The sequence below is a fragment of the Devosia ginsengisoli genome (assembly GCF_024707105.1).
Taxonomy (GTDB): domain Bacteria; phylum Pseudomonadota; class Alphaproteobacteria; order Rhizobiales; family Devosiaceae; genus Devosia; species Devosia ginsengisoli_A.
This window is the reverse complement of the sequence record NZ_JANQAJ010000005.1, coordinates 396,325-451,541: the sequence shown is the minus strand read 5'-3', so window position 1 is coordinate 451,541 and position 55,217 is coordinate 396,325. Positions and strand designations below refer to the sequence as shown.

Annotated in this window: 54 protein-coding genes, 1 tRNA gene and 4 pseudogenes (1 of these 59 running past the window's edge); 27 read left to right on the top strand and 32 right to left on the bottom strand. The window is 64.0% G+C overall.

The window, feature by feature from the left end:
• On the bottom strand, nt 1–15 hold the 5' portion of the coding sequence (locus tag NVV79_RS03665; RefSeq protein WP_303986365.1) for an electron transfer flavoprotein subunit beta/FixA family protein. It extends 744 nt beyond the left edge of the window; only the first 15 of its 759 coding nucleotides appear in the window; its start codon is at nt 13–15; its stop codon lies off the left edge, out of view.
• Nucleotides 16–282: 267 nt separating this feature from the next.
• On the opposite strand from NVV79_RS03665, the gene NVV79_RS03660 reads away from it, so the two are divergent.
• The 5 genes from NVV79_RS03660 (at nt 283) to NVV79_RS03640 (ending at nt 3,911) form a co-directional block, all read left to right on the top strand.
• Nucleotides 283–1,452, top strand: a complete 1,170-nt coding sequence (locus NVV79_RS03660) for a M20 aminoacylase family protein (RefSeq protein ID WP_303986363.1) — start codon at nt 283–285, stop codon at nt 1,450–1,452.
• A gap of 215 nt (nt 1,453–1,667) precedes the next feature.
• Nucleotides 1,668–2,072, top strand: coding sequence for an endonuclease domain-containing protein (locus NVV79_RS03655; protein ID WP_303986361.1), 405 nt, complete (start codon nt 1,668–1,670; stop codon nt 2,070–2,072).
• A gap of 58 nt (nt 2,073–2,130) precedes the next feature.
• Entirely contained in the window at nt 2,131–3,189 is a 1,059-nt protein-coding gene (locus NVV79_RS03650) for an AbrB family transcriptional regulator (protein WP_303986359.1), read from the top strand.
• A gap of 20 nt (nt 3,190–3,209) precedes the next feature.
• Nucleotides 3,210–3,485 (top strand): hypothetical protein, encoded by a 276-nt coding sequence (locus tag NVV79_RS03645; RefSeq protein ID WP_303986357.1) that lies wholly within the window; start codon nt 3,210–3,212, stop codon nt 3,483–3,485.
• Nucleotides 3,486–3,623: 138 nt separating this feature from the next.
• Entirely contained in the window at nt 3,624–3,911 is a 288-nt protein-coding gene (locus NVV79_RS03640) for a hypothetical protein (RefSeq protein WP_303986355.1), read from the top strand.
• A gap of 129 nt (nt 3,912–4,040) precedes the next feature.
• Here the strand turns inward: NVV79_RS03640 and NVV79_RS03635 are convergent, their stop codons facing one another.
• Nucleotides 4,041–5,678: an alpha-glucosidase family protein gene (locus tag NVV79_RS03635; protein ID WP_303986354.1), complete on the bottom strand. Its 1,638-nt coding sequence runs from the start codon at nt 5,676–5,678 to the stop codon at nt 4,041–4,043.
• 132 nt (nt 5,679–5,810) lie between these two features.
• Here NVV79_RS03635 and NVV79_RS03630 point away from each other — a divergent pair, with 132 nt between their 5' ends.
• A complete protein-coding gene (locus tag NVV79_RS03630; protein ID WP_303986351.1) occupies nt 5,811–6,146 on the top strand; it encodes a cupin domain-containing protein in 336 nt (111 codons plus the stop codon).
• Between the two features lie 65 nt (nt 6,147–6,211).
• Here NVV79_RS03630 and NVV79_RS03625 read toward each other — a convergent pair whose 3' ends face one another.
• Entirely contained in the window at nt 6,212–7,150 is a 939-nt protein-coding gene (locus tag NVV79_RS03625; RefSeq protein WP_303986349.1) for a 2-hydroxyacid dehydrogenase, read from the bottom strand.
• Between the two features lie 141 nt (nt 7,151–7,291).
• Between NVV79_RS03625 and NVV79_RS03620 the strand changes: the two genes are divergently transcribed.
• The 3 genes from NVV79_RS03620 to NVV79_RS03610 all read left to right on the top strand — a co-directional run bounded on the left by NVV79_RS03620 (nt 7,292) and on the right by NVV79_RS03610 (nt 8,937).
• Nucleotides 7,292–7,630, top strand: a complete 339-nt coding sequence (locus NVV79_RS03620; RefSeq protein ID WP_303986348.1) for a helix-turn-helix transcriptional regulator — start codon at nt 7,292–7,294, stop codon at nt 7,628–7,630.
• Complete coding sequence (locus NVV79_RS03615) at nt 7,627–8,094, top strand: SRPBCC family protein (protein ID WP_303986346.1); 468 nt, start codon at nt 7,627–7,629, stop codon at nt 8,092–8,094. Before NVV79_RS03620 ends, NVV79_RS03615 begins: the two co-directional genes overlap by 4 nt.
• A gap of 219 nt (nt 8,095–8,313) precedes the next feature.
• On the top strand, nt 8,314–8,937 hold the full coding sequence (locus tag NVV79_RS03610) for a dihydrofolate reductase family protein (RefSeq protein ID WP_303986344.1): 624 nt from the start codon (nt 8,314–8,316) through the stop codon (nt 8,935–8,937).
• Nucleotides 8,938–8,944: 7 nt separating this feature from the next.
• On the opposite strand, the gene NVV79_RS22515 is transcribed toward NVV79_RS03610, so the two are convergent.
• The 3 genes and pseudogenes from NVV79_RS22515 to NVV79_RS03600 all read right to left on the bottom strand — a co-directional run bounded on the left by NVV79_RS22515 (nt 8,945) and on the right by NVV79_RS03600 (nt 11,329).
• Nucleotides 8,945–9,166 carry a transporter associated domain-containing protein gene (locus NVV79_RS22515; protein ID WP_369684697.1) on the bottom strand — a complete coding sequence of 74 codons (222 nt, stop codon included), beginning with the start codon at nt 9,164–9,166 and terminating at the stop codon, nt 8,945–8,947.
• A gap of 101 nt (nt 9,167–9,267) precedes the next feature.
• A pseudogene (locus tag NVV79_RS03605) lies at nt 9,268–10,257 on the bottom strand (hemolysin family protein); the annotation flags it as partial.
• 136 nt (nt 10,258–10,393) lie between these two features.
• On the bottom strand, nt 10,394–11,329 hold the full coding sequence (locus NVV79_RS03600; RefSeq protein WP_303986340.1) for an AEC family transporter: 936 nt from the start codon (nt 11,327–11,329) through the stop codon (nt 10,394–10,396).
• A gap of 172 nt (nt 11,330–11,501) precedes the next feature.
• Here NVV79_RS03600 and glpD point away from each other — a divergent pair, with 172 nt between their 5' ends.
• Together glpD and glpK are read left to right on the top strand one after the other, a co-directional pair.
• Nucleotides 11,502–12,998 (top strand): glycerol-3-phosphate dehydrogenase, encoded by a 1,497-nt coding sequence (gene glpD, locus NVV79_RS03595; protein WP_303986338.1) that lies wholly within the window; start codon nt 11,502–11,504, stop codon nt 12,996–12,998.
• Nucleotides 12,999–13,095: 97 nt separating this feature from the next.
• Nucleotides 13,096–14,584, top strand: a pseudogene (gene glpK, locus NVV79_RS03590) (glycerol kinase GlpK).
• A gap of 130 nt (nt 14,585–14,714) precedes the next feature.
• Here the strand turns inward: glpK and NVV79_RS03585 are convergent.
• A complete protein-coding gene (locus tag NVV79_RS03585; RefSeq protein WP_303986336.1) occupies nt 14,715–15,389 on the bottom strand; it encodes a helix-turn-helix transcriptional regulator in 675 nt (224 codons plus the stop codon).
• A 72-nt stretch (nt 15,390–15,461) separates the two neighbouring features.
• Here NVV79_RS03585 and NVV79_RS03580 point away from each other — a divergent pair, with 72 nt between their 5' ends.
• Nucleotides 15,462–15,791 carry an NIPSNAP family protein gene (locus NVV79_RS03580; RefSeq protein ID WP_303986334.1) on the top strand — a complete coding sequence of 110 codons (330 nt, stop codon included), beginning with the start codon at nt 15,462–15,464 and terminating at the stop codon, nt 15,789–15,791.
• On the top strand, nt 15,788–16,132 hold the full coding sequence (locus NVV79_RS03575) for an antibiotic biosynthesis monooxygenase (RefSeq protein ID WP_303986332.1): 345 nt from the start codon (nt 15,788–15,790) through the stop codon (nt 16,130–16,132). Before NVV79_RS03580 ends, NVV79_RS03575 begins: the two co-directional genes overlap by 4 nt.
• Here the strand turns inward: NVV79_RS03575 and NVV79_RS03570 are convergent.
• Entirely contained in the window at nt 16,129–16,635 is a 507-nt protein-coding gene (locus tag NVV79_RS03570; RefSeq protein ID WP_303986330.1) for a CAP domain-containing protein, read from the bottom strand. The two genes, NVV79_RS03575 and NVV79_RS03570, sit on opposite strands and share 4 nt — an antisense overlap.
• 21 nt (nt 16,636–16,656) lie before the next feature.
• A complete protein-coding gene (locus tag NVV79_RS03565; protein WP_303986328.1) occupies nt 16,657–17,508 on the bottom strand; it encodes an aminoglycoside phosphotransferase family protein in 852 nt (283 codons plus the stop codon).
• A 216-nt stretch (nt 17,509–17,724) separates the two neighbouring features.
• Here NVV79_RS03565 and NVV79_RS03560 point away from each other — a divergent pair, with 216 nt between their 5' ends.
• Nucleotides 17,725–17,901 (top strand): hypothetical protein, encoded by a 177-nt coding sequence (locus tag NVV79_RS03560; protein ID WP_303986326.1) that lies wholly within the window; start codon nt 17,725–17,727, stop codon nt 17,899–17,901.
• 169 nt (nt 17,902–18,070) lie between these two features.
• Here the strand turns inward: NVV79_RS03560 and uxaC are convergent, their stop codons facing one another.
• Nucleotides 18,071–19,477, bottom strand: coding sequence for a glucuronate isomerase (gene uxaC / locus NVV79_RS03555; RefSeq protein ID WP_303986324.1), 1,407 nt, complete (start codon nt 19,475–19,477; stop codon nt 18,071–18,073).
• Nucleotides 19,478–19,692: 215 nt separating this feature from the next.
• Here uxaC and NVV79_RS03550 point away from each other — a divergent pair, with 215 nt between their 5' ends.
• The 4 genes from NVV79_RS03550 (at nt 19,693) to NVV79_RS03535 (ending at nt 23,703) form a co-directional block, all read left to right on the top strand.
• Complete coding sequence (locus NVV79_RS03550) at nt 19,693–19,860, top strand: hypothetical protein (RefSeq protein ID WP_303986323.1); 168 nt, start codon at nt 19,693–19,695, stop codon at nt 19,858–19,860.
• A gap of 51 nt (nt 19,861–19,911) precedes the next feature.
• Entirely contained in the window at nt 19,912–20,583 is a 672-nt protein-coding gene (locus NVV79_RS03545; RefSeq protein ID WP_303986321.1) for a response regulator transcription factor, read from the top strand.
• Between the two features lie 135 nt (nt 20,584–20,718).
• Nucleotides 20,719–23,199, top strand: a complete 2,481-nt coding sequence (locus tag NVV79_RS03540) for an extracellular solute-binding protein (RefSeq protein ID WP_303986319.1) — start codon at nt 20,719–20,721, stop codon at nt 23,197–23,199.
• A 333-nt stretch (nt 23,200–23,532) separates the two neighbouring features.
• The gene (locus tag NVV79_RS03535) at nt 23,533–23,703 is read left to right on the top strand and encodes a hypothetical protein (RefSeq protein ID WP_303986317.1); all 171 of its coding nucleotides are present in this window, start codon (nt 23,533–23,535) and stop codon (nt 23,701–23,703) included.
• A gap of 127 nt (nt 23,704–23,830) precedes the next feature.
• Here NVV79_RS03535 and NVV79_RS03530 read toward each other — a convergent pair whose 3' ends face one another.
• From NVV79_RS03530 to NVV79_RS03480, 10 genes and pseudogenes are all read right to left on the bottom strand, one after another.
• Nucleotides 23,831–25,378, bottom strand: coding sequence for a tripartite tricarboxylate transporter permease (locus NVV79_RS03530; protein ID WP_303986316.1), 1,548 nt, complete (start codon nt 25,376–25,378; stop codon nt 23,831–23,833).
• Between the two features lie 35 nt (nt 25,379–25,413).
• Nucleotides 25,414–25,878, bottom strand: a pseudogene (locus NVV79_RS03525) (tripartite tricarboxylate transporter TctB family protein); the annotation flags it as partial.
• Nucleotides 25,875–26,819, bottom strand: a complete 945-nt coding sequence (locus NVV79_RS03520; protein ID WP_303986314.1) for a tripartite tricarboxylate transporter substrate binding protein — start codon at nt 26,817–26,819, stop codon at nt 25,875–25,877. The pseudogene NVV79_RS03525 and the gene NVV79_RS03520, both read right to left, overlap by 4 nt.
• Nucleotides 26,820–26,983: 164 nt before the next feature.
• A complete protein-coding gene (locus NVV79_RS03515; RefSeq protein ID WP_303986312.1) occupies nt 26,984–28,825 on the bottom strand; it encodes a bifunctional diguanylate cyclase/phosphodiesterase in 1,842 nt (613 codons plus the stop codon).
• A 38-nt stretch (nt 28,826–28,863) separates the two neighbouring features.
• Entirely contained in the window at nt 28,864–29,385 is a 522-nt protein-coding gene (locus NVV79_RS03510; RefSeq protein ID WP_303986310.1) for a Maf family protein, read from the bottom strand.
• A 10-nt stretch (nt 29,386–29,395) separates the two neighbouring features.
• Nucleotides 29,396–29,614, bottom strand: a complete 219-nt coding sequence (infA, locus tag NVV79_RS03505; protein ID WP_035082742.1) for a translation initiation factor IF-1 — start codon at nt 29,612–29,614, stop codon at nt 29,396–29,398.
• A 75-nt stretch (nt 29,615–29,689) separates the two neighbouring features.
• The gene (locus NVV79_RS22510; protein WP_369684696.1) at nt 29,690–30,649 is read right to left on the bottom strand and encodes a UPF0262 family protein; all 960 of its coding nucleotides are present in this window, start codon (nt 30,647–30,649) and stop codon (nt 29,690–29,692) included.
• Between the two features lie 8 nt (nt 30,650–30,657).
• Entirely contained in the window at nt 30,658–31,950 is a 1,293-nt protein-coding gene (gene hisD, locus NVV79_RS03490; RefSeq protein WP_303986287.1) for a histidinol dehydrogenase, read from the bottom strand.
• Nucleotides 31,951–31,959: 9 nt separating this feature from the next.
• A complete protein-coding gene (locus NVV79_RS03485) occupies nt 31,960–32,394 on the bottom strand; it encodes a DUF2948 family protein (RefSeq protein ID WP_303986286.1) in 435 nt (144 codons plus the stop codon).
• 168 nt (nt 32,395–32,562) lie between these two features.
• On the bottom strand, nt 32,563–34,446 hold the full coding sequence (locus NVV79_RS03480; RefSeq protein WP_303986284.1) for a hypothetical protein: 1,884 nt from the start codon (nt 34,444–34,446) through the stop codon (nt 32,563–32,565).
• A 291-nt stretch (nt 34,447–34,737) separates the two neighbouring features.
• Here NVV79_RS03480 and NVV79_RS03475 point away from each other — a divergent pair, with 291 nt between their 5' ends.
• Genes NVV79_RS03475 through NVV79_RS03460 form a run of 4 tightly spaced genes read left to right on the top strand, consistent with a single transcriptional unit; the run spans nt 34,738 to nt 38,373 of the window.
• Entirely contained in the window at nt 34,738–35,379 is a 642-nt protein-coding gene (locus tag NVV79_RS03475; RefSeq protein WP_303986261.1) for a TetR/AcrR family transcriptional regulator, read from the top strand.
• Entirely contained in the window at nt 35,376–36,311 is a 936-nt protein-coding gene (locus NVV79_RS03470; protein ID WP_303986260.1) for an HlyD family secretion protein, read from the top strand. The genes NVV79_RS03475 and NVV79_RS03470 overlap by 4 nt, the downstream gene beginning before the upstream one ends.
• Nucleotides 36,308–37,246, top strand: a complete 939-nt coding sequence (locus NVV79_RS03465) for an ABC transporter ATP-binding protein (protein ID WP_303986258.1) — start codon at nt 36,308–36,310, stop codon at nt 37,244–37,246. The genes NVV79_RS03470 and NVV79_RS03465 overlap by 4 nt, the downstream gene beginning before the upstream one ends.
• The gene (locus NVV79_RS03460) at nt 37,243–38,373 is read left to right on the top strand and encodes an ABC transporter permease (protein ID WP_303986256.1); all 1,131 of its coding nucleotides are present in this window, start codon (nt 37,243–37,245) and stop codon (nt 38,371–38,373) included. Before NVV79_RS03465 ends, NVV79_RS03460 begins: the two co-directional genes overlap by 4 nt.
• A gap of 204 nt (nt 38,374–38,577) precedes the next feature.
• Here NVV79_RS03460 and murA read toward each other — a convergent pair.
• Nucleotides 38,578–39,869 (bottom strand): annotated as a pseudogene (gene murA, locus NVV79_RS03455) (UDP-N-acetylglucosamine 1-carboxyvinyltransferase).
• A 148-nt stretch (nt 39,870–40,017) separates the two neighbouring features.
• Nucleotides 40,018–40,191: a hypothetical protein gene (locus NVV79_RS03450; protein ID WP_303986254.1), complete on the bottom strand. Its 174-nt coding sequence runs from the start codon at nt 40,189–40,191 to the stop codon at nt 40,018–40,020.
• 177 nt (nt 40,192–40,368) lie between these two features.
• Here NVV79_RS03450 and NVV79_RS03445 point away from each other — a divergent pair.
• Nucleotides 40,369–40,443: transfer RNA gene (locus NVV79_RS03445), tRNA-Thr, on the top strand.
• A gap of 117 nt (nt 40,444–40,560) precedes the next feature.
• On the opposite strand, the gene NVV79_RS03440 is transcribed toward NVV79_RS03445, so the two are convergent.
• Nucleotides 40,561–40,947 (bottom strand): PRC-barrel domain-containing protein, encoded by a 387-nt coding sequence (locus tag NVV79_RS03440; RefSeq protein ID WP_303986252.1) that lies wholly within the window; start codon nt 40,945–40,947, stop codon nt 40,561–40,563.
• A gap of 166 nt (nt 40,948–41,113) precedes the next feature.
• Between NVV79_RS03440 and NVV79_RS03435 the strand changes: the two genes are divergently transcribed.
• On the top strand, nt 41,114–41,446 hold the full coding sequence (locus tag NVV79_RS03435) for a hypothetical protein (protein ID WP_303986250.1): 333 nt from the start codon (nt 41,114–41,116) through the stop codon (nt 41,444–41,446).
• Nucleotides 41,447–41,634: 188 nt separating this feature from the next.
• On the opposite strand, the gene NVV79_RS03430 is transcribed toward NVV79_RS03435, so the two are convergent.
• From NVV79_RS03430 to NVV79_RS03420, 3 genes are all read right to left on the bottom strand, one after another.
• Nucleotides 41,635–42,300: an OmpA family protein gene (locus NVV79_RS03430; protein ID WP_303986248.1), complete on the bottom strand. Its 666-nt coding sequence runs from the start codon at nt 42,298–42,300 to the stop codon at nt 41,635–41,637.
• A gap of 110 nt (nt 42,301–42,410) precedes the next feature.
• Nucleotides 42,411–43,181 carry an SDR family NAD(P)-dependent oxidoreductase gene (locus tag NVV79_RS03425; protein WP_303986246.1) on the bottom strand — a complete coding sequence of 257 codons (771 nt, stop codon included), beginning with the start codon at nt 43,179–43,181 and terminating at the stop codon, nt 42,411–42,413.
• 274 nt (nt 43,182–43,455) lie between these two features.
• The gene (locus NVV79_RS03420; RefSeq protein WP_303986244.1) at nt 43,456–44,769 is read right to left on the bottom strand and encodes a hypothetical protein; all 1,314 of its coding nucleotides are present in this window, start codon (nt 44,767–44,769) and stop codon (nt 43,456–43,458) included.
• A gap of 338 nt (nt 44,770–45,107) precedes the next feature.
• Between NVV79_RS03420 and hemA the strand changes: the two genes are divergently transcribed.
• The 3 genes from hemA (at nt 45,108) to NVV79_RS03405 (ending at nt 47,216) form a co-directional block, all read left to right on the top strand.
• Entirely contained in the window at nt 45,108–46,388 is a 1,281-nt protein-coding gene (gene hemA, locus NVV79_RS03415; protein WP_303986242.1) for a 5-aminolevulinate synthase, read from the top strand.
• An 87-nt stretch (nt 46,389–46,475) separates the two neighbouring features.
• Nucleotides 46,476–46,850 (top strand): VOC family protein, encoded by a 375-nt coding sequence (locus NVV79_RS03410; protein ID WP_303986239.1) that lies wholly within the window; start codon nt 46,476–46,478, stop codon nt 46,848–46,850.
• Nucleotides 46,851–46,862: 12 nt separating this feature from the next.
• A complete protein-coding gene (locus NVV79_RS03405; protein ID WP_303986238.1) occupies nt 46,863–47,216 on the top strand; it encodes a hypothetical protein in 354 nt (117 codons plus the stop codon).
• Between the two features lie 137 nt (nt 47,217–47,353).
• On the opposite strand, the gene NVV79_RS03400 is transcribed toward NVV79_RS03405, so the two are convergent.
• The 6 genes from NVV79_RS03400 to mscL all read right to left on the bottom strand — a co-directional run bounded on the left by NVV79_RS03400 (nt 47,354) and on the right by mscL (nt 55,204).
• Nucleotides 47,354–50,545, bottom strand: a complete 3,192-nt coding sequence (locus tag NVV79_RS03400) for an autotransporter domain-containing protein (protein ID WP_303986236.1) — start codon at nt 50,543–50,545, stop codon at nt 47,354–47,356.
• A gap of 180 nt (nt 50,546–50,725) precedes the next feature.
• Entirely contained in the window at nt 50,726–51,844 is a 1,119-nt protein-coding gene (locus NVV79_RS03395) for a hypothetical protein (protein ID WP_303986234.1), read from the bottom strand.
• 184 nt (nt 51,845–52,028) lie between these two features.
• Nucleotides 52,029–52,718 (bottom strand): outer membrane protein, encoded by a 690-nt coding sequence (locus NVV79_RS03390; protein WP_303986232.1) that lies wholly within the window; start codon nt 52,716–52,718, stop codon nt 52,029–52,031.
• Between the two features lie 102 nt (nt 52,719–52,820).
• Nucleotides 52,821–53,555, bottom strand: a complete 735-nt coding sequence (locus NVV79_RS03385) for a phosphotransferase enzyme family protein (protein WP_303986230.1) — start codon at nt 53,553–53,555, stop codon at nt 52,821–52,823.
• 304 nt (nt 53,556–53,859) lie between these two features.
• On the bottom strand, nt 53,860–54,495 hold the full coding sequence (locus tag NVV79_RS03380; RefSeq protein ID WP_303986228.1) for a response regulator transcription factor: 636 nt from the start codon (nt 54,493–54,495) through the stop codon (nt 53,860–53,862).
• A gap of 274 nt (nt 54,496–54,769) precedes the next feature.
• Nucleotides 54,770–55,204 carry a large conductance mechanosensitive channel protein MscL gene (mscL, locus tag NVV79_RS03375; RefSeq protein WP_303986226.1) on the bottom strand — a complete coding sequence of 145 codons (435 nt, stop codon included), beginning with the start codon at nt 55,202–55,204 and terminating at the stop codon, nt 54,770–54,772.
• Nucleotides 55,205–55,217: the final 13 nt, after the last annotated feature.

Genomic DNA, 55,217 nt, shown 5'->3' with positions numbered 1-55,217 from the left:
GACCAGGATTTTCATGAATGGCTCCGGCAAGTTGCCGGTGTCATGGCAAATACGGGGGACAGGGGCAAGCCGCACGGGGGGAAATTTGGGCTAGAGGGCGCGGGTTTGTTGGAAAAGGGGTGCTGGGGTGCGTAGTGCCACGCCCCTCACCCACCGCTCGTCACCCTCGGGTGGGAGGGCACCGGCGACAGACCCTGAGTTCATGACAGAAAACCATGCTAAGGTTGACCTAACCGATTGGGACAGCGACACTGACCCAGAATAGACTGCTTCGGACTTCCCATGCCCATCATCAACCGTATTGCCGAATTTCACGAGGAGATCGCCGGCTGGCGGCGGGATTTTCATGCACACCCGGAAGTGCTGTATGATGTCGTGCGGACGGCCGGCGTGGTGGAGAGCAAGCTCAGGGAATTCGGCTGCGACGAGGTGGTGGCCGGCATCGGGCGCACCGGGGTGGTCGGCATCATCAATGGACGCAATGGCGGAAGCGGGCGGACGATCGGGCTGCGGGCCGACATGGATGCGCTGCCGGTGACCGAGAAGACGGGCAAGGACTATGCCTCGACCACGCCCGGCAAGATGCATGCCTGCGGGCATGATGGGCATACGGCGATGCTGCTGGGCGCGGCGAAATACCTGGCCGAGACGCGCAATTTCGACGGGCGGATCGCGGTCATTTTCCAGCCGGCGGAAGAGGGCGGCGCGGGCGGCAAGGCCATGCTGGATGACGGGCTGGTGGAACGGTTTGCCATCGACGAATTCTACGGCATGCATAACTGGCCGGGCATGCCGGCGGGGCATTTCGGCATTCGCGCCGGCGGCATCATGGCGGCGACGGACCGGTTCTATATCGACATTACCGGCCAGGGCGGCCATGCGGCGCGGCCGCAGACGACGATCGACCCCATCGTGGTGGCCGCCAATATGATCGTGGCCTTGCAATCGATCGTGTCGCGCAATGTCGACCCGCTGCATAGCGCGGTGCTGTCGGTGACGATGGTGGAGGCCGGGGAAGCCGACAATGTGATTTCGCGCACGGCCAAGATTACCGGCACGGTGCGCACGCTGGATGGCGCGGTGCAGGACCAGATCGAGGAACGGCTGGCGGATTTCGTACCGCAATTTGCCGCGAGCTTCGGCGCCACCGCGACGGTGCGCTATGCGCGGGGCTATCCGGTGACGGTCAATGCGCGCGAGCAGACCGACTTTGCCGCGCAGGTGGCGCGCGAGGTGGCGGGCGCCGAGCGGGTGGACGAGGACGCGCCGCCATCGATGGGCGGGGAGGATTTCTCCTTCATGCTGGAGGCACGACCGGGGGCCTATATTTTTCTCGGCAATGGCGACAGCGCCGAGCTGCATACCGATATGTATGATTTCAATGACGATGTGATTCCGGTGGGGGCGTCGTACTGGGTGCGGCTGGCGGAGAAGGCGCTGCCGGTGGGGTAATCCGGAACTTCGGATTCTTGGAGAGATACCCCCTCCCTGCTCGATCACGGACTTAGCAAGGGCTAAGTCCTATCTCGCTTCCCTCCCCTCAAGGGGGAGGGTGAGGCCGGTGGTTGTGGCAGGATTTTGCCAGCGAGTGGAGACCACCCTCCCCCTTGAGGGGAGGGAAGCGTCGCTAGGCCCAAAGGGCCGTAGCAGAGCTGGGAGGGGGTGCGATGGCAACGCGCGCGCAGAGTTTGCGGAAGAACCCGACAACGGTCGAAGTCCGCTTCTGGAAGCTGATCGAACCGCTGCGATCGAGCGGCTATCACTTTCGCAAGCAGGTGCCGCTCGGATCGTTCGTTGTCGATTTTGCCTGCCACCAAGCCAGGGTTGTTGTCGAGATCGATGGGGATACGCACTATACCGACGCGGCGATGCGTAAGGATCGAGAGCGCGATGAGACACTGGCCAGACACGGATATACTGTACTTCGCTTCACCAATGGCGACGTAATGAACAATCCCGAGGGGGTTTACGACGCACTGGTTTTGGCGTTGGGGGAGAATACCCCCTCCCTAGCTTCACTACGGCCCCGGATGGGCCGAGTTACGCTACCCTCCTCTCAAGTGGGAGGGTGAACGCCCCTTCTGTGGCAGGATCGTGCCGTGCTATTCCCTTTTATCTCCTGAAGATTTCATGCCCTACCTTTCCAAACTCTACCCGGCTCTGTTCACCCTCGTCATCTCCGCGGCCGGCGGATTGATTGCCACTTTGCTCAACCTTCCGGCGGGGTGGCTGATGGGTGGGGCGCTGGCGGTGACGGCGGCAGCGATGGCCGGGATGAAGGTCAGCATGCCGGACCGGTTGCGGGATGTGGCTTTCGTGCTGATCGGCATGTCGATGGGGGCCAATGTAGCACCGGACAGCCTGCAACTGATTGCCAGCTGGCCGGTGAGCCTGGCGGGGTTGGTGGTGGAACTGGTGCTGATCATCGCGCTGACCGGGTGGATGCTGGTCAAGGTGTTCAAACTCGATGCGGGGACGGCCTATCTCAGCTCGTTTCCGGGGCATCTGTCTTTCATATTGGGGATCGCGGCAGCGGGCGTGGGCGATTCCCGGCAGATCGTCATCATCCAGGTGATCCGCATATTGATGCTGACCATTGCCGTGCCCGTTGGCGCGATGTTCCTGCCCATCGACCATTTCACCCCGCCGGCGCCGACGGAGTTCCTCGATATCGGGCAATTGCTGGCACTGGGGGCCGGATGCACTGTGATGGGGCTGATCTTCCTGTGGCTCAAGATGCCGGCCGGCTTCGTGCTCGGATCGATGGCGGCGGCGACGGCGGCCAAGCTGGGCGGGCTCTATGTCGAGGCCATTCCGACGCCGCTGGTGACGGTGACCTTCATCCTGACCGGCGCGCTGATCGGCTCGCGCTTTGCCGGCATCACGCGGGCGGAATTCATGAACGCGGCCAAGGGCGGGGTGATCGCCACCGTCATGACGCTGGCCATCGTGACTGTCGTGACCTATGCGGTGAGCCTGGTGGTCGACATGCCATTCGGGCAGCTCTGGCTGGGGCTATCGCCCGGCGCGCTGGAGGGCATGGGGGCGCTGGGCATCGCGCTGGGCTATGATACCGCCTTCATCGCGGCGCATCACGTGATCCGGCTATTGCTGCTGAGTTTCGCCATCCCTGCCGTGGTGGTACTGATCAGGCGCCGCGAGGCCGCCGCAATCGCGCGGCAGCAATAGCGACAAAGGAGATTCTGACCATGCGCCCTGCCCTGCCCCTGGCTTTCACCCTCATCGCCGCAATGGCATCGCCCGCTTTGGCCGCCCCGATCTGCTCGGGCACGTTCGGGCTGGACCCGGAAATATTCAGCGAGGCCGAGATCAACGATTTCAACTTCGACCTGCTGCGCGGCCGGGGCGTGAACGTGACCCGCACCGAAATGTGGGGCGGCTGCATCCGTGCCTTCGTAAGGCAGGCCGATGGTCGCGAAGCCATGGAATTCTACGATCCGATGACCTTGCGCCGCGTGGAATAGGCAGCGCTCTTCCTGCCGGAAGATGGACAGGGAATTACCGAGCGCTTTCCAATATTTCATATTGATTGCAGTAGTTTAACTGGTGACCGAGACGTGCCGGGCCGATGATCGGGGTGTTCAAGACCTCCCGAGAAAAGGATGACCGACATGTTCAAGACCATTCTAGCCACCAGTATCGCCGCCGCCAGCCTGGCCGTCGTGGCTCTGCCGGCGCAGGCCGCAACCGGCAATATCAGTTGCGACGTGGGCTCCCCCATCGTCGGGTCGGAAGACCTGATCAGCCAGGAGCTGACCGCGATGGGCTATACTGTCGACGGCGTCGAGGAATGGAACAATTGCGTGCGCGCCTTCGTGGTGAAGGCGGATGGCTCGCTGGGCATGATGTTCTTCGAGCCCGGCTCGCTGAAGCTGCTCGGCGCGGCGTAGGTTTCTGGGGATACCCCCTCCTAGCCTCCCCTGATAGGGGGAGGAACAGATCGAGTTTGAGGCACTATTATACCCACAAGCCGAGCGGATTCCTCCCCCTATCAGGGGGAGGTTAGGTGGGGGTATCCGCTATTTGATGCTCACCCGCCGGCCCGTATTCAGCGCCACGAAAGCATAGCCGTTGGGGCCGAGTTGCAGGCTTTTTCCGGCGAGGGCGGCGTGTTGGGAGACGGGCTCGAGCTCGGTGCCACTGGAGATGCCTGATACGGCGAGGGTCTGGGCTTCGGCCGAGAGATTGAAGAGGCAGAGCAGGCTCTGCTCGCCCAGGGTGCGGCGGAAGGCGAGGACGGGCTCCGATGTCTTGAGGAAGGCGATATCGCCGGTCAGCAGGACGGGGTGGTTCTTTCGCCAGGCGAGAATGGTGCGATAAAAGGCCAGCGTCGAATTCGGATCGGCGTTCTGGCCGGCGACATTGAGGGCCGACTGGGCATATTTGACCGGCAGCCAGGGTGTGCCTGATGTAAAGCCGTTGGGGGCATTGCCCTCGTCCCACGGCATGGGGGTACGGCAGCCGTCGCGGCCCTTGTCCTCGGGCCAGAAGCGGATGCCGCGCGGGTCGGTCAATTCCTCGAACAGCAGATCGGTTTCGGGCAGGCCCAGTTCCTCGCCCTGATAGAGGCAGACCGAGCCGCGCAGCGACAGGACCAAAGCCGCCGACTGGCGGGCGAGAGCGGCCGGGGACTGGCTGAAGGGCGCCCAACGCGTGACGTGGCGCGGCACATCGTGATTGGAAAAGCTCCAGCAGGGCCAGCCATCGGGTCCGGCCTTGAAGAATTGTTCGATACGCGTGCGGAAATGGGCGGCGGTGAATTGCGGCCCGAGGAAATCGAAGCCGTAGCACATGTGGAGCGTATCGCCGCCGGAGGTGTATTCGGCCATGAGCTTGACCGACTTGTGGCTGTCTCCCACTTCGCCCACCGAGGTGGCGCCGGGAAATTCGTCGAGCAGGGCGCGGACGCGCTTGAGGAAAGCCAGGTTTTCCGGCTGGCTCTTAGAGTAGCGGTGCTCCTGCATGTCATAGGGGTTCACGGCATAGGCCAGATGCTCGTTCTTGACCTTGTTGGGCGGATTGGAGCGCAGCTTGCTGTCGTGGAAATAGTAATTGACCGTGTCGAGGCGGAAGCCGTCGATGCCGCGCTCCAGCCAGAAACGCATGACATCGAGCACGGCCTGCTGCACTTCGGGATTGTGGAAATTGAGGTCGGGCTGGCTGGCGAGGAAATTGTGCAGGTAATACTGGCCGCGGGTGGGGTTCCACTCCCAGGCGCGGCCACCGAAGACGGCGGGCCAGTTATTGGGTGGGGAGCCGTCGGGCAGCGGGTTGGCCCAGACATACCAGTCGGCCTTGGCATTGGTGCGGTTGAGGCGCGATTCCTGGAACCAGGGATGCAGGTCCGAGGTGTGGCTCACCACCTGGTCCATGATGACCTTGAGGCCGCGGGCATGGGCCTGTTCGACGAGGCTGTCGAAATCCTGCAGCGAGCCGAAGAGGCGATCGACCTCGCGATAATCGGACACGTCATAACCCATATCGGCCTGAGGCGACTGGGTGATGGGTGACAGCCAGATGCAATCGACGCCGAGGCCGGCAATGTGATCGAGCCGGGCGATGATGCCGGGCAGATCGCCTATGCCATCGCCATTGCTGTCCTGAAACGAGCGGGGATAGACCTGATAGATCACTCCGCCGCGCCACCACTCGGTCATTACATTTCTCCTGTTCGTCACGGGAAGCTAGCGGGTCGCAACGCGGAAGGGAATCGTGGCGTTGCGCAGACGGGGCATGTCGAAAAGGCGCCCTGCCGTTCGTCGGAAAGACAGAACGACAGGAGAAAGACCATGCATCTATTGCGCGCGGCGGACCGGGCACAGAGCAAGAGCCGGACGATCCGGTTCGAAGGGGCGGCCTATGGCACCGATATTTCGTTCTTTGCCGTGGACAACGATCCCGGCCAGGGACCGGGGTTGCATATCCACCCTTATCCCGAGACCTGGATCGTGCAAGCGGGCCGCGCGCGCGTCGTGGCGGGCGAGGAGAGCTTCGAGGTGGGACCGGGCGATATCGCGGTGGTCCCGAGCGGGGTCCCGCACAAATTCACCAATATCGGCGAGGGGCGGCTGGTGATGTTCTGCGTGCATGACACGGGGACGATGGTGCAGGAGAATCTGGAATAGGGCTCCCTGCCCGCAGAGGTTCCCGCTTTCGCGGGAATGACCCGGTGGCAAGTTTCCGAACGACGCTACACCACCGCGCTGATCAACGGTTCGCCGGCGAAATGGGCTTCGAGGTTGGCCACCAATAGTGCGCCCATGGCGTCGCGGGTTTGCACCGTGGCGCTGCCCTGGTGGGGGCTGAGGACGACGTTGTCGAGGGCGAGGAAGCCGGCGGGAACTTTGGGTTCGTCTTCGAACACATCGAGCGCCGCGCCGCCGAGGCCGCCATTCTGCAGCAGGTCGAGCATGGCGGGTTCGTCGATCAGCGTGCCGCGGGCGACATTGACCAGCATGCCCTTGGGGCCGAGCGCTTCGAGCACTTCGCGGCTGACGATGCGCTCGGTGCCCTTGCCGCCGGGGGCGATGATGACCAGCCAGTCGCTGTCGCGCGCCATGTCCACCAGATTGTCGTAGAAGACATGCGGCTCGGACGCCTGGCGGTGGCGGCCGTGATAGACGACGCGCATCTTCATGGCCTGGGCCCTGATAGCAATCTCCTTGCCGATGCGGCCGAGGCCGAGAATGCCGACGGTCTTGCCGGTGAGTTCGGTGAAAAGCGGCATGCTGCCGCCGAGCCATTTGCCCTGGCGCACATATTGGTCGGCCTGCGGGATGCGGCGGGCCAAGGCGATCATCAGCCCAATGGTGAGTTCGGCCACGGCGTCGTTGAGCACGTTGGGCGTGTTGGTGACGCGGATATTGCGGGCCTTGGCCGTCCTGGTGTCGATATTGTCGTAGCCGACGCCAAAGCTGGCGATGATTTCGAGATTGGGCAGCGCATCCATGAGATCGGCCTGCACGCCCGAGCCGGCATGGGCGCGGATGCGGCTGCCATTGGCTGACAGCCAAGCCTTGGGATCGGCCTCTTCATGCAGCTTGTGAACGGTATAACGCTCGGCCAGGGCAGCTTCGCAACTGGCGAGCAGCTTGCCGGTTTGCAGGATCTCGATGGACTTGTCGGTCATTCGGCGGGACTCGCAATTCTGGTATGGCAGGCACAATAGGGGCCAGGTGCTCCGAAGCAAGCCCTCCCCCTGCCCCGCCCGTTCGGCAGCATCAGAATCGTTAGCTCTTGCGCTAAGCGTCTTTGCCTGATACTTAGCCTTATGGAACAGTATCAGACGCAGCTCGATGGCATTTTCCAGGCACTGGCCGACCCGACGCGGCGGGCGGTGGTGGGACGGCTGGGGCGGGGGCCGGCCAGCGTGGGCGAGCTTGCCGCGCCGTTCGACATGGCCCTGCCCTCCTTCATGAAGCACATTCATGTGCTGGAGGGGGCCGGGCTGATCCGCACCAGCAAGGCCGGGCGCGTGCGCACGTGCACGATAGACCGGGCTCGGCTGGCGGCGGTCGATAGCTGGCTCAACGAACAAAGGGCGATCTGGGAAGGCCGGACGGACCGGCTGGAACAGTTCGTCACCCAGAACAAGGAACAGAAGGCATGACTCCGCTCGATCCGGAACGCGATCTCGAAATCAGCCGCGTCATCAAGGCGCCGCGCTCGGCCATCTGGGCGGCGTGGACGACGCCCGAGAGCTTTGCCAAATGGTGGATACCGGCACCAGCCCTGTGCCGGGTGGCGGAGATGGACCTGCGGCCGGGCGGCGCGCTGACCACGCTGATGAGCGAGAATGGCGGCGAGTTCGGCCCGCACCTCTCGGCCTGCTACCTCGCTCTCGAAGAGGGGCGGCGGATCGTCTTCACCAATGCACTGGTGGGCGGCTGGCGGCCGGCCGAGCAGCCGATGATGACGGCGGTGATCACGCTTGATGACCACGACCTAGGCACGGCCTATCGAGCTGTGGTGATGCACAAGGACAATGCCGACCAGACCATGCATCGCGACATGGGCTTTTATGACGGCTGGGGATCGGTGACGGCGCAATTGGCGGCGCTGGTCGAGAGGTAGACACGAGCCTGGGGCACTTCGGGTTTCTGTGGCTCCCGTCACCCCACCCTCAGTCCCTCCCCATCATGGGGAGGGAGGCGCCAGCTCCGAGGTCAATGTTCATCGTCTCCCTCCCCTTTGGGGAGGGATCAAGGGTGGGGGTGAGTCACACACGCACCGGGCGAACGGGCAAGCCACGTCCAATTACTTATCTAAATGGCTAACTTATGGAGACGGACAATGCGTAAAGTCATTCTGGGAATGATGACCACTCTCAATGGCCGGCTGGACAGCCCGTTCGAATGGGTGGATGCGGTGGGCGACGACGTCTATCGGCAGATCAACGAGAATGCCGCGACTTCGGACACGATGCTGATCGGCCGCACCACCTATGACGAAATGGTGGCCTATTGGCCGGGCACGCTGGCATCGGGCGAAGGCACGGCGAGCAACCAGGCCATGGCAAGGCATATGCACGATATCGAAAAGCTGGTGATCTCGCGCAGCGGCTCGCGGGCGCTGGAGCCGTGGCACAGGGCGCGGATGGTGACAGCGGCGGATGATGCGGCGCTGGTGGGGTTCATCACCGAGCTCAAGGCGCAGGAAGGCGGCGACATTCACCTGTCGGGCGGCGCAGGCCTGGTGCAATCCATGGTGCGGCTGGGACTGGTCGACCGCTTCAACTTCTTCGTGTTTCCCACCGTGTCGCCGGGCGCGGCCTGGTTCGGGGACCTGACGGAGAAGCGGGATATGAATGTGGTTGATGTCAAACCCTATGACAGCGGGGTGGTCGGCCTATCGCTGGAGCCGCGCGCACAGTTGGATATGGGCGCACCGCAGCGGTTCACCGAGCTGCTGAGCTGACGGCAGGCTATTTGCCGGATTTGGCAGGCGAGGTCTTGCTGACTTGCTTGGTGACGAGCAACTGGTTGAGGCGCATGCGGTCAGCGTCGACCACTTCGAACGTATAGCCGCCGGCATCGACGCGATCGCCCTTGCGGGCGGCGCGGCGCAGGTGATGGACGACGAAGCCGCCAATGGTTTCGTAATGGCCATCGCCATGCAGTTGCTTGAGCCCGAGCGCCTGCGCCACCTCGACCAAGGGGTGACGCCGTCGATCAGATAACTGTTGTCCTCGCGACGCAGGATGGGCTTTTCCTCAAAGGGATTGACCAGGCCCTGCACCAGGGCGGCCATCAAATCCTTGAAGGTGACGATGCCCACCACATAGGCATATTCGCTGACCACCAGGGCGAAGCCGGTATTCTGGGCCTGAAATTCGGCCATGACTTCCCACACATTGAGGGAGTCGGGGACCGACAGCACGTCGCGGCGCGCCTCGCGGAAATCGACCGAACTGGAATGCTCGAAGGCGGCGGCCAGCGCGTCTTCGGCGCGGACGCAGCCAATGACATTGTCCAGCCCGCCATCGCAGAGCGGATAGCGCGAAAACGGAAACTGCTGCACCTTTTCGCGCTGGATCTCGGTGGAATCGCGGATGTCGAGATAGGTGATGCTATCGCGCACCGTCATTACCGAGGTGACGCTGCGCAATTCGAGCGCCAGCACATTCTTGATGAGCTGGTGCTCGTTCTTCATCAACGCACCCGAGGCCTCGCCGCCGGCCAGGATCATGCGGAAATCCTCGCCGGTCACTTCGTCATTGCGCTCGGGCTTGAGACGCAGCAGCGCGATCAGCCGGTCGGACAGGGAACTGAAGATCCAGACCAGGGGCTTGAGCATGCGGACCTGGATTTCGAGAAAGCCGCCGACAAACAGCGCCACCCGCTCCGGCATCATCATGGCGATGCGCCGGGGGGTGAGGTCGGCGAGGAGAATGAACAGGGCCGTCACCAGGACAAAGGAGAGGATGCCGCCAAGCGTCTCGGCATTCTCAATCGGCATGAGTGGCGATAGCAGGGCGGCAAAATATGGCGCGAGAAATTCCGAGCCGACAATGCCGGCCAGGATCGAGACCGCATTGGTGCTGATCTGCAGGGCGGTGATGACATTGCCGGCATTGGCCCGCAGCTTGATGAAGCGGAGCGCACGGGCATCGCCCTGCTCGGCCAGCGCGCGAATGCGGATTTCGCGCGCCGCCGCGAAGGCGATTTCGGCCAGGGCGATCAGGATGCTGATCATGACCAGAAGGGCAATCAGCAAGAGTCCAAGCAATGCGTTCATGGACCTTCTATAGAACGCAAATGGGCCGCCAGCCTATAGGATTTCACCGTTTCGTTGAAACGGTGAAATCGCTCCAAGTCCTTGTTTTGTCGCGTTTCCGAACCGCAAAACCGTTGCCACTTTTGCTGGAAACGCTCTAGAGCGACAGGATGTAGAGCCAGCCCGATACGGTCACGGCCGAAGCGACCGTGCCGATGAGGATGGCATTGGCGGCGACGCTGACGCCCCTGTTGTAATAGGTGGCGAAGACATAGACGTTGACGCCGGCCGGCATGGCCGAGAGCAGGATGCCGTAGCGCGCGATCTCCATGGGCACATGCAGCACCCAGATCATCAGCACATAGGCGATGGCGGGGTGGACGATCAGCTTGATGATGGAGGCGATCAGCGCCTGCTTCCAGTTCTCGCTGAGCTTGAACTCGTTGAGCGCCCCGCCAATGCCGAACAGGGCCGCGGGAACCACGGCCTGGGCCATCATGCGGAAGAACGCGTCGGCCGGCTCGATCAGCGTAAGGCCGGAGAAATAGCCGATCAGGCCGGCGGCAATGCCCCAGATCAGCGGGTTGGAACCGACGCGCTTACCGGCGACCAGCAGCGTCTTGCCGAGCGAGGCGCCGTCGCGACGCATCAGCTCGATGGTGACCATGCCGCTGGTGAGCAGGATGGCGCCATGCAGGCCGATGATCGACAGCACGACGGGCAGCGCATCGACGCCATAGGCGCGCTGCATGATCGGCAGGCCGACCAGCACAGTATTGGTGAACGTGCCCGAAAAGGCCACCGACACGGCCTCGCCCGGCCGGTTGCCGAAAGCCTTCAGCGCGATGACGATGCCCAGCGCGAAACAGGCCAGCGCGCCGATATAAAACGGTCCGATAATGGCGATATTGAAGGCCGAACTGAAATCGCTGGTCAGTAGCGAATGGAACAGCAGGCAGGGCGTGGCGAAATTATTGACGAAGGCGATCAGGCCCTTGATGCCATCGGCCGGGAACAGGCGGAAGCGCACCGCGCCATAGCCGAATGCCATCAGCGCGAAGATGGGCGCAATGACGGTGAGGATGGCGAGCATGGCCGGGATTCCGGGACCGAGAAGACGCCATGCCCTATCCGCCCGGCAGCGCAGGGTCAATGACGATCTTGTATGGAAGATTGAATGTGGCGGGCAAGCGGGAGAGCGAAACTACAATCTTCCAAAACGAAAGCCAAACGCGTACAAACGAAAGATAAAAGAGGTTTGAACCATGGCCGGCAGCGACAGCGTCGATATCTTCGTCATCGGCGGGGGCATCAATGGCGCCAGCGTGGCGCGCGACGCGGTGGGGCGCGGCTATAGCGTGGCGCTGGCCGAGATGAACGACCTGGCCTCGGGCACGTCATCGGCGGCCACCAAGCTGGTGCATGGCGGGCTGCGCTATCTCGAACATTACGAATTCCGCCTGGTGCATGAGGCGCTGGCCGAGCGCGAGGTGCTGTGGGCGGAGGCGCCGCATATCATCAAGCCGCTGCGCTTCGTGCTGCCGCATCACAAGGGGTTGCGGCCGGCCATGGTGCTGCGGGCGGGGCTGGCCATGTATGACTATATGGGCGGCCGCCGCCTGCTGCCGCCGACCAAGATGCTGGACCTGACGCGGGACGTGACCGGCAAGCCGCTGAAGCCGGGCTATCGGCTGGGCTTCGAATATTCGGATTGCTGGGTGGATGACGCGCGCTTCGTGGTGCTCAATGCGCGCGACGCGGCCGACAGGGGCGCCGCCATCCATGTGCGGACCAAGGTGACCGGCATGCGGCGCGAGGGTGGCGGGTGGCTGGTGGCGCTGGATGGCGAGGCCGGGCAGCAGAGCGTGCGGGCCAAGCTGGTGGTCAATGCGGCGGGACCGTGGGTGGATCACGTGATATCGGAGGCGATGGGCCGCAGCGGGGCGCATCATGTGCGGCTGGTCAAGGGCAGCCATATCGTGGTGCACAAGCTCTATGACCACGACCGCTGCTACATCTTCCAGAATGCCGATGGGCGCATCATCTTCGCCATTCCCTATGAGGATGATTTCACCCTGATCGGCACGACCGACGCGGACTATCACGGCGACCCCAAGAATGTGCGGATTTCCGACCAGGAAACCGACTACCTGCTGAGCGCGGCGAGCGAATATTTCGCCCTTCCGGTGACGCGGGACCAGATCCACTGGAGCTATTCTGGCGTGCGGCCGCTATTCGACGACGGGGCCAGCGCGGCGCAGGAGGCGACGCGGGACTATGTGCTCAAGGTCGATGGCGACGCGGCTGATGGCGCTGTCATCAACGTGTTCGGCGGCAAGCTGACCACATCGCGGCGGCTGGCGGAATCGGTGCTGGACAAGATCGAGGCCGTGCTGGGCAAGAAGGGCGCGGCCTGGACGAAGACGAGCCGGCTGCCCGGCGGCGACTTCGAGCCACTGGCCTTCGAGGCGGAAGCGCGGCGGCTGGGCATGGATTATGCCGGGATACCGGCGAGATTGCTGCGGCGCCTGTTGCGGCAATATGGCAGCAAGGCGCGGATAGTGCTGGGAAGCGCTGGGGGCGTGGAAGAACTGGGGCAGCATTTCGGCTGGGACCTCTATGCGGCGGAGGTGGATTACCTCATGGGTCATGAATGGGCGCGGACGGCGCAGGATGTGCTGTGGCGGCGGACCAAGGTGGGGCTGCGGGTGAGCGCTGACGAGGTGAAGGCGCTGGAGGCGTATATGGACGGGCGCAACTAGCAGGGTTGTCTCCTTCTCCCCTTGTGGGAGAAGGTGCCCGAAGGGCGGACCCACAAGGGGCGAGGGGAGATAGAGCGGCAAGCTCAGTGGAGGAACTATGAGCGGTTACATTCTGGCGATCGACCAGGGGACAACATCGAGCCGGGCGATCGTGTTCGGCAAGGACCGGACGATTGCCGGACTGGGGCAGAAGGAATTTACCCAGATATTTCCCCAAGACGGCTGGGTGGAGCATGACCCGGAGGAAATCTGGGATTCTGTCGTCTGGTCGATCAGGACGGCGCTGAAGAAAGCCGGGATCACCGCGAACGACGTGGCGGCCATCGGCATTACCAACCAGCGCGAGACGACGCTGATCTGGGACCGGACGACCGGCAAGGCGATCCACAATGCCATCGTGTGGCAGGACCGGCGCACCGCGGCCTATTGCGCGAAGCTGAAGAAGGCGGGGCATGAAAGCATGGTCACGCGGAAGACCGGGCTGCTGCTCGATCCCTATTTTTCCGGCACCAAGGTCAAGTGGCTGCTGGACAATGTGAAGGGTGCGCGCAAGCGGGCGGAAAAAGGGCGAGCTGGCCTTCGGGACGGTGGACAGCTTTCTCATCTGGCGGCTGACCGGCGGCAAGGTGCATGCGAGTGACGCGACCAATGCGGGGCGGACGCTGCTGTTCGATATTGCCGAGAATCAGTGGGACAAGGGGCTGCTGGACCTGTTCGACGTACCGGCGGCGCTGTTGCCCGAGGTGAAGGATTGCGCCGATGATTTCGGGGTGACGGACCCGACCCTGTTCGGCGCGGCAATTCCCATTCTCGGGGTGGCGGGGGACCAGCATGCGGCGACGATCGGGCAGGCCTGTTTCCAGCCGGGCATGCTGAAATCGACCTATGGCACGGGGTGCTTCGCGCTGCTCAATACCGGCAAGGACCTGGTGCGCAGCAAGAACCGGCTGCTGACCACTATCGCCTATCGCCTGGACGGCGAGACCAGCTACGCCCTCGAAGGCTCGATCTTCATTGCCGGGGCGGCGGTGCAGTGGATCCGCGACGGGCTGAAACTGGTCAAGCATGCCAGCGAGACCGGCCCCCTGGCGCGGACGTCCGACCCGAGCCAGAACGTCTATATGGTGCCGGCCTTTGTGGGGCTGGGCGCGCCGTGGTGGGACGCGGAGGCGCGCGGGGCCATTTACGGGCTGACGCGCAATTCGGGGCCGGCCGAAATCGCAAGGGCAGCGCTGGAGGCGGTCTGCTATCAGACGCGCGACCTGCTGGAGGCCATGCGCAAGGACTGGAAAGGCGGCGGCGACACGGTTTTGCGCGTCGATGGCGGCATGGTGGCGTCGGACTGGACCATGCAGTTCCTGGCCGATGTGCTGGATGCGCCGGTGGACCGGCCGGTGATCCTCGAAACCACGGCGCTTGGGGCGGCATGGCTGGCGGGAGCGAAGGCCGGGGTGTGGCCGGGCATGACGGAATTTGCCGCGAGCTGGGCGCGGGACAAGAGGTTCGAGCCGGAGATGGATGCGGCCGAGCGGCGGCGGAAGGTCAAGGGCTGGGATGCGGCGGTGCGGCGGACGCTGAGTGTTTAGAGTTTTTGCGGATACCCCTTCCTAGCCTCCCCCTGATAGGGGGAGGAACAGATTGGGGTTGTGGCACTATATTGCCATGACCACAGTGCGGCTCCTCCCCCTATCAGGGGGAGGTTGGGAGGGGTATCCCCTATGCTAGCACTTCCGCCGCAAAAGCCTTCCTGCCCTCAGTCGTGAATCGCAGCACCCGCCCGCCGGCACGGCGGAGCCAGTCGCGTTGCAGCATTTCGTCGAGCATGGCGGAGCCCAGCGCGCCGGCCAGATGGTGGCGGCGTTCGGACCAGTCGAGGCAATGCAGGCAGACCGGGCGACGGGCTGTTTCCAGCGTGGCGACGGGAATGCCGAAATGCTCGAACCAGGCGCGGCCGTCCGCGGTCAGCGTAACGATCTCGCCATCGGTGATGAAGCCTTTGGCGGTCAGGGCGCCGAACAAGGCGACGCCTGCTTCGCCGGCCAGGTGATCGTAGCAGATACGGGCCTGGCGCAGGGCGGCGTCGTTCGGGCCGGTGCGGATGGGTGTGGCGCCAGCGCGCTGGGCGAAGCTCATGAGCTGTTCGAGCAGTTGGGCCACGTCGCTGCCGGAGAGGCGCAGATAGCGGTGGCGACCCTGCTTTTCGGCGACCAGCAGGCCGGCTTCGGTGAGTTTGGACACATGGCCGCTGGCGGTCGGCAGGGTGACGCCGGCCGCTTCGGCCAGCTCGCTCACCGTCAGGGCACGACCATCCATCAGCGCCGTCAGGATGTTGGCGCGGGCGGGATCGCCGATCAGGGCGGCGATGCTGGCAATGGAGGGGCCATCCTTCATAGTTCGACCGTAGCCGAAGCATTGTCGTCAATCAATAGGGTAGCATCGATGCTTCGACATGGAGACCAGACGATGATCACCTGCTTCATCCGCTACGAGATCGACCCGTTCAAGACGGACGAATTCGCGCAATATGCCCGCAACTGGGGCGAGGCCATTCCGCGCTGCGGCGCCGAGCTGATCGGCTATTTCGCGCCGCATGAGGGCTCGGCGACGACCGCTTATGGCGTCTACACTATCGAGAATCTGGCGGCCTACGAGGCCTATCGCGCCCGGCTGCGGGACGATCCGCTGGGGCGGGAAAATTACGACTTTGCCCGGCGCGAGCAGTTCATCCGCAAGGAAGACCGAATATTCCTGCGGCTGGCCTCGGCGCCGCATGGCCCACTGGTGCGGCCATGATCGCTGTCATCTTCGAGGTGTGGCCGGCAGAGGGCGAGATGGGGCGCTATCTCGAACTGGCATCGGCCTTGCGGGCCGACCTGGAGCAGATCGACGGCTTCATTTCGGTGGAACGGTTCGAGAGCCTGTCCACGCCGGGAAAGCTGCTGTCGCTGTCGATCTTTCGCGACGAGGCGGCGGTGGCGGCGTGGCGCAACCGGCCGGGGCATCGTGCGACGCAGGCCAGGGGGCGCAGTGGCGTGTTCGCCAATTATCGGCTGCGCGTGGCGCAGGTGCTACGTGACTATGGCCTCAACGAGCGGGAGGAAGCGCCGGCGGACAGCCGGGCGGCCCACGGCTAGGAGGCGACCCAGGCCTGGAAGCTGCCGCCGGCAATCATGGCCCAATAGAGCTTGCCATTGGGGGCGCGGGCCACGGCGAGGCCGAATTCGACGAAGCGGTGGCTGAGCAGCGTGCCGCGATGGCCCGAGGATTCCATCCAGCCCTCGATGGCGCCCTGCAGGCTGGTATAGCCCTTGGCGACATTCTCGCCCACGGCGCCGATATAGCCGGCGGCGGTGACGCGCTGGCGCAGGGTAACGCCGAGATCGTGGCTCAGCGTGTTCTTCTGCGCCATGAGGCGGGCCTGCGAGCGGGCGGCATCTTCGAGACGGGTATTGTAGGCCCAGGGCGGCGCGCCATTGGCCTTGCGCACGGCATTGATGGCCGCAAGAATTTCATCGTCGGTCAGGGTTTCGGGCGTGCTGGCGGCGGCCTTGGGCAGCATCGGGATGGTGGTGGAGCAGGCAGCGAGGCCAGTTGCCGCGGTGAGCACAAGAAAGCCGCGGCGCGTCGTGGTGAACATCGAAAGATCCATGGTGATGCGCTAGGCCTGGTCGTAGGCGCTGAGCAGGTTCGGCAGGCAGGCGAGCAGGCCGGTGATGGGATTGCCATCGGCGAGGTCCCAGCAGGCCGAGAGGGCAGCATGGGCGGCGGCCCAGCCCAGCATGCGCTTGCGCGGATAGTTCAGGCGCTGCGACAGGATATCGGCGCGGGCGGCGATGCGGCGCGGATCGGCGGCGATATTGTCGGCATGCTTCGGATTGATGAAGACATTGGCGACATCATAGGCCGGATCGCCCAGCAGGCCCTTGGGATCGATGGCGAGCCAGCCGCGATCGGAGGACAGGATATTGTCGTGATGCAGGTCGCCATGCAGCGGCAGCTGCGCGCTGGGGCGGTCGAAGAGCTTGAGGGCGATGCCGCTGGAGCGGGCATAGAGATCGCGGGCCGTATGCGGCCAGGCGCGCACATCGGTATCGAACAGGGTCTGGAAGCGCTCACGCAGAGGCTGCAGATCGTCGGGCGCGCCGGGGCGGGCGCGATGGAGATTGGCTACCACGGTAGCGATGGCGATGGTGCTTTCGTCATCGCGGCCGGCACGAACCGGATCGGCCAGCGGACCGCCATCGAGCCATTCCATGAAGATGGTATCGCCGTGAATGTCGAAGACGGTAGCGGCGCCGTCGCCTTCATACCATTGCAGCAGGCGGGCGCCCCTGCCCTCCTCCTCGGCGACGACAGGCTTCAATATCTTGAGGGCGCCGAAATTGCGGCCATTCTGCTCGACGCGGAAAATCCAGCTCCGCGGCGTGTCCGCCACAGGGGTCGATTTGGTCAGGGACCAGCGGATCATGGCGCGGCTGAGCGCGGTTTCTACGGGCGACTGATTCATCATTGCCGGTATTAGAGCAGAAGGAGCGCTATTTCGACAGGGTGGGCGCTGATCGCCGGTAAACGTGATGAAATCGTGACCGGTAACCGACGGGTAAGGTTGCCGATTGGGGGAATCGCAACCCTAAAAGCAGGAAGGGCCGGCGCGGCAAGGCTTCGTTACCGGTCGGGGGCGCAGACTGGGCAGACGCGAAAGCAAGTCCTTCAGGGGGAGCTTGAAATGACGCATCAACCTTATGAAGACCGGCGCGAACCGACGCGACTCGCCGATATCATCGCCGCCGATGAAGGCCACCCGACATTCGGGCGGCAGGTGCTGAACGGCCTCGGCGGCTTGCTGGTGCTGCTGGTGACCGGTGTGGTGATCGTGGCTCTGGTGCTGTGGAAGTCGCCTTAGTCGGAGCTCTACCCTTCTCCCCTTGAGGGAGAAGGTGCCCGAAGGGCGGATGAGGGGTCCTGCGCCATCCACGGGAGACGAAGCATGGGATGGCGCAGGACCCCTCACCCTGACCTTCCGCTGAACGCGTCAGGTCGTCCCTCTCCCTCAAGGGGAGAGGGGAAGAACCTCACTTTATCCGATACGCATCCTTGGCGGCCTGATAGCTCAGGTGTTTCGCCACGTCGCGCGCCGTCGAGTTGGTGATGCGGTTTTCGCCGACCCAGCGGGCGAGGAAGCCGCAGACTTCGCGGCGCCAGACGTCGTGGCGGGCGGGAATGGAAAGCAGCGCGCGGGTGTCGTCGTTGAAGCCAGCGAGGTTGTAGAAGCCTGATGTTTCCACGACCTGGTCGAGATAGCGGCGAATGCCCTGCGGGCTGTCGTGGAACCACCAGGGCGGGCCGATCATCAGGCTCGGCCAGTAGCCGGCCATGGGGGCCAGTTCGCGGGCATAGGTGGTTTCATCGAGCACGAAGGTGATGAGGCGCAGGTTGGGCTCATTGCCGCAGCGGCTCAGCAAGGCCTTGAGCCCGTTCACGTAATCGGTGGTGCCGGGAATGTCGGCGCCGAGATCGGTGCCGCGTTCGGCCATCAGCAGCGGATCGGTGTTGCGGCGCGAGCCGGCATGCATCTGCATGACCATCCCGTCCTCGACCGACAGCAAAGCCATTTCCGTCATCATCTGGGCGCGGAACAGTTCGGCATCATCGGCGTCGTGGCGGCCTGACAGCACCTTGTCGAGCAGAGCCTGTTTTTCGGGGCCCGACAGATCGGCGGTGTTGGCGGTGGGCACGCCGTGGTCGGTGGCGACGGCGCCGAAGCGGCGGAAGAATTCGCGCCTGTTGCGATGGGCATTGATGAGGCCCGACCAGGTCGTGATGTTCTCGCCGGTGATCTCGCCGAATTTCTGCAGGTTTTCGACGATGGCGGCGCGGCTGGGATCGGTCACGTCATCGGGGCGATAGGTGGTGCGGACACGGCCGATGGTGCCGGCCTGCTCCATCTTCTGGTGGTGGACCAGTGGATCGAGCGCGAATTCGGTGGTCGCGATGACCTCCACGCGGGCCCGGTCGAGCAGGGCATGGGGCAGCAGCTCCGGCGTGGCGAGAGCCGCGTCGATGGTGTCGTAGATGGCGTCGGCCGTTGCGGGGGACAGTTCCTCCTCGATGCCGAAGGCCCAGTTGAGCGAGTGATCGACCCAGGTTTTCGACGGCGTGCCGGCGAAAAGGTAGTAATTGGCGGCGAAGAGACGCCAGGCATCGCGACCCTTGGCGACAGGCTTGCCATCCTTGCGGGGCACGCCGAGGTCGTCATAGCTGAGACCCCGGCTGCGCAGCATGCGCAGCACGTAGTGGTCGGGCGTGAGGAACAGGGCCGCCGGATCGGAAAAACGCCCGTTATCGGCGAACCAGGACGGATCGGTATGCCCATGCGGGCAGATCAGCGGCAGGTCGCGGACTTCGGGATAGAGCTCGCGCGCAAGGGACTTGGCGGGCTCGGAAGCGGGGAACAGGCGGTCGGAATGCAAATGGGTCATGGCGCGGTTTTGCCACGATCCGGGAGACAGATCAATCATCTTCCATACAAGAAGCGAGCCGGTGGCATTTTATGTAAATTAACCGCATCGCGAGGATCACGTTCGCCGCGGCGAAGCGCGGGGCTACCCTCTTTGCGCGGGTGAGAAACAGCGCGAACGCGGCTGCCCAAGGCGCATATCCGGTCGGGTCGACCGGCGGCTGAGGGGTGAAACAAATGGTTCATATCGACAGCGACGAGGCGGAAAGCATGCTGGCGGCCGCGCGGCAGCAGGCGCGTGCGACGGGCTATATGCAGCGCGCGCAGGTGATGCTGATGGCGGCGGGGATCGCGGCCTTCGGCATCGTGGCGGTGGCCGCGACGATGATGACCACTCTGCTTTAGACAGGGCCGCTCTTAGCCATTACTGTGCGCCCGGGGGGAAGACCGGCGCCGATGCGAATCCTGCTTGTTGAAGACAATGAAGACCTGGGCGAGGCAATCGAGAAACGCCTGCGCAGCGCCGGCCATTCCGTGGAATGGGTCAAGGACGGCAATGACGTGGTATCCGCCGCCGAGGGCGACGAATTCGACGCGGTGGCGCTCGACCTGATGCTGCCCAATCGCGACGGCATAGGGCTGATCGCCGAACTGCGGCGGCACAAGTTCAATGCGCCGATCCTGGTGATTACGGCGCGGTCGGAAATCGACGACAAGGTCAGCCTGCTCGATCTCGGGGCGGATGATTATCTGGTCAAGCCGTTCGACCTGCGCGAGCTGGAGGCGCGGTTGCGGGCGCTGATCCGCCGGACGGGCGGGCAGACGACGAGCACGCTGGGCGTGGGCAATCTCGAAATGGACCTGGCGGGGCTCAATGCCAGCGTCGAGGGGCGGTCGCTGGAGCTGGGGCGGCGGGAATTCCGGCTGCTGGAAATCCTCGTTACCAATGCCGGCAAGGTGGTGCCCAAGGAGCGGCTGATGAACCAGCTCTTCAATTTCGACGAGGCGGTGTCGGTCAATGCGCTGGAGCTGCATATCTCGCGGCTGCGCAAGAAGCTGGAAGCGGCCAATATCGAGATCGGCACGGTGCGCGGCGTCGGCTATGTGGTGCGGGCGCCGCATGGGTAGACACCAGTCTGTGATGTCCACCATGTCATTCCCGCGCAGGCGGGAATCCACTCTTGGTACTGCAGGTGAAAGAAGAATGGATTCCCGCCTGCGCGGGAATGACGTTGTGGCTAAAACCAGGCCGGCCTCTCCCGCATGACCAACATTGCCCAGCCCGCCAAATCCTTCTCCATCCGCCGCCGCATCGTGGCGCTGGCGCTGGCGCTGTTGCTGGGCGCCGCGGTGGTGCTGATCGTGTTCATCCGCGACTATGCCGAGCGCGCGGCGGATCGGGCGTTCGACCGGCTGCTCGCAGCGTCGGCGCTGACCATCGCCGGCGCCGTGCAGGTGGAGGACGATACCGTCATCGTCGAACTACCCTTTGCCTCGTTCGGCATGTTTTCGGGGCGGGACCGGGTGTTCTATGCCGTGGAAGACCCCACCGGCCGGGCGGTAACGGGTTATGCGGACCTTTCCGCCGAACTGCCGGAAATGACCTCGGCCGGACCGGTCTTCGCCGATACGACCTATCGCGGCGAGCTGGTGCGGGTGGCGAGCGTGGGGCGGCTGACCTCGTCGGGGGGCGACGCCGACTGGGTGACCATCCATGTGGCCGAGACGCAGAGCGAGCGCGAGGCGCTGGCCTGGGAAATTCTCTCCAATGCCATCGTGCCTGTCGTGGCGCTGACGCTGCTGGCCATCGCGCTGGTGTGGTTCGGCATCGGGCGCATGTTCGCGCCGCTCTACCAGCTCGAGCAGGAATTGCGCGGGCGGGCGCCGGATGACCTCTCGCCCGTGGATGTGCCGGTGCCGGTGGAGGTGAGCCATCTGGTGAGCGGCCTCAACGCCTTCATGGCGCGGCTGGGCAGCGCCATGGAGCGGGTGACGGGACTGGTGGCCGAGGCGGCGCATGAGGTGCGCACTCCGCTGGCTTCGCTGCGGGCACAGGCCGAGGTGGCAATGGATGAGCAGGACCCCGAAGCGCTGCGGGCGCGGGTGGGGCGCATCCATCAGGGGGCGGTGCAGGCGAGCCAGCTCGTATCGCAATTGCTGATGGAAGCGACGATTTCGCACCGGCTGGAAAACCAGGAGACGGATACGACGGCGTTCGGCACCGTGGTGGAGGATGTGCGGCAGCGGCTGGACCCGGACCAGGCGGGGCGGCTGGAGGTGACCCTGCCCGAGGCGGTGGCGGCGGCGCCAATCCGTGGCGACCGGGTGGCCTTGCGCGAAATGGTGCGCAATGTGGTGGACAATGCGCTGGTCTATTCGGACGGCAAGGTGGAGATCGGCGGCAGCATGGGCGAGGGCATGATGACCATGGCAGTGCGCGACCGCGGGCCGGGCATTGAAGAGGCGGAAAAGCCGCTGGTGCTGGAACGCTTCAAGCGCGGCGCGGCGAGCGGCGCACGGGCCGGCTCGGGGCTGGGGCTCTCCATCGTCCGCCGCGTGGTGGAGGCGCATCGCGGGGCGCTGCGGCTGGAGGATCGGGCGGGCGGCGGCCTGGTGGTGGAGATCGACCTACCGCTGGTGGGGCGGAACCCCAAGGTGGAGCAGATGCGGCGGGCGCTGGGAAGTCTTTCGGCGCTGGTGCTGTGCCTGCTGCTGATCGACCCGCGCGGGGCGGAGGCGGCATCCACCCGCTATCCCGCGCCCGATGGCAGCAGCGACACGGTGCTGACCATTGTCGGCGTGACGGATACGCCGCTCTTTGCCCATTTCATCGCCGGTTTCCAGGCCATCCGGCCGGATGTGACCGTCGCCTATGAAGAAACCGATTCACTGCCGCTCTATGAGCGGTACCTGGCCGGCGACATGGCGCCCAAGCCCGACCTGCTGATCAGCTCTGCGTCGGACCTGATGATCAAGCTGGCCAATGACGGGCATGCTATGGCCTATGACAGCCCGTTTCTCGGCGACCTGCCGGAATGGGCGCATTGGCGCAACGAGGTATTCGGTTTCACTTTCGAGCCGGCCGTCATCATCTACAATCCCGACCGGATCAGCGCCGCCGAAGTGCCGCGCACACATCTGACGCTGGCGGAAATGCTGGAGACGCAGACCGAGCGGTTTCGCGGGGCGATTGCCACCTATGACATCGCGCTTTCCGGCGTGGGCTATCTGCTGGCCGCGCAGGACCAGGTGATCTCATCCAATTTCTGGCGGCTGGCGGCGGCATTCGGGCGGGTGGGCGCGGTGTTTTCGGGGTCGAGCCCGGCCATTCTCAACGGCGTGGCCGACGGGTCGCTGGCACTGGGCTATAATGTGCTGGGCTCCTACGCCTTTGCGCGCAAGGCTGGCGGCGCCAATATCGAAATCGTGGTGCCTGACGATTATGTGCTTGTGCTGACGCGCGCCATGCTGATCCCGCGCGACGCGCCCTACCCCGACCTCGGCCGCGCCTTCGTGGACTTCGCATTGTCGCCGGCCGGACAGGCCGTGGCGGCGGGACAGACGGCTTTGGGCTCGGTGGTGGCGGGCGCCAACGGCGAATGGACCAGCGAGGCCATTGCGGCGCGCGGCCGCGGGGTGATCCAGCCCATTCCGCTGGGGCCGGCGCTGATGGTGTCGCTGGACCAGCAGCGGCGGAAGCGGTTTCTCGATAGCTGGGGCGAGATCGTTTCGCCGAAGCCGTGAGGGGCGGCAGGAGGAGTCTTTGGCGGATACCCCCTCCTAGCCTCCCCCTGACAGGGGGAGGAACAGATCGAGCTTGTGGCACTATGTTTGCCGGTCGCGGGGGTGGAGGGGGTATCCAAGCCATGACAGCCATGCACCAATTGCATGAATGAGACCTTCGTCTCAGCGATTCAGCCATATTCTGCGCCATTTCATACTTACCTGCCTCTTAATTGCATGAAACGCATGGCTGACTTGACCTTTGTGGCCTAGCGGAAACGGCAAGGAGAGCCCATTTGTCAATTCATGAAAGCGACCCGGCAATTCGGCCCGGTCTTGAGAGGAACTGGCAAAATGAGCAACCCACGCAAGAGTTTTTTTGCGACCCTTGGTAACGTCGTTGACGTGTTCGGCAGCGCCGCTGCCGTCTCGAATGCGGTCGAGGCCGGGCGGATGCCCAAGGCCAAGCATCTCAAGACCCTGGGGATCGATCCCGACGCTTTCCGTTCGATCGGCAAGCTCTAAGAAGTCTCCCTGGCGAATCGCTCCTCCCTCCGCGCTGCGCCGAGTGGTCGATCGAATGTGAGAAAGCCCGGATGCCCTTGAATGGGTATCCGGGCTTTTGCCTGTCTGCGTCCACAGATATCGGCGGCTAGTCCTCGTCGCTGGCCAGTTGGCTCAGCACGTCTCCCCTGCCCCGGAGCCGGAACCAGAGCGGAACCAGCACGGCGGCGGCCGCCAGCACATAGAGCGTGATGGCGATGGGCGAGTGGAAGAGCACGATGGGATCGCCCTGGCTGATGGCCAGCGCCCGGCGCAATTGCTGCTCGGCCATGGGGCCGAGAATGAGCCCGACGACAACAGGCGCGATGGGATAGTCGAAACGGCGCAGCAGGTAGCCCAATATGCCGAAGGCCAGCAGCAGCATCAGCTCGAACGAGAAGCTGATCGGCCCCAGATGGCCCGACATGGCGCCATTGGCCCCGAGCGTTCCCAGGGTGGCGAAGACCAGAATGCCGCCATAGAGCCATGGCTTGGGAATGGTCAGCAGCTTCACCCACAGCCCGATCAGCGGCAGGTTGAGCACGATCAGCATCAGGTTGGCGACGAGCAGGCTGGCGATGAGCGCCCAGACCAGCGACGCATTGTTGACGAAGAGCAGCGGGCCGGGCTGGAGGCCGAACTGCTGGAAACCGGCCAGCATGATGGCCGCCGTGGCCGTGGTGGGCAGGCCCAGCGTCAGCAGCGGCACCAAAGTACCGGCGGCCGAGGCGTTATTGGCCGCTTCCGGGCCGGCGACGCCTTCGATGGCGCCATGGCCGAACTCTTCGGGATTCTTGGCGAAGGTCTTTTCGGTGCTGTAGCTGAGGAAGCTGGCGACGTCGGCGCCGCCGGCCGGCATGGCGCCGATGGGAAAGCCCACCGCGGTACCGCGCAGCCAGGGCAGCCAACTGCGCTTCCAATCTTCTTTGGTCATCCAGACCGAGCCTTTGACGGCGATGACTTCGTCGTCCTTCGCCGTGCGGTCGGCGGCCATCTTGAGGGTTTCCCCGATGGCGAAGAGCGCCACGGCCAGCGTCGTCACCTCGATGCCGTCGAGCAGGTCGGGAATGCCGAAGGAAAGGCGGGCCTGGCCGGTCTGCAGGTCGATGCCGATAATGCCCAGGCCGAGGCCGATGAACAAAGCGGTGAGGCCGCGCAGGGCAGAGTCGCCGAACGCTGCCGAAACGGTGATGAAGGCCAGTACCATGAGCGCGAAATATTCGGCCGGGCCGAAGGCCAGCGCAAATTTGACCACCCAGGGGGCGACGAAGGCCAAGGCCAAGGTGGCGATGAGGCCGGCGACGAAGGAGCCGATGGCGGCAGTGGCGAGGGCGGGACCGCCCCTGCCCTTGCGGGCCATCTTGTTGCCCTCGAGCGCAGTGACGATGGAGGCCGATTCACCGGGCGTATTGAGCAGGATCGAGGTGGTCGAGCCGCCATACATGCCGCCGTAATAGATGCCGGCGAACATGATGAGCGAGCCGGCCGGATCGAGCTTGTAGGTGACCGGCAGCAGCAGGGCCACGGTCAGCGCCGGGCCGATGCCGGGCAGCACGCCGACGGCGGTGCCCAGGGTCACGCCGATCAGCGCATAAATGAGGTTCTGCCACTGGAGCGCGGCGACGAGGCCCTGGGCGAGAAGTCCGAAAGTATCCATCTGCGACTTCCGATCAGGGAATAAGGCGTTCGAGGGGGACCTGACGGCAGCGAGAGCTGCAGGCCCTTGGCGAAGGCGAACCAGACGATGAAGGCGAAAAGCGCGCCCATGGGAATGGTCTTCCACAGGGGACCGCGGCCAAAACCCTTGGCGGTGAAGGCGAAAAGCACACCCGTGGCGATGGAGAAGCCCGCACTCGACAGCAGCAGCATCTGGCCAACGAGGCCACCGACGATCCACATTATGGGGATGTAATTGTCGTTGGCGCGTGCCGGAAAGCTGCCGCGCAATGCCGAAACCACGGTACCGGCGGACAGCAGCAACAGGCCGCCCGCGATGACATAGGGGAAAGTCGTGGGGCCAACCCGCGCGTATAGAGCCGCAACGGGCATGTTCATGGTTTGCCAGATGATCACGACCGCGATGGCGGCCAGGATCCCGGCTATGACAAGCGCCGCCCCGTCGGGGCGGCGCGTCATTTTCGGATTGGCTCCGCTCATTGCACCAGGCCAATGGCCTTAAGAATGGTGGCCGTTGCTTCGGTGTCAGCGGCAAGCTGGGCGTCGAAGGCGTCGCCGGCGAGGTAGGTATTGACCCAGCCGCGCTCGGTCAGGGCAGCCTGCCAGCTATCCGAATTCACCATCGCCTCGATATCGGCGGCGATGGCGGCCTTCTGCTCATCGGTAATTCCCGGCGCGGCGGTGACCATGCGCCAGTTTTCCAGCGCCACATCGACACCGGCTTCCTTGAGGGTGGGGGCATCGACGCCGTCGAGGCGGTTTTCGCCGGAAATGGCGAGCAGGCGCAGTTCGCCCGCGGCGATCTGGCTGGCGAATTCGCTGTAGCCGGAGAGGCCGACGGTCACCTGGCCACCGAGAATGGCGGCAAGGGCTTCACCACCGCCCGAATAGGCGATGTAGTTGACCAGGGTCGGGTCGACACCCGAAGCCTGGGCGATAAGGCCCGCCGTGATGTGGTCCGCGCCGCCGGCCGAACCGCCGGCCCAGGCCACCGCGCCCGGATCAGCCTTGAGCTGGGCGACGAGATCGTCCATCGACTGGATGGATGAACTGGTCGGAACCACGATGGCCACCGATTCACCGGTAAGACGGGCGATCGGGGTCGTGTCGGCCAGGGTGACCGGCGAAGCCGCCGTCAGCAGGGCACCGACCATCACATAGCCGCTGACCATGAGCTGGCTCGGATCGCCATTGCCCTGGTTGATGAACTGGGCGAGGCCGATGGCGCCGCCGGCGCCGGGCACGTTGGTCACCTGGACATTGCCCGAGATGCCTTCTTCCTGCAGCACCATCTGCATGGTGCGGGCGGTGCTGTCCCAACCGCCGCCAGGGGCAGCGGGGGCCATGATGGTGTAATCGGCGGCGAAAGCGGGAACGGCCATTGCGCCAGAGATCAGCGCGGCCAAGAGCAGCTTGTTCATAAGTCCTCCCATGTCATATCCAGAACGTCATTGCGTTCGTGACGGGGAGAATAGGCGGCGTCCCTGTCACCGTCCTGTCACGCGGCGCAGGCGCCATGCGACTTTGGTCCAGTCGGATACTTCACCACCAGCTTGCGCCAGAGGGCGAACAAATGCAACGGCGCTCAGGCGGAGCGGCGGGTGCCGGCAGCGTCGAGTTTCTGGGCGAAGAGCGACAGCAGGCGGGTGGTATCGTCCCGCGAGGTGGGACGGGCATAGAGATAGCCCTGCCCCATGACGCAGCCGAGCTCGCTGAGGATGCGCGCCTGTTCCGGCGTTTCGATGCCCTCGGCCACCAGCTTCATGTCGAGCTTGCGGGCGATGTCGATGATGGAGCCGACCACGACATCGCTGGCGCGGTCGCTGCCGAGGCGGGCCACGAAGGAGCGGTCGATCTTGATGATATCGACGGGAAAGCTCAGCAGGTGGGTGAGCGAGGCGAAGCCGGTGCCGAAATCGTCGAGCGCGACCAAGAGGCCCCGCTGGCGCAGGGCGCTGACGGCATGCGGCACCATCTGGTCATTGCCGCCGACATAGACAGCTTCATTGACCTCGAGCACGATATGCTTGAGGTCGACGCCCGCCCGTTCGAAGGTCTCGACGATGCGGGTTTCGAGGTCGCCGCGCTGGAAATCGCCAGTCGTGACGTTGACGCCGACATGCTGAAAGACCAGGCCGAGATCGAGCCAGTGGCGGATATCCGCGGCGATCTGGGTCAGCATCTGGCCGGTCAACTGCCAGGCGATGCGCGGATCGGCCATGGCGGCATGGAATTCGCCGGCTGCGGCGATGCGCCCGTCGGGCATGCGCATGCGCGCCAGGGCTTCCAGCCCGACAATCTCGGCCGTATCGAGCCGGACGATGGGCTGGTAGTGGACGATCATGCGCCTTTCGGCCAAAGCGGAATCGACTGATCGCACCATGGTGGCGCGCTCCAGCATGGAGGTGCGCAGGCCGGGCGTGAAGCGGACATAGCCGCCGCGCCTTGTTTCCTTGGCATGGTAGAGCGCGAAATCGGCATTCTGGCTGAGCGCGGGGCCATCGGCGCCATCGGGGCCGAACAGGGCGCCGCCAATGGTGATATGCGGATCGATGGTCTGGTCGCCGACCTGGACCAGGCCACGCACCGCCGCGAGCATGCGGCTGGCGGCATCCTGCAGGGCGGCATCGTCATGGCAATCGGCCACCAGCACGGCGAATTCGTCGCCGCCGAGGCGGCAGGCGGTGAGCGAGGGGTGGCAATCGGCGATGCGCGCCGCCACGGCGCTGATCAGCCTGTCACCGAAGACATGGCCCACCGTGTCATTGACCAGCTTGAGATGGTCGATATCGACCAGCAGCAGGCCGAAGGGCTCGGCCATGCCGATGGAGCGATCGAGCAATTCGTTGAAATGGCCGCGATTGGGCAGGCCGGTCAGCGCATCGAAATAGGCCAGGCGATGATTGCGCTGGCGCACCTGTTCATGCGCGATGGCGATGGCGCAGAGATGCACGCAGGTCTGCACGATGCTGCGCTCCAGCGCATCGGGGCCGCGACAGGTGCGGTAGTAGAAGGCGAACGTGGCGACCACCCGCCCGTCATGGTCGCTTATGGGGCTGGACCAGCAGGCGCGCAGGCCAAGCGGTTCGACCAGGCCGCGATAATCATTCCAGAGCGGGTCGCTTCCGATATCGGTGACGATGACCGGCTCGTTGTGAAAAGCCGCCGCCCCGCAGGAGCCGCTTTGCGGGCCGATCGACAGGCCATCGATGGCGCTGGAATAGGCCAGCGGCAGGCTGGGCGCCGCCAATGGGCGCAACCGGCCTTCGCCGTCGATCGACAGGATGGTGCAGACGACGCCGGGCGCCAGCGCCTCGGCGCGACGGCATAGCAGATCGGCCACCGCCACCAATGGCTCCCCGCAGGCGACCGCCTCCAGCACTTCCGTCTGGAGACGCAACAGCAGTCCGGTGTCGCCAGGAACCATCGCGAAGCCTCAAACCCAGAAGCGGAGCCTATCGCGGGTTAATGAAAGCGGCGTTTTGAAGATGGATTGGATTGTGGGGGGCGAGGAAAGACGGCGTTGCGCCATTCGGCGCTGGCCAGATAGGCTTCCATCTCGCGGGTGGAGAGGCGCTTGAAGCGCAGGCGGGTTTCGACCAGGCGCTGGCGCTTGCTGCCCGAGGGGGTCAGCACTGTCAGTGCGGTATAGACGCGGTGGGCGCGGCCCGAGAGCAGGCGGAGGCACTCGGTGGCCTCTTCCATGGTCTCGGCCTTGGGCAGGATGCGGCGGCCGACGGCAACCACCGTATCGGCGGCAAGCACCAGCGCGCCCTGGCCGAAGCCGGCGGAACGGGCCTTGTGCTGGGCGGTCAATGCCTTGAGGTCGGCGAGGCGGATGGCAAGCTTGCGCGGCAATTCGCCCTTTTCGGGCGTTTCGTCGACATGGGCCGGCACCAGGTGCTCGGGCTCGATGCCGATCTGGTTGAGCAGAGCCAGCCGGCGCGGCGAGGCGGAGGCCAGGATCAGGTCCGGACGACTGGCCATCTCTCAGCCTTTACTTGAAACGATAGGTGATACGGCCCTTGGTGAGGTCGTAGGGCGTCATTTCGCACAGGACCTTGTCGCCGGCCAGGACGCGAATGCGGTTCTTGCGCATGCGGCCAGCGGTGTGGGCAATGATTTCGTGTTCGTTTTCCAATTTGACGCGGAACGTCGCATTGGGAAGCAATTCAGTCACCACGCCCGGAAATTCGAGCACTTCTTCCTTCGCCATACTATCTCCTGATAAGACCCATAGGGGCATCGCTCGCCGGCCACGGGTCGGAAAGTGGCCTTTACCTACTTCAATTCAACGGATTTGTGAACCACTGGAAACGAGCGGCTCCAGACGGCTGCGAACGCGCTTGCTGAGGCTGTCGCGTAGTTCACGATAGGCTGACAGCACCAGCTCGCGACTGCCCTCCACCAGGGATGGATCGGCCGTCTTCCAATGCTCGACCGCGCCGGCCTCGAGGCCCTTGCGGCTCACGGCATCGGGCGCATCCTCTGACAGGGTGATGACCAGATCGAAGTGGTTGGCAACGAGTTCATCGAGGATATGGGGCGTGTGCACGCTCATATCAATGCCGATCTCTTCCATCACCTCATGCACGAACTGGTCGGCCTTGCCGCCATTGACGCCCACCGAGCGGGCGATGATGCGGCCGGGAAAGGCCTGGCGCGCCAGGGCGGCAGCCATGGGCGAACGCACCGAATTCATCGAGCAGACGAAAAGCACAGACGGCAATTCGCTCGTCGCCTCGTCGATTCTGGAGGCATAGGGCTGCACCGCGCAGATGAGGGTGAACAGCCGCCTTGCCGTATTGAGATCGATGATGAGCTTGTTGGTCAGCCGCGTGCGCAGCAGTTCGGCCGCCTCGTTATGCATGCCGCGGCGGGCCATGTCGACGGTTTCGATCTGGAAGGGCTGGGCCGAGCGGATGGCCTCGTAATAGGCGTCGCGGATGCGGAAATAGTCGCGGATCAGCCGGCGGAACGGGGTCAGCGACAGGTAATGCGCGGCGATGGGCTGGAAGGTCTCGGGATGGCGCACATCGAGCACGATGGAATTGCCGATGATCGACATATGCAGCGCGAAGGGGCCGGTGGCGGTGACGCGCGCCGGGCGGAAGGAATTGTCCTCCAGCAGGTCATAGATGGCAATGCGCCATTCATGCACCTCGTCGGGATTGATCGAGGTGATGGTATTGGGGTCCAGCGTGACAGTGACCAGGCGATCGGTATTGGACGGTTTCGCCTGGCTTTCCATCGAAATGCTCAATGGTTGAGCCTTATCGATACCGACCGCCCATGGCCATCGAGGCCTTCGACTTCGGCCAGGGTGACCGCCGCCTCGCTCAGCGCGGCCAGCGTCGTCGGATCGCAGCCCAGGATGGAGGTGCGCTTCATGAAATCGAGCACGCCGAGGCCAGAGGCAAAGCGCGCCGTGCCGGCGGTAGGCAGGACGTGGTTGGAGCCGCCGACATAGTCGCCAATGGCCTCGGGCGTATGGTGGCCGAGGAAGATCGCGCCGGCATGGCGGATGGCCGGCAGCAGCGCCTGCGGGTCGTTGAGCGCCAGTTCCACATGTTCGGAGGCGATGCGATTGGCCAGCAAGGCCGCTTCGTTGAGCGAGTTTACGGTGATGATGGCGCTGCAATCATCCCAGCCTTCGCGCGCATTGGCCGGATTGGGCAGCACATTGATCTGGCGCTCGACTTCGGCGGCGACGGCGTCGGCCAGCCCCTTTTCGGTGGTGACCAGAATGGAGCGGGCGCCTGCCCCATGCTCGGCCTGGGCGATCAGGTCGGCGGCAACCCAGGCGGGATTGGCCGAGCCATCGGCGATAACAAGCACTTCGGAGGGGCCGGCGATCATGTCGATACCGACCTTGCCGAAGACCTGGCGCTTGGCTGATGCCACGAAGGCATTGCCCGGGCCAACCACCTTGTCGACCGGCGCAATGGTGGCAGTGCCATAGGCCAGGGCCGCGACGGCCTGCGCGCCGCCGACGCGATAGATTTCGGTGACGCCTGATATCTTTGCGGCCAGCAGCAGCGGCGCAGCGATCTGCCCATCGGGCGTCGGCACCACCATGGCGATGCGCTCGACCCCGGCCACGCGGGCCGGCACGGCATTCATCAGCACCGAGGAGGGATAGGTGGCGAGACCGCCGGGCACGTAGATGCCCACGGCATCGACCGGCGTCCAGCGCGTGCCCAGGGTGACCCCCAGCGGATCGGTATAGATGTGGTCTTCCGGCTTCTGCTTTTCGTGATGCGCCTTGATGCGGTCATGCGCCGTCTGCAGCGCGGCCCGCACTTCCGACGTGACGCGGGCGGCGGCCTTGTCGATCTCGGCTTCGCTGATGCGCAGGTCGGCCGCCGTGAAATGGTTGCGGTCGAACTTGTTGGTCAGTTCCACCACGGCGTCGTCGCCCCGCGCCCGCACGTCGGCGATGATGCCGGCGACGATGTCGTTCACGTCCTGGCTGGACTCGCGCTTGCCGTCCAGCAGGTCCTGGAAAAGCCGCTCGAAATCGGCGTCGGCGCTGTCGAGGCGAATGGGCATCAATAATCCTTAGTCGAGGGCATGGGCGGGTTTGGCCGAGGCGGCCCAGGCAGCGCCGAGATCGGAGAGGCGGGCTTCGAGGCATTCGACACCCAGGCGCACCGTGCCACCGCCGGCAAAGCTGAGCTCGATAATGCCGGCCGGGCCGTCAATGGGCTTGAAGGTGATGGCCAGCAATTCCAGCACGCCTTCGGGCGCAGCAGGATCGAAGCCATTGGTGACGACGGATTGCACGGCATCGAAATGCAGGGCCGCGCGCTTGCGCAAACCCTTGTCGCGGCGTCCCTTGCCCGATTCCCAATCGAAGCGGTTCATCAGCAAGGCAAAGCGGCGGTCGCCGCGCGCATAGCCCATGTCGGCGACGCGCACCACGGCATCCTGCACATGGGTGGAAATGACTTCGAGGTCTTCGGTATCAAGCGCGAGGAGCTTGAGGTCGGTCATGGCTGGTCGGCCCCCTTTACGTGACAGAAACGCTATCTGGTCACGCCAAGACCGATCTACAAGTTTGGCGGCATGGGGGCAATGCGGATAGGCCAGAAAAGACGTGGCACGTCGCAGGATCGGGCTGTGGCGGCACGAAAATCGTACCGCCACCATTTGCAGTAAGGCTTATGGCAACCGGGCCGTTGCCTGCTCGATCAGCCCGGCGACCGTGCCGGCCTTTTCCGGCATCAGCTTCTCGTTCGCGAGAGTGGCGAGTTGCGCCAGTCCGTCCCGTGCAGCGTCATAGTCCCGGCCTTTCACCGCCTCGAAAATGGCGGTCGCCAGATCACCCAGTTCCGCACGCCCTGCCTCGGCCGCGTCAGCAGAGACAAAGTCGCTGTCTTCGGCACCGGTCGTCACGTGTATCTGCAGGGCGCCCCAATCCGGGTTCATGGCCAGAACGTCGCCGGTCATCAGCTCGCCGACCAGCAGAATGCCGGTTTCGACCTGGTCGCGGAAAACCGGTTCGCTGAAGCGATCGAGGTCCATCAATGCCTGATAGCCCGAGGTCGGCCAATCGCCGGTTATGTGCCAGGAGGGAAGCCCACCCATCTTGTCCAGATAAACGGCGAAGTGGCTACCCTTCCAGTCGTTCTGGACGCCACCATTGACGCCCGGCCGCCCCAGGACGCCGTTGCGCTCGCCAACGGTCACCTGGGCTCGCTCCAAACCGCTGGCATCCACGGCCGATATGGCCTCGTCGACCAGCAGGTCGTTGCCGAAGGTGTTGATGTAGGTGGTCATGGCCTGGCCGGTCGGCACGTAGTCGTCGCCCTCATCACGCATCTGGGTGCCGCCGATATGCTCCATCAGGACCCCGCCGACCATGGTTTCGGCGAGTTCTTCGAGGTGATCTTCGACATAATCATAGGGCGCGCTGTCTTCCGCACCCGGCGTGAAATGGCGGGTGTCGAAATAGAAGAAGATGCTCATCGGACGGTCGTCCTGCGGTATCTTCGAATAATATTCGAGCACGCCCAGTATCCCCAGGGCTCCGGAATCCTGGATAAGACCGGGGCCATCGGTGTGGGTGCCCATGAAGACCGCCTTGTCGTCGGAGGTGCCATAGTCGCGGCCGGGCAAAACGGCCGCAAGTTGATAGGCGGTGGCATCTTCCTCGACATAGCCGTCAAGCACGAGGGTTGCCGTTTTGCCGGCGCGGGCATCTTCGACAACTGCCGCTCCGGCCTTGGCATCGAGCAGCAGACCGGGCACCTCATAGCGATCAGGCGTACCATGCTGGCGGCCGGCCACTGCCGCGCCTGGAGGCACATCCAGAACGACGACGTGAGCGAGTGCCTCCGAAGGCACCAGAACATCGGTGATCACCCTGCCCATCGCGCCGAACTGGTCGCGATTGCGGTAGCCGCCCTCGTAGGTCGGGTCGACCGGAACATAGGCCTCAAGAAAGGTATCGTTGTTGGTCCGATACTCGTAGTCCGAATAGCTTCCCGTCACGCCATCGCCGACATAGGGCGCCTGCTTGAACACCACGATTTTTCCGGCCAGGTCAGCGATGGCCGGCCACTGATCTTCCGGAAGGCCGAGATCATAGAGGATCATCTCGGCGGTGACGCCATCCGGCCCGGTGGAACCGGATTGCGTCGCATAGGAGGCGACATTGACGTCGCGGCCATCCGATACCAGCGACCATCCGGACGTGTCGGGATATTCGGTGGTATACCAGCGCTCGAACGGAAAGCGGTTCTTGACGATATCAACCGCCCCATAGACGCGGAGATGATCCTCGATCATCTCCATGAAGGAAGTCCATGCGACCGAACCCGTATAGGTAGGCCCCCAACTGGCTTTCTGTTCAAACCAGTTCGTTGCCGTCTCCTCGGAAACCATGAGACCGTCATCGATCGTCTTGAGCGCCGCAGCGTAGTCCTGGGCAAAGGCACTCGAAGCCGGCATTGCCAGCATCGGCAACGCCCCGGCCAGCGCAAGCACGCTCACCGTATGCCGGGCCAGCCGCTTCGTGTTGCGGCGACAAATAGCTAAAAACATATCCTCTCCTCCAAAAATTAAACGCCAGGCTGCGTTCTCCTCGAAGCGCTGGCAGGTTGAACATGGCAAAGGTCATGCCAAGCCAGCCATCAGCCCGTGCGGTGACCTCGACTCCCCAGCGCTGCTGGCTCATTTGCGCAGTGAAGGCCGCTTGGTGACGCCCTGCCCGGTGCGCCTCACGGCAATATCTTGCCTATGGAATTCCGTCCGTCCGGCAAAATCTTGCTCAACACCAGTATGTTAGCACTCACCTATTGCTAACTGACCAGTCAGTTAGTTATAATGCCCGTCATGAAAAGCGAGAAAAAATTCAGCCGACGGGCCGAAGAGCGGCCGGATGAGGTGCTGGATGCGGCGATGGCCGTGTTCACCGAGCAGGGCTTTGTGGGCGCCAGGGTCGAGGAAATCGCCCGGCGGGCCGGCGTGTCCAAGGGCACGGTCTACCTCTACTTTCCGTCCAAGGTGGCGCTGATCGAGGGCATCATCCAGCGCGCCGTCGCACCGGTGGCCAAGGGCGCCCTGCCCCAGCTTGCCGCTTTCGAGGGCGATCCGCGCCTGCCCATCACCATGCTGCTCAAGGCCATTGCCGGATTGCTCAGCGATCCGGCCAAGCTGGCCATTCCCCGGCTGTTTCTGCGCGAGGGCATGAATATTCCGGCCATTGCCGACATCTACCGGCGCGACGTGCTCGACTTGGCCATTCCGGTGCTGACGCAGCTTGTGGCGCGCGGCGTGGCCTCGGGGCATCTGCGCCAGATCGATCCTGAATTGACGGTCCGCTCCATCGTCGGGCCGCTCATCGCCCATGTGGCGCTGAGCGAGGTATTCGGCATCCGCCCCGAGGACGGGCTGGCGCTGGACCGGCTGATCGACAACCACCTCGACATCCTGTTCCACGGAATTTCGGCGCATAATCGGGAGAACGGCCAATGAACGAGTTCCTGGCCGGCGTCATGGCCGCGATCCTGTCGATCTTCTCGCCGCAGGCCGGGCCGGCCGGCTATAGCGGCTATCTCGAGGCCGACTATGTCTATGTGGCGCCGATCAGCGCCGGCCGGATCGACACTATGGCGGCCATGCAGGGTCAGAGCGTCGCGGCAGGCGATGTGCTGTTCACGCTGGACACCACCCAGCAGCAGAACCTGCTCGATGCCGCCGTGGCGCGGGTTTCGGCGGCGCAGGCCACTTTGGCAAACCTCGAAACCGGCGGCCGCAGCGAGGAACTCGATGTCATCCGCGCCTCGCTGGCCAAGGCCGAGGCTGACCTGGCGCAGGCGCAATCCAACCTGGCGCGCAGCGAGAAGCTGCTGGAGGCCGGTACCGTGCCCAGCGTGCGCGTGGAACAGGATCGCACGGCTCTGGCCTCGGTGCAGGCGCAAGCCGACCAGTTGCGGGCGCAACTGGCCGTCGCCGAATTGCCGGCACGCAATGCCCAGCAGGTAGCCGCCGAGGCCAACCTGCAGGCGGCGCAGGCCGATGCCGCGCGGGCGCGGCAGGATCTGGCGGACCGTATGGTGACCGCGCCCGTGGCCGGGACGGTCGACAAGGTGTTCTTCCGCATCGGCGAAGTAGCGGGCGTGGGCAATCCGGTGGTGGCGCTATTACCCGAAGGACCGCTGGAGGCGTGGTTCTTCGTGCCCGAACCCGAGCGTGCGGCACTGACGGTGGGCGGGGTGGTGACGGTGACCTGCGACGGCTGCGTGGGCATGGATGCAGAAGTGATCCACATTGCCAGCGAACCGCAGACCACCCCGCCGGTAATCTATTCGCGCGAGGAACGCAGCCGGCTGGTCTATCTGGCCAAGGCGAGGCTCGATGCCAGCGGCACGCTGCAACCCGGCCAGCCGGTGACGGTGCTGCCGTGAGCGGGGACAAGGTCATCGACGTACGCGGACTGACCAAGAAGTTCGGCGACAAGACGGTGGTCGACCATTTCGACATCGCGGTGCCGCGCGGGGCGATCTACGGCTTTCTCGGCCCCAATGGTTCGGGCAAGACCACGACGATCCGCATGATCTGCGGGCTGCTGACGCCGGACGAAGGCGAAGGCACGTGCCTCGGCTTCGACGTGCGGCGCGAGGCGGGCAAGATCAAGGAGCGGGTCGGCTACATGACCCAGAAATTCTCCTATTATGAAGACCTCTCCATTCGCGAAAATCTCGATTTCGTCGCGCGCATGTATCGGCTCGACCGGCGGCGGCAGCGGGTGGATGCGGCGCTGGCCGATCTGGGCCTGGCCGACCGGCAGAAGCAGCTTGCCGGCTCGCTGTCGGGCGGCTGGAAGCAGCGGCTGGCGCTGGCGGCCTGCCTGCTGCACGAGCCCGACCTGCTGCTGCTCGACGAACCCACGGCCGGCGTCGATCCCAAGGCGCGCCGCGACTTCTGGGACGAAATCCGCCGGCTGTCGGCCAGAGGCGTCACGGTGCTGGTTTCGACGCACTATATGGACGAGGCGGTCCAGTGCGATTTCATCACCTATATCGCCTATGGCCGGAAGCTGATCGATGGGCCTTCCGCCGAGATTCCGGCCATGGTCGGGCTGGTGACCTACCGCGTTTCGGGGCCGGACATTTCGGCGCTCGAAGCCGCGTTGCGCCAGGAAGACGGGGTCGAGCAGGTGGCCCGGTTTGGCGCGGTGCTGCATGTGTCGGGCACCGATAGAGCGAAACTGGACAGCGTCGTCGCGCGCTATCGCAAACGCGGCACCCACGAATGGGTCGAAAAGACCTCGGAACTTGAAGAGGCCTTCATCTACCTGATGACGGGAGCGCGCGACAATTTCGCCCGTGACGCGGCATGAGCTTTTCCCTTGCGCGCTTCTTTGCAGTTCTCGCCAAGGAATTCATCCAGATGCGCCGCGACCGCGTCACCTTCGGCATGATGATCGGCCTGCCGATCGTCCAACTGCTGCTGTTCGGCTTCATCATCAATTCCGACGCGCGGCATATGCCGACGCTGATCGAGCTTGGTGACAACGGCCCGCTGGTCCGCGCCATCATTTCGGGCATGCAGATTTCCGAATATTTCGACATCCAGGGCGACGTGACCGGCGTTGATAGTGGCGAACAGGCCTTGCGCGACAGCTCGGCGGCCTTCGTGGTGGTATTCCCCCGGGATTTCGAACGGGACATCATGCGCGGACTGAACCCCACGCTGCTGGTTACCGCCGACGCCTCCGACCCGTCAGCGGTAGGTGGCGCCGTCGGTGCCCTGAGCGGCATTGTCACCCGGGCCATGGCGGAGACATTTTCCGGTCCATTGGCACAGCTTGCGCCCTCGCCGCCCCCGTTCGACGTGGCGGTGCACAAGCTCTACAATCCCGAAGGCCGGACCTCGACCAATATCGTGCCGGGCCTCTTGGCCATCATCCTGTCGATGACGCTGGTCATGATGACGGCCGTGGCCATCGTCAAGGAAACCGAGCGCGGCACGATGGAAATGCTGATCGCCACCCCGGTGCGGCCGTTCGAAGTGATGCTCGGCAAGATATTGCCCTATGTCTTTGTCGGCTATGTGCAGACCGTGGTCTTCCTGCTGGCCGGCCTGACCCTGTTCGGCGTGCCGTTCGAGGGATCGTGGTGGGCCTTCTTCGTCGGCTTCAACCTGTTCATCGTGGTGAACCTGGCGCTGGGCTTTCTCATCTCGGCTGCCGCCCGTTCGCAGATGCAGGCCATGCAGCTCTCGCTCTTCACTATCCTGCCCTCGGTGCTGCTGTCCGGCTTCCTGTTCCCGTTTGCCGCCATGCCGGGCTGGGCCCAGATCCTCGGCAGCGTCGTGCCGGCGACGCATTTCCTGCGGGTGGTCCGCACCGTCATGCTCAAGGGCGGCGGCATGGGCGATATTGCCGGCGAACTCTGGGCGCTCCTGGTGATCCTCGTGGTCATTTCCGCCATCGCCATGCTGCGCTACCGGCAGACGCTGGACTAGGGGAGAGATCGGAGTACCTCCCCCTGACAGGGGGAGGAACAGATTGGGGATTTTGGCAAGATCGCCCCACACCCACCACGCGGCTCCTCCCCCTGTCAGGGGGAGGTTGGGAGGGATATGCCCTACCCCGCCATTCGCCCGTAGGCCTCATGGCCTGCCTCGCTAAAATCGCTCCACCGGAGCGATTTTGCCTGCGGCCGCTCGTCAGCCAGCCACCCGCTCGATTTCCGCGCCACAGCGGCTGAGCTTGTCTTCCAGCCGCTCGAAGCCGCGATCGAGGTGATAGATGCGGTTGACCACGGTCTCGCCCTTGGCCGCCAGGCCCGCAATGACCAGCGACACCGAGGCGCGCAGGTCGGTTGCCATCACCTGGGCGCCCTTGAGCTGGGACTTGCCATGCACGGTGGCCAATTGCCCATCGACCGAAATATCGGCGCCGAAGCGCACCAGTTCGGCCACATGCATGTAGCGGTTCTCGAAGATGGTCTCGCGGATCTGGCTGGTGCCATTGGCCATGGTCATCAGCGCCATGAACTGGGCCTGCAGGTCGGTCGGGAAGCCGGGGAACGGGTCGGTCTCGACATCGACGGACTGGATGCCGTTGCTGTTGCGATGGACACGCAGGCCCTCGGGCTCGACGGTTAGCTCGACGCCGGTGCGGGCCAGGATATCGAGCGCGGCCTGCAAATGCTCGGGGCGAGCGCCCTTGAGCAGCACATTGCCGCCGGTCATGGCCGCGGCCATGGCGAAAGTGCCGGTCTCGATGCGGTCGGGGATCACGTCCACGGTGGCGCCATGCAGCTTTTCCACGCCCTCGACGGTCAGCGTGCGGGTGCCGATGCCTGATATTTTCGCACCCATGGCGACGAGGCATTCGGCGACATTGGTGATTTCGGGTTCCTGGGCGGCATTCTCGATGATCGTCGTGCCGCGAGCCAGCGTCGCCGCCATCAGGATCGTGTGGGTGGCGCCCACCGAAACCTTGGGGAAGGTGATATGCGCGCCGACCAGCCCGCCCTTGGGCGCCTTGGCGACGACATAGCCTTCGTCGATATCGATCTCGGCGCCCAGTTCCTTGAGGCCGAACAGGAACAGGTCGACCGGCCGCGTGCCGATGGCACAGCCCCCGGCAGGGAAACGCGCGCCTCGTGGCAACGGGCCAGCAGCGGCCCGATGACCCAGAAGCTGGCGCGCATCTTGGAGACGAGGTCATAGGGCGCGGTGGTGTCGACGATGTCGGCGGCAAGGAAGGTCATGCGCTGGCCCTCCCCTTCCGCCTCGCCGCGGCGACGGCCATGTACGGCGATATCGACGCCGTGGTTTTCGAGGATGCGCTCGAGCTGCTTGACGTCGGCCAGGCGCGGCACATTCTGCAGCACCAGGGGCTCGTCGGTGAGCAGGGAAGCGATCATCAGCGGCAGGGCGGCGTTCTTGGCACCCGAAATCGGGATTTCGCCGTTGAGTTCATTGCCACCGATCAAACGGATACGGTCCATAGTCATGTCCTATATGGCGGGCGCAAAAGCCCATCTACCTGGATTGGAGGTAGGCCAAGTCCTAGTTGCCACGTAAGCCAGACTCGCCGTTCTCGTGAAGGCATGCCTGATGCATGCCTGAAGTCTTGGATAGTCGCCCGAAACTGGTTTACGGTTTATTGACCGTATCGGTTCCGGGTTCCGGTTGGGGCTCCGGCGCCTGGCGCTCCGAATCGGCGCGCGCCTTGGCCTGCCCCTTGCGGCGCTTGAGGTTCTCACGCAGCTTTGCGGCCAATCTTTGCTCACGCAAGACGGCCTGTTCGGATTTGCTCATGGTCGGCATGGGGAATCGTGGTGGCCCTCGGCCGGTTAATAGGCGTTTTTTAGCCTTGCGTCGAGGTTGGGCCTATGGCAAAGGAGCCCCCGTCGCGCCGGGCATCTTGGCCGCGTGACCAGAAATATAGCGGTCGCGCTGTCGAACCAAAAAAGTGGTGACACTTTTTGTGACACGCGCCGAGATGCTGCCGTAGCTCAGTGGTAGAGCACCCCCTTGGTAAGGGGGAGGCCGACAGTTCAATCCTGTCCGGCAGCACCATTCATCCCCGAAGTCGAACACGCGAGATCAGCTGGCTCGTCTGACAAAAAACCGGCACCCCGTTATGGAGCGCCGGCAGGCAGTATCATCTGGTGCTGAAATGCCGTTCTGGTACGGCTAGATCCAGTACGGGGTCACGCCATAATAGTCGTAGACGCGGCGCCCGTTCTCGGCCGTCCAGAAGTCTTCGTCATTGTCGTATTTCGGCGCGCCTTCGAGCTGGTCCTTGGTCACATCGACCCGGTAGCCGCCCAGGCTTTCGTCATAGTTGAGCTTGGACCAGGGCAGCGGATAGTGATCGTGCCCCATGCCGAGGAAACCACCGAAGCTCAGCACGGCATAGGAAACCTTGCCGCTGCGCTTTTCGACCAGAATGCGTTCGATCGAACCGATATGCTCGCCATTCGGATCGTAGACTTTGGTGCCTTCGACCTTGTCGGAAGCGATGAGGTCGTGCGTTTCCTTGACGTTGGCGTCGCGGTTGCGAATGTCTTCGTAAGCCATGTCGAACTCCTCTTGGTTGCGTGTGGGGGTCAACGTCACCAAGGCGGCAGGGGTTCCGGCCTGGAAAAATGTGATCGGCGCCTGCAAAGGCGGCCCGGGGAACTCCCGGGCACGGTACGCATTAAGTCATCCAGGGGTCTTCGGCCCACGAACAAGGGAGGTTTTTATGGCTACCGCACCCAAGCAGCCCACGCCCACCGTCGCCGAGGTGGATGTGCTGGTCGACGAAAACGGTTCGCGCATAGATGTGCCCGATGGTTCGCCCATCAAGGTGGCTGGGGAACACGAAGCCACGGTCGGCGCCACCGGCCCCACCAATTGGTGGCTCTACGGCATTATCGGGCTGGCAATCGTCATCGCCGTGCTGTTCCTGATGCAGATGTTCCAGGGCGCACCCGCGACCGACGTCCAGCCCGGCACCCCGACCTCGGAAAGCGTCGTGGCGCCGCCAGCAGATCCGGCCGTGCCGGTTCAGGAGCCGGCAGTTCCGGCGAACTGATTTTTAGCGAATACCCCTCCTAGCCTCCCCCTGAAAAGGGGGAGGAACAGATCGGGGCTTTGACAGTATCGTGCCCCAACCACCGGCCGGATTCCTCCCCCTATCAGGGGGAGGCTAGGAGGGGGTATCCCACAAACAAAAAAAGCGCGGCCCGCAGGCCGCGCCTTCCGCATTCATGCTTCCACAAATCAGCCGTTGATCGGCGCGATCTGGATTTCCACGCGGCGGTTCTGCGCGCGGCCGGCTTCGGTGGCGTTCGAAGCGATCGGGGAAGTCTCGCCCTTGCCTTCGATATAGAAGCGGCGCTGATCGATGCCCTGGTTGGCCAGGATCGTCGCAACCGAAACGGCGCGGCGCTGGCTGAGGCTCAGATTGTAGGCGTCGTCGCCCTGGCTATCGGTGTGGCCGTAGACGTCGACGATCGACTTGTCGAACTTCTTCAGCACCAGCGCGACCGAAACCAGCGTCGAATTGAAGGCCGGATTCACCGTCGACTGGTCGGTGGCGAAAGTGATGTTAGACGGCATGTTGAGGATGATGTTCTGGCCGACACGGGTCACCGAAACGCCGGTGCCCTGCAGTTGCGCGCGCAGCTCGGCTTCCTGCTGGTCCATGTAATTGCCGATGGCCGCGCCGGTCAGGCCGCCAACACCGGCGCCGATCAGCGCACCCACGCGCGGGTCCCCGCCCACGGCAGCACCCACCAGCGCGCCGGCAACGGCGCCCCCGCCCGTACCGATCAGCGCGCCGCCGGCGGTGTTGGAAAGCTGGGACTGGCCCGTATAGGGATTGGTGGTGGTGCAGGCGGTGAGCGCCAGCGTCGCGGCGAACGCGACCAGAATCTTCGACTTCATAGATTATCCCCCTGAAGGATCATGACAGTGGCCTGTTGGTGACCACTGAATACGGCAGGATGGTGGTGAAGCAAAGAGCCTGAACCCGGAATGAACGGGATCAGTGCCGATCACCCATTGGCCCAGCCGCCATCGACGAGGAATTGTTGTGCCGAAATCATGGCGCTGTCCTCGGCGGCAAGGAACAGGGCCATGCGCGACACGTCATCGGGATAGACCATCCCGGCCAGCGCCTGTTCGGCCTCGATGCCCTTGAGCGAGGCGTCGTCGAGCCACAGGTCGAGCTGACGCTGGGTGATGACGGCGCCCGGCACCAGCGAATTGACGCGGATGCCCGACTTGCCCAGTTCGCGCGCCATGGACCGCGTCAGCCCATGCATGGCGGCCTTGGCGGTTTCGTAGAGCGGGATCTGCGGGGTCATCACCATCCAACTGATCGAGCCCAGATTGATGATCGAGCCGCGCCCGGCCTTGATCATGCCCGGCGCTACCGCCTGCATGGCGAAGAAGGCATGCTTGAGATTGACCGCCATGCGGTCGTCCCAATAGTCCGGGGTGACCTCGCGCCAGTCGTGGCGCTGGTCATGGGCCGCGTTGTTGACCAGCACCAGCGCATCGCCATGAGCAGCGGCAAAGCCGGCAATGGTCGTGCGATAGGCCTCCACATCGGTGACGTCGCAATGGACGAAGCGCACCGCCTGTCCGGCTGCCGTCAATTCGGCAACCAGCTTTTCGCCGGCCGCGTCAGCGATATCGACAAAACCCACTTTGCTGCCCTGCCCGGCAAAATGGCGCACCATGCTCTCCCCGATACCCGAAGCGCCGCCGGAAATAACCACCGGCACACCGGCAAGGCTGGGATAGGTGGCGTACTGGCTCATGGGAAAATCCGGGAGGGCAGGAAGTGATCCATCCCAGATACCGGCCCCATACCGGCCGCGCAAGTGCATTGAGGTACGTACATCAAATTGCTACAGCGTCATTGCGACGGAGGGCGCTGCTTTCGGTGCACATGGCCCCACCCCACCCCTCAATCCCTCCCCATCAAGGGGAGGGAGGCGCCAGCGCTGATGCCCGTGTTCATCGTCTCCCTCCCCCTTGTGGGGAGGGATCAAGGGTGGGGGTGAGCCACACGCACGGCGTTCGACGTGGAGCCTAGGCAACCTCCACCGCACTCCGTGGGCTAACCTCCCGCCGCTCCACCTGCTCGAGCAGTGCCATCACCTTCTCCACATTGGCCAGGTGCCGCTGCTCCATCGAAAAATTCAGCGTCACATATTCGCGGCCGGGACAGAAGGTGACGATATTGGTGGCCGGGTGCCAGGCGCCGCAATAGATCGGCTCCACCAGGCCATGCGTCATGGGTCCATAGGTGCGGTGCGGCGGCACCAGGGTCAGCACGACATGAATGCCGCCATTGAAGCGCCAGAAGCGCTTGCCGGGCAGGAAGGGCAGCACGCGGTTGATACTGCGTAGCGCGCTGAACATGGCCAGCATCATCACCTGGAACTTGGTGATATCCTTCTGCTCGATGGCCGCCACCGTGTCGTCCACGGCCCGTACATAGTCGACGAAATCCTCCAGCACGGCGAATTTGGCCTCCAGGGCCCGCACGCGGAAGAAGTCGTCGTCGGCATCGTTCCGCCTGGTGTCGAGCATCGTATAGGCGGCGCCGATCACCTTCTTGCTCATCGCCTTGTCCTCGCCCTCGCCATTGAGGGCGTGGGTGACCAGCGCGAAGAGCAGCGAGCGCTGGCGAACGCCGAGCTTGTTGGCCAGCAGCCGGAGCCGGTGGCGCCGGAGCGCCAGCGTGCGGAAGCCCCACGGCTTTTCTGCCGGCGCCATGATATTGGCGATGGCCATGTAGAGCACGGCGGTAAAGCCGCCCCGCAGCATGCCCTTGAGGCGCGAGCGCCAGCCTACCTTGTTGGACTGGTCCGACATGGTGCCGTGGCTCGCCGATTGCGATCGCGTCAGCAGCGCCGAATCGGAACCTTCCAGCAGGGCATGGCTGGACCGCACCTGGATGACCGAGGCGCGTCCTTCCGCATCCGGCCCGCCACGCCGCACCGCCGCCATGACGCGGAACAGCGGCAGGTCCGGCGCATCGAATATATCGGTCGATTTGCCGATCCACTTGTCGGGATAGCCATCGAGATCATCGACCAGTTCCACCGAAGTAATCGCGTCGAGGATATGCTTGGGAAAGGGGTGCCCCGGCCGCGCGCCCTCGAAGCCATGGGTCAGTTGCGGCGCCAGCGCCACCATTTCGGCCACCAGGTTCCCCAATCCGTCCTGATCGAAACTGTTGGTGGAAAAGGCCGTGAAGAAGACAGTGTCCTGCCCCTGGTAGAGAAACCACTGGAAATCGGTGAACAAAGCCTGCGGATTGCGGCGCACTGCCGCCTGCGCCAGTTCGAGCACTTCGGCATGCTGCCCGGCGAAACTGGAAGACGAAAAACTCTTCACTGAACTCACCCCCTTGCGCGCCCATTCGGGCTTTTGGTGATGGTAATCTGAGAGTCAACTTGCTTCAACACTCGGCGATATCGACTATTAATTCGTGAATGGAAGCAACCGCGTTGACGATATTCATTGCGATCCGGCGCGATTGCCGCATTGGCAGAAAGCCCTTCGCACTTTAGAATGACTCTCATATTCGTCGCCCAGGCCCTTGCGCCGGAACGGGTTGGCGGGGGCCGGCGCGCGTCGAATTGACCTATGTCAATGCGGATAGCGTCAACCTAGTTATGGCTTGTTCGCCGGCGCGACCTTACCCGCCGACGGCAGGACAAAAGGACGTTTCGATGGACTATCGCGGCATATTCGAAGATGCAGTGGATACGCTGCGGGCAGAAAAGCGCTACCGCGTCTTTGCCGATCTCGAGCGGGTGGCGGGCCAGTTTCCCCGCGCCATCTATCGTGACGATGCCGACAATATGCGCGACATCACCATCTGGTGCTCCAACGATTATCTCGGCATGGGCCAGCACCCCAAGGTGATCGGAGCCATGCAGGACACTGCCAGCAAGCTGGGCGTCGGCTCGGGCGGCACCCGCAATATTTCGGGCACCAACCGGCCGCTGGTCGAGCTCGAGCGGTCGCTCGCCGACTTGCATCGTAAGGAAGCGGCCCTGGTCTTCACCTCGGGCTTCGTTTCCAACGAAGCGGCCATTTCCACCATTGGCCGGCTGCTGCCCGATGGCATCATCTTCTCCGACCAGCTCAACCATGCCTCGATGATCCAGGGCGTGCGCCAGTCGGGCATGCAGAAGGTCATCTTCCGCCACAATGACGTGGCCCATCTGCGCGACCTGCTCGCCGCGACCGACCGCAAGCGGCCCAAGCTGATCTGCTTCGAATCCGTCTATTCCATGGATGGCGACGTCGCGCCCATCAAGGAAATCTGCGACCTGGCCGAGGAATTCGGCGCGCTGACCTATATCGACGAAGTCCATGCCGTGGGCATGTATGGCGAGCGTGGCGGCGGCATTGCCGAGCGCGACGGGTTGATGGACCGTATCGACATCATCGAGGGCACCCTGGCCAAGGGTTTCGGCACGATGGGTGGCTACATCACCGCCAACCGGGCCATCGTCGATGCCGTGCGCTCCTATGCGCCCGAATTCATCTTCACCACCTCCCTGCCCCCGGCCCTCTGCGCCGCGGCCCGCGCCTCCATCGAGCACCTCAAGACTTCGAGCCATGAGCGCATGATGCACCAGCGCCAGGCCCGCCTCACCAAGGCGATCCTCGCCGATGCCGGCCTGCCGGTCATGGAGACCGAGACCCATATCGTGCCGCTGATCGTGGGCGATGCGCGCGCCGTCAAGGCGGCCAGCGACATGCTGCTCGACAAGCACAATATCTACATCCAGCCCATCAACTACCCGACCGTCCCCAAGGGCACCGAGCGCCTGCGCATCACGCCGACGCCGCTCCATACCGACGAGATGATCTTCGCCCTGCGCCACGCGCTGGTCAGCGTCTGGACCAGCCTCGAGCTGCCGCGCGAGCCGGCCGATGCCGCCATCACCGCCAGCAAGCTGACCTCGGGCGACCTGACCCTGCCGACCATCGGCGGCTAAGACTCTACGCACGTGTTATACCGGCCTGTCGGAACAGACAGGCTTCATCCGTCCTTCTGACAGAACAACAGAATGGATGGTGTGACCATGGCCGACGATCAATTCATCCTTGGCGGCACGGGAACGGACGTTTTCGCGGGTATTCCCGTCAGCAATTTCCAGGCGTCCCTCGACTGGTATCAGCGCCTGTTCGGCACCAAGCCGAATTTTTATCCCAACGAGACCGAGGCGGTCTGGGCCATTGCCGATCACCGCTGGATCTACATCATCGTGGATACGAAACGCGCCGGCGGCACGATCCAGACGATCATGTGCAGCGACCTCGAAGCGGTGATCGAGCAGATTGCCGGGCGCGGCCTCGATTTTGGCCAGGAAGAAATCCCCGCCGAAGGCGTGCGCAAGGTCATGTATTACGACCCCGACGGCAACGAGATCGGCCTTGGCCGCATCCCGTCCGAGTAGCTGGAGGCACACATGGCCTATGAAATCGGCGCCAATGCCAGGATCGCCAATCCCCAACTGAAATTCTTCGAGCGGATCATCGGAGAATGGCGCACCACGGGAACGCATCCGGCATTGCCCGGCGCCACATTGCGCGGCAAGGTTTCGTTTGCATGGCAGGATGGCGGGGCATTTCTCGTCTGGCGCTCCGAGATCGAGGACCCGCTATTTCCCGACGGCATTGCCATCGTCGGCAGCGATGACGCGGCCGGGACCATTTCATCAGCTACTTCGACCAGCGCGGCGTCTCCCGCAAGTATGACGTCACCCTCGGCGAGACCGGCTTTGCCATGCAGCGCATGGACCCAAAATTCTCGCAACGCATGACCTTCAGCCTGGAGGCCGGAGACGCTCGCATCGTCAGCAAGGGCGAGATGTTGCGCGAGGGCGGCAGGTGGGAGGCCGACCTGTCACAGACCTTCGAGCGCCTGTAAGCGGCGCCAGGCCCCGGCAAGTTCGATGCTTCAGAACTTGACGCTGAGGCTGGCCCTTGCGCCGTTCTCATAGGCACCGCCGCCGAACCGGCCGTTATACGAAAATCCCAGCGTGGCATTGGGTGCGAAGGTGAAGTCGAGACCGGCTTCGACGATGGCGGCGTCCCGGGCGATGGGCGATCCCGCGACCGAAAAGGCGTTGCCGCCGGCGAGTGCATGGGTCGCAGTCGGCACGGTGTCGCCGAAAGCATGTTGCCAGCCGAGCGTGCCATGCGCCTGCGCCGCGACGCCGCCAAGCTCGAACACAGTCGAGGCGCGGACGCCCAATGTGGCGAATGTGGCATTGGTGGTCTGGCCGGCACTCGTCAGGGCCGCTGCGCCGCCCGTTTCGGTATAGCCGTCGGTCTGCAGGCTCACATGGGTGAGATTGGCGAAGGGCTCGAAGACGGCGGAGGGCGTGTCGAAGCGATAGCTCACTTCGCCGAAAGCCTGGAACAGGCCGGCGCCGTAGCCGGCGTTCAGCGTGTCGGTAAAGCCGGGGAAGGCGACGGTGCGCGTCGTGTCGATATGGCTCCAGCCATAGGTCGCCCCGCCCCGGATGCCCAGTGCCCCGATCTCGGTGCCGCCATAGGCGCCCAGATGGTAGGTGTCGGCATGGCCCGACGACGCCCGGTCGGCAGCGTCGAAACCGGAGCGGGAATAGGCCGCCACCACGCCCAGCCGCACGGTGTCGGTGACCAGGCCGTCAATGCCGGCGACCATGCCGCCGGTGGCGCTGTCCAATCCGGCGGCATTGCCGTCGCCATCGGCATGGCCCCAGGCGCCGAAAGCCGAGCCCCAGGCCGCGAAGCGCTCGGCCGGGGTGGGGGCCAGCGCCCCGCCAATGGCCGAACTGGCCGCATTGCCGCCAGAACCGGCATAGGCCAGAGGGAGCACGTCCTGTCGGCCCAGGGCCGCGAAGCTCGCCCTGATATGCTCGTTTATCGCGTCGGAAACGAAATGGCTGCTGTCGATCAGCACCGTCTGGCCCGAGGCATGGATTTCGCCTGAAAGCATGTCGAAGGCGGCGGCGGCCCCATCCTTGTCGGTCAGGTTGGCGATAGCGTTGAACAGCGTCCCCGAACCCAGGGATTGCGCCCCTCCGGCTGCAGCACATTGGTTGACGGTGAATCCGGTCAGGCAGAAATTCACCGCGCCAGGCAAACGGCTGGTCAGATAGACATGGTGGCTGTCATAGCTGTCGGTGAAATCGAGATAGAGATAATCGTCCGTCACCGTGCCGAACCTGCCGACCACCCCCTGGGCAGCACCGCTGTTCGAGATGATGATCGTATAGGTCAGGCCGGGCGTATAGGTCTCGCCGGTATCGCCGCTATTCGCCGGAGTCACATGCAGGATGGCGCCGGGGTCGATATCGACCAGGCCGAAGGCGCCGGTTACGTCATTGTGGATTGTGGGCGCATTGCCGCCGGCGGCCAGTTCGACTTCATGGATGGCGCCGGCATTGTAGGTCAGGGTCAATACATTGATCAGGCCGATGGAATTGCCCGGGGCCAGCGTGCCGCCCGACGCGACCCTCACGGCGCCCAGGGCACCCTCGCCGCCCAGCCTGGCGCCGGCATTCACAGCCACCGCCGATGCGGTGAGGTCGCCATTGACCAGCAATGTGCCTTGGTTGACGCTGGTCGGACCCGTAAAGGCGCTGGAGCCGGTCAGTGTCCAGGTGCCGGCGCCGGTCTTCTCGAAGTCAGTGAAGTCCTGAAACTGCGCCGCCGCACCGATCTGCGCGAGGTCGAAACCGGCATTTGCCGTCCCACCCAGCGCCAGCACGTTGTTGCTGCCGCCCCCCGCCACCACATCACCGGTAAAGCTGAAGCCGCCGAGCAGTTCGAGCCGGTTGCCATCGCCGCCGAAAGTAATGGCATTGGCCCGTATGCCGTCCCCCGACAGGCCGCCCGCGACGACGCCGCCATTGATGACCGTGATGCCGCCAGTCGCGGCCCCAACAATGCCGGCGCCGCCCGAGCCGGGCACGCCAACAAGAAGAGGATCGAAATTGTTCGTATCAGCGCCATCGCCGCCGTTGACGGTTCCCGTATTGGTCAAGCTGGCGGTTTGACCATTCTGGAAGACAATGCCGACGCCACCGGCGCCGCCATAGAAGCCAGAAGCTGCAATGCCGCCGCTCACTATTCCGGCATTGGTCACGCTCCCGCCCCATGCCCTGATGCCGGCGCCGCCGCTGCCGCCAATGTAACGGCCGGAGAAGGCACTCCCGCCGCTCCCGCCGATGATCGTGCCGGCAACGCCATTGTCGATAATGCCTCCGTTGCTGAGCACGCCGGCACCACCGTCGCCGCCGCTGCCGCTACCGCCAGCACCGCCAATCCAGGTACCGCCATTGCCACCACCGACTGCACCGGCCTGGATGTTGAGGCTACCGCCATCGTAGAGAAATAATCCGGCGCCGCCGCTACCGCCGCCGCCCCCACCGCCGCCGCGGGTGCCGCCGGCGCCGCCCAGCATCGAGCTGCCACCGCTGACGGAAATCGTGCCGCCATTCATGAGCACCAGGCCGGCACCGCCGCCGCCACCACCGCCGCCGACATTGCCACCTCCTTCACCGCCGGTGCCACCGAGGATATCGAAACCTTCGGTTGTCGCCGTGACCCCTGCGCCCGTGAGCACCAGGCCGGCGGCACCGCCACCGCCACCGCCACTACCGCTGTTGCTGGAGCCTAAAACGCCGGCGCCGCCTCCAAGCCCCATGAGATCGGTGGTCAGATCGATGTCGGTGGAATTCACCATGCTGTCGGCGCCATCGCCGCCATCGCCGCCGCCATTAGAAAAACCGCCACCGCCGCCGCCACCGCCACCGCCGCCATAGACGTTGCCTGCTGCTCCCCCTGCACCGCCAACGTTTGTGCCAAATGGGCTTCCCTCCGCCCCTGGAGTCCCGTTGTGTCCACCGGCGCCGCCAGCGCCATTCAAGGTGGAACCACCACCACCGCCACCGCCCGCAATGCCACTTCCGCCGGCGCCGCCATTGGCCGCGCCGTTTCCACCATTGCCGCCACCCTGGGTAATCATCTGCGCCAGAGCCGGGGTCGGCGGGGCGCAAACCAGGGCCAATGCCAGCGTAGAAATGCCGCAGAGCAGCACACGGCGGCCGAACAAGGCGGCCCCGGCCGCGGCAAAAGGAGCGGACGTGCGGTCAACCATGCAAAAATCCCAACTCATCTGGCAAACGATGCGATCACCAGACGTCTATCGGGGATTCAACGATCGGCTTTGATCGTTCTTGCTGTGCGGGACGCTGTCATGGCAGTTGCCGGACCGCTCTGCGAAGCAGGTGTTAACCGCCTTGAGCAGATGGGGTCCCACTGTCGCAAGCGAGCGAACCTATTCGATCGCCCCCGAAAGATTTTCGGGCGTGTCGATTGTTCGCATCCATTTCAGGGATTTGATTTCCCAGGCCGGATCGGCAGCCTGCAGATCGGCCAGCAGCCCAGGCAGATGGCCGGCGCCGTAGGTCATGTAAATGTTCTGATGGGGGTCCGCGATGATCCGCTCCGCGAGCTTGCGGTTGCGGAAATCGAGGATCACAGGATCGAGGACATTGGGTTCCTGGCGCTTTGAGAGCGCCATGGTTATCCAGCCGCGGCATGCCGTTCCCGCCAGGCTTTTCTGTCCCGGCGTTGCTGTCTGAAGCCAGTTGGCGACCTGCCCCAGACCGCCGTCGGCAGCGGCTTCATTCTTCGACGCCGCTCGTTCGGCCTCCACTGCTGCCGCAAAGCCGGGATCGGTGGCCACCAGCCGCTGATACTCGTGCATCATGTCGGCGGTCGTCACATCGGCATTGACGTGACGCTCCGGATGCGCGGCCATGTCCTCGCGAAGCAGCTGGAAGTAATTCAGTTGGAACTGGAGGCCGCATGCATCACCGAACACCTGGTAGTTGGTACTGAGATCGCCACCCCCGGCCAGGGTTTCCGAGAACCAGGCATCGCCTTCAGGGTCACCGACGACACCTTCGTAATAGATCACGTCGCCATCGCTGAGCGCTTTCTCCAGGTCGTAGATAACGCTCTTGTAGAAGCCTTCGGAACCGACATGCATCATGCCCTGGAAGATTACTGTCTTGGTCCCGTTGGAGAGCGTCGCCTGGGGCACGGTCAAGGGCTGCAATGCGGCGCGAAATGCAAGGTAGTAAATCGGGGCAGCGAGAAGGGTGACCAGTGAGAACAGGATGGCGATGGCGGCCTTGATATAGCTGGTGCGCCAATGCTGTCGACGCTGGCCGGAAAAGAGCCTTCGGACGATCCAGGCGACCGGGAAAGCCAGCAGCAGCGCCAGGACGATCACGCCGGCCACGATCCAGATCGATGCCTCGATCAGGACGGGCAGTCCAAGCAGGAAGCCGATCAGGAGGAGGAACCATATAATGGCGGAGAGCCGGAGTTTGAAGCGGTCGCTGCCGGTGGTCCGATCCGGATTCCCGAAGGTAGAAGCATCGCTCATAGTCGGCCCCCAAACGCGCTATCCGAAGAGGGCAACCGCTTAGCGGGAGCCGCCAGTTCGTGTTGAACTAGTCCAATGAATAGAAGCTGCTATCAAGAGCCAACCAATATTGATGTCCCCATCTCGTTCGGGGCCTTTATGATTGCTGTCTCACTCTCGGACGGAACCGCGCCGAGCGCTTCGGTCAGAACCGATAGCTCAACCCGGCTCTCACCGAATGCGTCTTGAGCGTCTGCTCATAAAAGGCGTCTATGCCGGTACCGCCGATATCGAGCCAGTCGAAATCGAAGCGGCCGAAGTCGCTATAGCGATATTCGCCGCGCAGGCTCACATGATCTGTAATCGCATATTCGGCCCCAAGGCCGATCGTTCCGCCGGCGGCGATACCATTCCAATCCTTTGTAAAGGGACCCGGCAAGTAATTGCCCGCGTTGTCGAACCCGGTTACCGCCAAGCCCCCGGTGGCGTAGATCAACAGCCTGTCGACCGCCGTCACGCCCAGCCGCGCCCGCAATGAGGCTTGCCACTGCTGGGTTGTCTCGAAAATACTCGAAGCGGTTGTGTGCCTGCCGGTAATATTGGTGAGTTCCGCATCGGCCTCGACGCCAAGCACCACGGTGCCGGTCTGGTAGATATAGCCGATATGGCCGCCGCCAGTGAACCCGCCCATGTCGGCGTGGGGCGTATAGCCCGTCGGCAGTCCCGTTGCCGAAAAGAATTCGGTGACACGGGTCTCTCCTGCCTGATAGCCGCCCTGAACTCCCAGGTAGAAACCGGTCCAGTCGAAGCCCGGCGCAGCCGGAATATCCTGCGCCAGCACGGCGCCGCCACTCAGCACCGCAAGCAGCGGCGCTACGATCAAGATTTTCGACATGGAATCCCCCACCATGAGAGAGGAACACTAGTGGTTTTATCGGCAGGCGGGAAGAGCGCGCCGCGCCACGCGCGGCAGGCATGCGCTGGCAAGCTGCGCCCCTCAGACCGCCCGGACTTCGGCGAGCCGCTTGATGGCGTAGTCGTCGCCCCAGCAAACCGCCGCTTCCCATGCAGCCGCGGCTTGCGCGGCAATATCATGCGCCTCGCCTTCGAGGCCGGCGGCGTTGTAGGGCAGCACCAAATCGAGGTCGGGCACATCGAGACGGGACTCGTCCCAGTCGATCAGCGCGACCCGCTCTGCCGTCATGCGGATATTGCCGGGATTGTCGGGATTGCCGTGAACGACGCAGGTCTGGCGCCCGGCGAGCCGCGCCCATGCCGCCCGGCATCGTTCGGTGGCCCCCGGCGGCATGGCCGCGAGGTCGATCCGAGTCCCGGTCTCGGCCTGCAGCAGATCGGTCGACGACCGCCAGCCCGGACGTTGCGGCCAGTCCTGCGTCAGGCGATGCAACTGCCGCAGCGTGTCCGCCACGCGGCGCCAGTCAGCCGCCGTTTCGGGCGGGCCGCCCTCCATATAGGTCATCACCGTCAGGCCGTCCGCGAACAGCAGGCCATCCTCCGTCGGGATCGGCAGTGGCACGGTCAGGCCTGCCCGGTCGAGATATTGCATAAGCCCGGCCTCCCAGGCGAGATCGGCATCGCTCCTGGTGCCGAGACGGCCGACCGCACGTTTGCCGTGAATGCGCAGGCTCCACACATCGCCGGACGAGCCGCCGGTGAGCGGCTCGATGCGAACCGCATCCTCGCCCCAAAGCCCGAGCGCTTCCCATCCCACCGGTGACACCTCCGACCAATCCGACTGGTCCCATCCTAGGGCATGTGGCGATTCAGGTGTATCCGCTCCGTCAACCGGCGCGTCTTGAACCGGGGTTCCCGCTTTCGCGGGAATGACACCGCTGCCGGTCAACCGGCATCGCAGCGGACACGCTTATTGAGCGGGAGTGTTCAATCCGGACGCTTCAGCTTCCGGCAGCGTCATTCCCGCGCAGGCGGGAATCCATTCTTACAGTGCTCTCCACAGAGTGGATTCCCGCCTGCGCGGGAATGACGTCGTGGAAAAGGCCGCCCCCTGCCCGACCTCAGCTCGTCAGCACGATCCGCATCAGGTCGGCCGTATTCCTGGCCCCCAGCTTTTCCATCACCCTTGCCCGATGCACCTCTATCGTGCGCGGGGAAATCCCCAGTTCGCGGCCGGCTTCCTTGTTGGACTGGCCATTGGTGATGAGCTGCAGCACTTCGCGCTCGCGCGGGGTGAGCTGGGAAAAGCCGCGCACTTCCACCGGCCGGCTGCCGCCCTGCATGGCACCCAGATGGATGTCGCGGCGCAGAGCGTCGCGGATCACGGTCAGCAGGTGCTCGGTATCGATGGGCTTGGAGATGACGTCGGAGGCGCCCAGCTTCATGGCCGTCACCGCCGCCTCGAGCTGGGGCGTATCGGCCAGCATGAAGACCGGTGTACCGGTGCGCATGGCCTTGACGCGGCGCAGCAGGGTCAGCCCGCTTTCCTCGCCTATGCGCAGGTTGAGCACGACTATATCGGGCCGCCGCCGCTCCAGGCTGACGATGAAATGGGCCGCTTCCAGCGAGAAGGTGGTCTGGAACCCTTCGAGGCGGAACAGCACGCTCAGCGCCTCGCAGGTGGCCGGGTCGGCATCCACGACATGGATCAGCCGGTCGCGGTTGAGGAAGGAATGATAGTAGATCTGGTCGCTCATATTGCCTCTGCCCTGACAAGTTTCGCTCAAGCGCGACCATCGGGCGGCAAGCCATCGCCATCGCCGGCCCGCCCGTGGCAGGCCCGCGACACGCCCCCTCGGTGAATCGCAGCGGTAGTTTGCGCTAAGTGTTCGCGCCGTCCGACATGGACAACACGTAGGATATAGCACCTAGATACTAGGTCTATTTGCCTATATATGGTTTGTCAACGGACTTTTATCCTATATCCCGGCAAAGAAAAAGCCGGCCCCGCAAGACCGGCCTTTCGGACGGTCAGCGCGGATTGGCGCGCAGGGCGTCGCGGATTTCGGTGAGCAGGACTTCTTCCTTGCTCGGCGCCGGAGTCTCTTCCACCGGCTCCTTGGCCGCTTCGCGCTTCAGCGAGTTGATGGCCTTGACCACCATGAACAGCACGAAGGCGATGATGGTGAACTTGACCACGGCATTGATGAACAGGCCGACATTGAGCGTGGCCACGCCGGCAGCGCTGGCGGCCGCCAGCGACGGTACGGGGACGTCGTTCGGATTGGACAGCACGACAAACAGGTTTGAAAAGTCGATGCCGCCGATGATGAGCCCGATAAGGGGCATGAAGATATCATCGACGATGGAGGAAACGATGGCCCCGAAGGCAGCGCCGATGATCACGCCGATGGCGAGATCGATCATGTTGCCCTTGATGGCGAAATCCCGAAATTCCTTGAACATGGCCTAACCCTCT

Excerpts from the sequence above, each read along its gene's own strand:
- NVV79_RS03660 (WP_303986363.1), top strand. The coding sequence starts at position 283 with ATGCCCATCATCAACCGTATTGCCGAATTTCACGAGGAGATCGCCGGC.
- NVV79_RS03655 (WP_303986361.1), top strand. The coding sequence starts at position 1,668 with ATGGCAACGCGCGCGCAGAGTTTGCGGAAGAACCCGACAACGGTCGAA.
- NVV79_RS03650 (WP_303986359.1), top strand. The coding sequence starts at position 2,131 with ATGCCCTACCTTTCCAAACTCTACCCGGCTCTGTTCACCCTCGTCATC.
- NVV79_RS03645 (WP_303986357.1), top strand. The coding sequence starts at position 3,210 with ATGCGCCCTGCCCTGCCCCTGGCTTTCACCCTCATCGCCGCAATGGCA.
- NVV79_RS03640 (WP_303986355.1), top strand. The coding sequence starts at position 3,624 with ATGACCGACATGTTCAAGACCATTCTAGCCACCAGTATCGCCGCCGCC.
- NVV79_RS03635 (WP_303986354.1), bottom strand. The coding sequence starts at position 5,678 with ATGACCGAGTGGTGGCGCGGCGGAGTGATCTATCAGGTCTATCCCCGC.
- NVV79_RS03630 (WP_303986351.1), top strand. The coding sequence starts at position 5,811 with ATGCATCTATTGCGCGCGGCGGACCGGGCACAGAGCAAGAGCCGGACG.
- NVV79_RS03625 (WP_303986349.1), bottom strand. The coding sequence starts at position 7,150 with ATGACCGACAAGTCCATCGAGATCCTGCAAACCGGCAAGCTGCTCGCC.
- NVV79_RS03620 (WP_303986348.1), top strand. The coding sequence starts at position 7,292 with ATGGAACAGTATCAGACGCAGCTCGATGGCATTTTCCAGGCACTGGCC.
- NVV79_RS03615 (WP_303986346.1), top strand. The coding sequence starts at position 7,627 with ATGACTCCGCTCGATCCGGAACGCGATCTCGAAATCAGCCGCGTCATC.
- NVV79_RS03610 (WP_303986344.1), top strand. The coding sequence starts at position 8,314 with ATGCGTAAAGTCATTCTGGGAATGATGACCACTCTCAATGGCCGGCTG.
- NVV79_RS03600 (WP_303986340.1), bottom strand. The coding sequence starts at position 11,329 with ATGCTCGCCATCCTCACCGTCATTGCGCCCATCTTCGCGCTGATGGCA.
- glpD (WP_303986338.1), top strand. The coding sequence starts at position 11,502 with ATGGCCGGCAGCGACAGCGTCGATATCTTCGTCATCGGCGGGGGCATC.
- NVV79_RS03585 (WP_303986336.1), bottom strand. The coding sequence starts at position 15,389 with ATGAAGGATGGCCCCTCCATTGCCAGCATCGCCGCCCTGATCGGCGAT.
- NVV79_RS03580 (WP_303986334.1), top strand. The coding sequence starts at position 15,462 with ATGATCACCTGCTTCATCCGCTACGAGATCGACCCGTTCAAGACGGAC.
- NVV79_RS03575 (WP_303986332.1), top strand. The coding sequence starts at position 15,788 with ATGATCGCTGTCATCTTCGAGGTGTGGCCGGCAGAGGGCGAGATGGGG.
- NVV79_RS03570 (WP_303986330.1), bottom strand. The coding sequence starts at position 16,635 with ATGTTCACCACGACGCGCCGCGGCTTTCTTGTGCTCACCGCGGCAACT.
- NVV79_RS03565 (WP_303986328.1), bottom strand. The coding sequence starts at position 17,508 with ATGATGAATCAGTCGCCCGTAGAAACCGCGCTCAGCCGCGCCATGATC.
- NVV79_RS03560 (WP_303986326.1), top strand. The coding sequence starts at position 17,725 with ATGACGCATCAACCTTATGAAGACCGGCGCGAACCGACGCGACTCGCC.
- uxaC (WP_303986324.1), bottom strand. The coding sequence starts at position 19,477 with ATGACCCATTTGCATTCCGACCGCCTGTTCCCCGCTTCCGAGCCCGCC.
- NVV79_RS03550 (WP_303986323.1), top strand. The coding sequence starts at position 19,693 with ATGGTTCATATCGACAGCGACGAGGCGGAAAGCATGCTGGCGGCCGCG.
- NVV79_RS03545 (WP_303986321.1), top strand. The coding sequence starts at position 19,912 with ATGCGAATCCTGCTTGTTGAAGACAATGAAGACCTGGGCGAGGCAATC.
- NVV79_RS03540 (WP_303986319.1), top strand. The coding sequence starts at position 20,719 with ATGACCAACATTGCCCAGCCCGCCAAATCCTTCTCCATCCGCCGCCGC.
- NVV79_RS03535 (WP_303986317.1), top strand. The coding sequence starts at position 23,533 with ATGAGCAACCCACGCAAGAGTTTTTTTGCGACCCTTGGTAACGTCGTT.
- NVV79_RS03530 (WP_303986316.1), bottom strand. The coding sequence starts at position 25,378 with ATGGATACTTTCGGACTTCTCGCCCAGGGCCTCGTCGCCGCGCTCCAG.
- NVV79_RS03520 (WP_303986314.1), bottom strand. The coding sequence starts at position 26,819 with ATGAACAAGCTGCTCTTGGCCGCGCTGATCTCTGGCGCAATGGCCGTT.
- NVV79_RS03515 (WP_303986312.1), bottom strand. The coding sequence starts at position 28,825 with ATGGTTCCTGGCGACACCGGACTGCTGTTGCGTCTCCAGACGGAAGTG.
- NVV79_RS03510 (WP_303986310.1), bottom strand. The coding sequence starts at position 29,385 with ATGGCCAGTCGTCCGGACCTGATCCTGGCCTCCGCCTCGCCGCGCCGG.
- infA (WP_035082742.1), bottom strand. The coding sequence starts at position 29,614 with ATGGCGAAGGAAGAAGTGCTCGAATTTCCGGGCGTGGTGACTGAATTG.
- NVV79_RS22510 (WP_369684696.1), bottom strand. The coding sequence starts at position 30,649 with ATGGAAAGCCAGGCGAAACCGTCCAATACCGATCGCCTGGTCACTGTC.
- hisD (WP_303986287.1), bottom strand. The coding sequence starts at position 31,950 with ATGCCCATTCGCCTCGACAGCGCCGACGCCGATTTCGAGCGGCTTTTC.
- NVV79_RS03485 (WP_303986286.1), bottom strand. The coding sequence starts at position 32,394 with ATGACCGACCTCAAGCTCCTCGCGCTTGATACCGAAGACCTCGAAGTC.
- NVV79_RS03480 (WP_303986284.1), bottom strand. The coding sequence starts at position 34,446 with ATGTTTTTAGCTATTTGTCGCCGCAACACGAAGCGGCTGGCCCGGCAT.
- NVV79_RS03475 (WP_303986261.1), top strand. The coding sequence starts at position 34,738 with ATGAAAAGCGAGAAAAAATTCAGCCGACGGGCCGAAGAGCGGCCGGAT.
- NVV79_RS03470 (WP_303986260.1), top strand. The coding sequence starts at position 35,376 with ATGAACGAGTTCCTGGCCGGCGTCATGGCCGCGATCCTGTCGATCTTC.
- NVV79_RS03460 (WP_303986256.1), top strand. The coding sequence starts at position 37,243 with ATGAGCTTTTCCCTTGCGCGCTTCTTTGCAGTTCTCGCCAAGGAATTC.
- NVV79_RS03450 (WP_303986254.1), bottom strand. The coding sequence starts at position 40,191 with ATGCCGACCATGAGCAAATCCGAACAGGCCGTCTTGCGTGAGCAAAGA.
- NVV79_RS03440 (WP_303986252.1), bottom strand. The coding sequence starts at position 40,947 with ATGGCTTACGAAGACATTCGCAACCGCGACGCCAACGTCAAGGAAACG.
- NVV79_RS03435 (WP_303986250.1), top strand. The coding sequence starts at position 41,114 with ATGGCTACCGCACCCAAGCAGCCCACGCCCACCGTCGCCGAGGTGGAT.
- NVV79_RS03430 (WP_303986248.1), bottom strand. The coding sequence starts at position 42,300 with ATGAAGTCGAAGATTCTGGTCGCGTTCGCCGCGACGCTGGCGCTCACC.
- NVV79_RS03425 (WP_303986246.1), bottom strand. The coding sequence starts at position 43,181 with ATGAGCCAGTACGCCACCTATCCCAGCCTTGCCGGTGTGCCGGTGGTT.
- hemA (WP_303986242.1), top strand. The coding sequence starts at position 45,108 with ATGGACTATCGCGGCATATTCGAAGATGCAGTGGATACGCTGCGGGCA.
- NVV79_RS03410 (WP_303986239.1), top strand. The coding sequence starts at position 46,476 with ATGGCCGACGATCAATTCATCCTTGGCGGCACGGGAACGGACGTTTTC.
- NVV79_RS03405 (WP_303986238.1), top strand. The coding sequence starts at position 46,863 with ATGGCCTATGAAATCGGCGCCAATGCCAGGATCGCCAATCCCCAACTG.
- NVV79_RS03400 (WP_303986236.1), bottom strand. The coding sequence starts at position 50,545 with ATGGTTGACCGCACGTCCGCTCCTTTTGCCGCGGCCGGGGCCGCCTTG.
- NVV79_RS03395 (WP_303986234.1), bottom strand. The coding sequence starts at position 51,844 with ATGAGCGATGCTTCTACCTTCGGGAATCCGGATCGGACCACCGGCAGC.
- NVV79_RS03390 (WP_303986232.1), bottom strand. The coding sequence starts at position 52,718 with ATGTCGAAAATCTTGATCGTAGCGCCGCTGCTTGCGGTGCTGAGTGGC.
- NVV79_RS03380 (WP_303986228.1), bottom strand. The coding sequence starts at position 54,495 with ATGAGCGACCAGATCTACTATCATTCCTTCCTCAACCGCGACCGGCTG.
- mscL (WP_303986226.1), bottom strand. The coding sequence starts at position 55,204 with ATGTTCAAGGAATTTCGGGATTTCGCCATCAAGGGCAACATGATCGAT.